This is a genomic window from Thermohalobacter berrensis (assembly GCF_003609645.1).
GTDB classification, from domain to species: domain Bacteria; phylum Bacillota; class Clostridia; order Tissierellales; family Thermohalobacteraceae; genus Thermohalobacter; species Thermohalobacter berrensis.
In genome coordinates this window covers 1-57,294 of the sequence record NZ_MCIB01000013.1, presented here as the reverse complement: position 1 = coordinate 57,294, position 57,294 = coordinate 1, and the positions used below count along the sequence as shown (strand labels likewise).

The 57,294-nt window shown below is 29.7% G+C and carries 55 protein-coding genes, 5 tRNA genes and 1 pseudogene; 9 read left to right on the top strand and 52 right to left on the bottom strand.

What is annotated here, in order from left to right; all coding sequences use genetic code 11:
• Positions 1-39: 39 nt before the first annotated feature.
• Entirely contained in the window at positions 40-795 is a 756-nt protein-coding gene (locus tag BET03_RS07635; RefSeq protein ID WP_120168977.1) for a transposase, read from the bottom strand.
• Between the two features lie 571 nt (positions 796-1,366).
• On the opposite strand from BET03_RS07635, the gene BET03_RS07630 reads away from it, so the two are divergent.
• Together BET03_RS07630 and BET03_RS07625 are read left to right on the top strand one after the other, a co-directional pair.
• Entirely contained in the window at positions 1,367-1,735 is a 369-nt protein-coding gene (locus BET03_RS07630) for a VOC family protein (protein ID WP_279230366.1), read from the top strand.
• 413 nt (positions 1,736-2,148) lie between these two features.
• Complete coding sequence (locus BET03_RS07625; RefSeq protein WP_120168975.1) at positions 2,149-3,534, top strand: MATE family efflux transporter; 1,386 nt, start codon at positions 2,149-2,151, stop codon at positions 3,532-3,534.
• A 103-nt stretch (positions 3,535-3,637) separates the two neighbouring features.
• Here BET03_RS07625 and BET03_RS07620 read toward each other — a convergent pair whose 3' ends face one another.
• The 13 genes from BET03_RS07620 to BET03_RS07560 all read right to left on the bottom strand — a co-directional run bounded on the left by BET03_RS07620 (position 3,638) and on the right by BET03_RS07560 (position 15,549).
• The gene (locus BET03_RS07620; RefSeq protein ID WP_243096889.1) at positions 3,638-4,108 is read right to left on the bottom strand and encodes a GNAT family N-acetyltransferase; all 471 of its coding nucleotides are present in this window, start codon (positions 4,106-4,108) and stop codon (positions 3,638-3,640) included.
• 72 nt (positions 4,109-4,180) lie between these two features.
• Positions 4,181-4,660, bottom strand: a complete 480-nt coding sequence (rlmH, locus tag BET03_RS07615) for a 23S rRNA (pseudouridine(1915)-N(3))-methyltransferase RlmH (protein ID WP_120168971.1) — start codon at positions 4,658-4,660, stop codon at positions 4,181-4,183.
• Positions 4,657-5,082 (bottom strand): HNH endonuclease, encoded by a 426-nt coding sequence (locus BET03_RS07610; RefSeq protein WP_120168969.1) that lies wholly within the window; start codon positions 5,080-5,082, stop codon positions 4,657-4,659. Before BET03_RS07610 ends, rlmH begins: the two co-directional genes overlap by 4 nt.
• Positions 5,083-5,110: 28 nt before the next feature.
• Complete coding sequence (locus BET03_RS07605) at positions 5,111-5,278, bottom strand: CxxH/CxxC protein (protein WP_120168967.1); 168 nt, start codon at positions 5,276-5,278, stop codon at positions 5,111-5,113.
• A 228-nt stretch (positions 5,279-5,506) separates the two neighbouring features.
• The gene (gene htrA, locus BET03_RS07600) at positions 5,507-6,736 is read right to left on the bottom strand and encodes a serine protease HtrA (protein ID WP_120168965.1); all 1,230 of its coding nucleotides are present in this window, start codon (positions 6,734-6,736) and stop codon (positions 5,507-5,509) included.
• A 21-nt stretch (positions 6,737-6,757) separates the two neighbouring features.
• Positions 6,758-7,555, bottom strand: a complete 798-nt coding sequence (locus BET03_RS07595) for an MBL fold metallo-hydrolase (RefSeq protein WP_120168963.1) — start codon at positions 7,553-7,555, stop codon at positions 6,758-6,760.
• Between the two features lie 101 nt (positions 7,556-7,656).
• Positions 7,657-8,913, bottom strand: a complete 1,257-nt coding sequence (locus tag BET03_RS07590; protein WP_120168961.1) for a UDP-N-acetylglucosamine 1-carboxyvinyltransferase — start codon at positions 8,911-8,913, stop codon at positions 7,657-7,659.
• A gap of 209 nt (positions 8,914-9,122) precedes the next feature.
• Positions 9,123-9,974, bottom strand: a complete 852-nt coding sequence (gene yycI, locus BET03_RS07585) for a two-component system regulatory protein YycI (RefSeq protein ID WP_120168959.1) — start codon at positions 9,972-9,974, stop codon at positions 9,123-9,125.
• An 18-nt stretch (positions 9,975-9,992) separates the two neighbouring features.
• Entirely contained in the window at positions 9,993-11,423 is a 1,431-nt protein-coding gene (yycH, locus tag BET03_RS07580; protein ID WP_120168957.1) for a two-component system activity regulator YycH, read from the bottom strand.
• Between the two features lie 20 nt (positions 11,424-11,443).
• The gene (locus tag BET03_RS07575) at positions 11,444-12,016 is read right to left on the bottom strand and encodes a hypothetical protein (RefSeq protein WP_120168955.1); all 573 of its coding nucleotides are present in this window, start codon (positions 12,014-12,016) and stop codon (positions 11,444-11,446) included.
• An 89-nt stretch (positions 12,017-12,105) separates the two neighbouring features.
• On the bottom strand, positions 12,106-13,908 hold the full coding sequence (locus BET03_RS07570; RefSeq protein WP_120168953.1) for an ATP-binding protein: 1,803 nt from the start codon (positions 13,906-13,908) through the stop codon (positions 12,106-12,108).
• A 2-nt stretch (positions 13,909-13,910) separates the two neighbouring features.
• Positions 13,911-14,597 (bottom strand): response regulator YycF, encoded by a 687-nt coding sequence (gene yycF, locus BET03_RS07565; RefSeq protein WP_120168951.1) that lies wholly within the window; start codon positions 14,595-14,597, stop codon positions 13,911-13,913.
• 127 nt (positions 14,598-14,724) lie between these two features.
• A complete protein-coding gene (locus BET03_RS07560; RefSeq protein WP_120168949.1) occupies positions 14,725-15,549 on the bottom strand; it encodes a peptidase MA family metallohydrolase in 825 nt (274 codons plus the stop codon).
• Between the two features lie 344 nt (positions 15,550-15,893).
• Between BET03_RS07560 and BET03_RS07555 the strand changes: the two genes are divergently transcribed.
• Positions 15,894-17,165, top strand: coding sequence for a S8 family peptidase (locus tag BET03_RS07555; RefSeq protein ID WP_243096888.1), 1,272 nt, complete (start codon positions 15,894-15,896; stop codon positions 17,163-17,165).
• Between the two features lie 33 nt (positions 17,166-17,198).
• Here the strand turns inward: BET03_RS07555 and BET03_RS07550 are convergent, their stop codons facing one another.
• The gene (locus BET03_RS07550; protein WP_120168947.1) at positions 17,199-18,626 is read right to left on the bottom strand and encodes a peptidoglycan DD-metalloendopeptidase family protein; all 1,428 of its coding nucleotides are present in this window, start codon (positions 18,624-18,626) and stop codon (positions 17,199-17,201) included.
• A gap of 139 nt (positions 18,627-18,765) precedes the next feature.
• Positions 18,766-20,259 (bottom strand): M1 family metallopeptidase, encoded by a 1,494-nt coding sequence (locus BET03_RS07545; RefSeq protein WP_120168945.1) that lies wholly within the window; start codon positions 20,257-20,259, stop codon positions 18,766-18,768.
• Positions 20,260-20,420: 161 nt separating this feature from the next.
• On the opposite strand from BET03_RS07545, the gene BET03_RS07540 reads away from it, so the two are divergent.
• A complete protein-coding gene (locus BET03_RS07540; protein WP_120168942.1) occupies positions 20,421-21,521 on the top strand; it encodes a DnaD domain protein in 1,101 nt (366 codons plus the stop codon).
• Positions 21,522-21,548: 27 nt separating this feature from the next.
• On the top strand, positions 21,549-22,535 hold the full coding sequence (locus BET03_RS07535) for an ATP-binding protein (RefSeq protein ID WP_120168940.1): 987 nt from the start codon (positions 21,549-21,551) through the stop codon (positions 22,533-22,535).
• A gap of 53 nt (positions 22,536-22,588) precedes the next feature.
• Here BET03_RS07535 and BET03_RS07530 read toward each other — a convergent pair.
• From BET03_RS07530 to BET03_RS07405, 26 genes and pseudogenes are all read right to left on the bottom strand, one after another.
• Positions 22,589-22,664, bottom strand: a tRNA-Thr gene (locus BET03_RS07530).
• A 5-nt stretch (positions 22,665-22,669) separates the two neighbouring features.
• Positions 22,670-22,746, bottom strand: a tRNA-Asp gene (locus BET03_RS07525).
• Between the two features lie 128 nt (positions 22,747-22,874).
• Positions 22,875-22,950: transfer RNA gene (locus BET03_RS07520), tRNA-Val, on the bottom strand.
• Between the two features lie 3 nt (positions 22,951-22,953).
• A tRNA-Glu gene (locus BET03_RS07515) sits at positions 22,954-23,028 on the bottom strand.
• A 5-nt stretch (positions 23,029-23,033) separates the two neighbouring features.
• Positions 23,034-23,109: transfer RNA gene (locus tag BET03_RS07510), tRNA-Lys, on the bottom strand.
• A 107-nt stretch (positions 23,110-23,216) separates the two neighbouring features.
• Positions 23,217-24,503: an adenylosuccinate synthase gene (locus tag BET03_RS07505; protein ID WP_120168938.1), complete on the bottom strand. Its 1,287-nt coding sequence runs from the start codon at positions 24,501-24,503 to the stop codon at positions 23,217-23,219.
• Between the two features lie 13 nt (positions 24,504-24,516).
• Positions 24,517-25,911 (bottom strand): NAD(P)/FAD-dependent oxidoreductase, encoded by a 1,395-nt coding sequence (locus BET03_RS07500; RefSeq protein WP_120168936.1) that lies wholly within the window; start codon positions 25,909-25,911, stop codon positions 24,517-24,519.
• A 167-nt stretch (positions 25,912-26,078) separates the two neighbouring features.
• A complete protein-coding gene (locus BET03_RS07495) occupies positions 26,079-27,275 on the bottom strand; it encodes an HD-GYP domain-containing protein (protein ID WP_120168934.1) in 1,197 nt (398 codons plus the stop codon).
• Positions 27,276-27,294: 19 nt separating this feature from the next.
• Positions 27,295-27,906: a GNAT family N-acetyltransferase gene (locus tag BET03_RS07490; protein WP_120168932.1), complete on the bottom strand. Its 612-nt coding sequence runs from the start codon at positions 27,904-27,906 to the stop codon at positions 27,295-27,297.
• 170 nt (positions 27,907-28,076) lie between these two features.
• Positions 28,077-29,279, bottom strand: coding sequence for an FprA family A-type flavoprotein (locus BET03_RS07485; protein WP_120168930.1), 1,203 nt, complete (start codon positions 29,277-29,279; stop codon positions 28,077-28,079).
• 194 nt (positions 29,280-29,473) lie between these two features.
• The gene (gene dnaB, locus BET03_RS07480) at positions 29,474-30,826 is read right to left on the bottom strand and encodes a replicative DNA helicase (RefSeq protein WP_120168928.1); all 1,353 of its coding nucleotides are present in this window, start codon (positions 30,824-30,826) and stop codon (positions 29,474-29,476) included.
• 69 nt (positions 30,827-30,895) lie between these two features.
• The gene (rplI, locus tag BET03_RS07475) at positions 30,896-31,342 is read right to left on the bottom strand and encodes a 50S ribosomal protein L9 (RefSeq protein ID WP_120168927.1); all 447 of its coding nucleotides are present in this window, start codon (positions 31,340-31,342) and stop codon (positions 30,896-30,898) included.
• Positions 31,342-33,342 carry a DHH family phosphoesterase gene (locus BET03_RS07470; RefSeq protein ID WP_120168925.1) on the bottom strand — a complete coding sequence of 667 codons (2,001 nt, stop codon included), beginning with the start codon at positions 33,340-33,342 and terminating at the stop codon, positions 31,342-31,344. The genes rplI and BET03_RS07470 overlap by 1 nt, the downstream gene beginning before the upstream one ends.
• 17 nt (positions 33,343-33,359) lie before the next feature.
• The gene (locus BET03_RS07465) at positions 33,360-34,307 is read right to left on the bottom strand and encodes a YybS family protein (RefSeq protein WP_120168923.1); all 948 of its coding nucleotides are present in this window, start codon (positions 34,305-34,307) and stop codon (positions 33,360-33,362) included.
• An 11-nt stretch (positions 34,308-34,318) separates the two neighbouring features.
• Complete coding sequence (locus BET03_RS07460; RefSeq protein ID WP_120168921.1) at positions 34,319-34,642, bottom strand: MazG-like family protein; 324 nt, start codon at positions 34,640-34,642, stop codon at positions 34,319-34,321.
• A 286-nt stretch (positions 34,643-34,928) separates the two neighbouring features.
• Positions 34,929-35,450 (bottom strand): ECF transporter S component, encoded by a 522-nt coding sequence (locus BET03_RS07455; RefSeq protein WP_120168919.1) that lies wholly within the window; start codon positions 35,448-35,450, stop codon positions 34,929-34,931.
• Positions 35,451-35,603: 153 nt separating this feature from the next.
• Complete coding sequence (locus tag BET03_RS07450) at positions 35,604-37,007, bottom strand: PTS fructose transporter subunit IIC (RefSeq protein ID WP_120168917.1); 1,404 nt, start codon at positions 37,005-37,007, stop codon at positions 35,604-35,606.
• A 12-nt stretch (positions 37,008-37,019) separates the two neighbouring features.
• Entirely contained in the window at positions 37,020-37,466 is a 447-nt protein-coding gene (locus BET03_RS07445; protein ID WP_120168915.1) for a PTS sugar transporter subunit IIA, read from the bottom strand.
• 16 nt (positions 37,467-37,482) lie between these two features.
• Positions 37,483-38,412, bottom strand: coding sequence for a 1-phosphofructokinase (gene pfkB / locus BET03_RS07440; RefSeq protein WP_120168913.1), 930 nt, complete (start codon positions 38,410-38,412; stop codon positions 37,483-37,485).
• Between the two features lie 15 nt (positions 38,413-38,427).
• A complete protein-coding gene (locus BET03_RS07435) occupies positions 38,428-39,189 on the bottom strand; it encodes a DeoR/GlpR family DNA-binding transcription regulator (protein WP_120168911.1) in 762 nt (253 codons plus the stop codon).
• A gap of 163 nt (positions 39,190-39,352) precedes the next feature.
• Positions 39,353-40,263 (bottom strand): annotated as a pseudogene (locus tag BET03_RS07430) (YibE/F family protein).
• 338 nt (positions 40,264-40,601) lie between these two features.
• Positions 40,602-42,062: an alkaline phosphatase gene (locus BET03_RS07425; protein WP_183108778.1), complete on the bottom strand. Its 1,461-nt coding sequence runs from the start codon at positions 42,060-42,062 to the stop codon at positions 40,602-40,604.
• 590 nt (positions 42,063-42,652) lie between these two features.
• Positions 42,653-44,128, bottom strand: coding sequence for a 4Fe-4S dicluster domain-containing protein (locus tag BET03_RS07420; protein WP_120168909.1), 1,476 nt, complete (start codon positions 44,126-44,128; stop codon positions 42,653-42,655).
• Positions 44,129-44,143: 15 nt separating this feature from the next.
• A complete protein-coding gene (locus BET03_RS07415) occupies positions 44,144-45,316 on the bottom strand; it encodes a SpoIIE family protein phosphatase (protein WP_120168907.1) in 1,173 nt (390 codons plus the stop codon).
• Entirely contained in the window at positions 45,313-47,046 is a 1,734-nt protein-coding gene (locus BET03_RS07410; protein WP_120168905.1) for a [Fe-Fe] hydrogenase large subunit C-terminal domain-containing protein, read from the bottom strand. Before BET03_RS07410 ends, BET03_RS07415 begins: the two co-directional genes overlap by 4 nt.
• A 5-nt stretch (positions 47,047-47,051) precedes the next feature.
• A complete protein-coding gene (locus BET03_RS07405) occupies positions 47,052-47,294 on the bottom strand; it encodes a (2Fe-2S) ferredoxin domain-containing protein (protein WP_120168903.1) in 243 nt (80 codons plus the stop codon).
• A gap of 241 nt (positions 47,295-47,535) precedes the next feature.
• Between BET03_RS07405 and BET03_RS07400 the strand changes: the two genes are divergently transcribed.
• Positions 47,536-47,976, top strand: a complete 441-nt coding sequence (locus tag BET03_RS07400; RefSeq protein ID WP_120168901.1) for a protease complex subunit PrcB family protein — start codon at positions 47,536-47,538, stop codon at positions 47,974-47,976.
• Positions 47,977-48,005: 29 nt separating this feature from the next.
• On the opposite strand, the gene rpsR is transcribed toward BET03_RS07400, so the two are convergent.
• The 7 genes from rpsR to yedF form a co-directional block, all read right to left on the bottom strand.
• The gene (rpsR, locus tag BET03_RS07395) at positions 48,006-48,227 is read right to left on the bottom strand and encodes a 30S ribosomal protein S18 (RefSeq protein ID WP_120168899.1); all 222 of its coding nucleotides are present in this window, start codon (positions 48,225-48,227) and stop codon (positions 48,006-48,008) included.
• Positions 48,228-48,243: 16 nt separating this feature from the next.
• A complete protein-coding gene (locus BET03_RS07390) occupies positions 48,244-48,660 on the bottom strand; it encodes a single-stranded DNA-binding protein (RefSeq protein WP_120168897.1) in 417 nt (138 codons plus the stop codon).
• Between the two features lie 21 nt (positions 48,661-48,681).
• Positions 48,682-48,969 (bottom strand): 30S ribosomal protein S6, encoded by a 288-nt coding sequence (gene rpsF / locus BET03_RS07385; RefSeq protein ID WP_120168895.1) that lies wholly within the window; start codon positions 48,967-48,969, stop codon positions 48,682-48,684.
• 148 nt (positions 48,970-49,117) lie between these two features.
• On the bottom strand, positions 49,118-50,299 hold the full coding sequence (locus BET03_RS07380) for an aminotransferase-like domain-containing protein (protein ID WP_120168893.1): 1,182 nt from the start codon (positions 50,297-50,299) through the stop codon (positions 49,118-49,120).
• Positions 50,300-50,467: 168 nt separating this feature from the next.
• A complete protein-coding gene (locus tag BET03_RS07375; protein ID WP_120168891.1) occupies positions 50,468-50,674 on the bottom strand; it encodes a DUF951 domain-containing protein in 207 nt (68 codons plus the stop codon).
• Between the two features lie 278 nt (positions 50,675-50,952).
• Complete coding sequence (locus BET03_RS07370) at positions 50,953-51,222, bottom strand: putative Se/S carrier protein (protein WP_120168889.1); 270 nt, start codon at positions 51,220-51,222, stop codon at positions 50,953-50,955.
• Between the two features lie 11 nt (positions 51,223-51,233).
• A complete protein-coding gene (yedF, locus tag BET03_RS07365; RefSeq protein ID WP_120168887.1) occupies positions 51,234-51,827 on the bottom strand; it encodes a sulfurtransferase-like selenium metabolism protein YedF in 594 nt (197 codons plus the stop codon).
• A gap of 452 nt (positions 51,828-52,279) precedes the next feature.
• Here yedF and BET03_RS07360 point away from each other — a divergent pair, with 452 nt between their 5' ends.
• Genes BET03_RS07360 through BET03_RS07350 form a run of 3 tightly spaced genes read left to right on the top strand, consistent with a single transcriptional unit; the run spans position 52,280 to position 53,490 of the window.
• Positions 52,280-52,684, top strand: a complete 405-nt coding sequence (locus BET03_RS07360) for an uS9 family ribosomal protein (RefSeq protein WP_120168885.1) — start codon at positions 52,280-52,282, stop codon at positions 52,682-52,684.
• 12 nt (positions 52,685-52,696) lie between these two features.
• Complete coding sequence (locus tag BET03_RS07355) at positions 52,697-53,059, top strand: DUF2089 domain-containing protein (protein WP_120168883.1); 363 nt, start codon at positions 52,697-52,699, stop codon at positions 53,057-53,059.
• Between the two features lie 47 nt (positions 53,060-53,106).
• The gene (locus BET03_RS07350; protein WP_120168881.1) at positions 53,107-53,490 is read left to right on the top strand and encodes an SHOCT-like domain-containing protein; all 384 of its coding nucleotides are present in this window, start codon (positions 53,107-53,109) and stop codon (positions 53,488-53,490) included.
• A 27-nt stretch (positions 53,491-53,517) separates the two neighbouring features.
• Here the strand turns inward: BET03_RS07350 and BET03_RS07345 are convergent, their stop codons facing one another.
• The 3 genes from BET03_RS07345 to BET03_RS07335 all read right to left on the bottom strand — a co-directional run bounded on the left by BET03_RS07345 (position 53,518) and on the right by BET03_RS07335 (position 56,390).
• On the bottom strand, positions 53,518-54,096 hold the full coding sequence (locus BET03_RS07345) for a CvpA family protein (protein ID WP_183108777.1): 579 nt from the start codon (positions 54,094-54,096) through the stop codon (positions 53,518-53,520).
• A gap of 23 nt (positions 54,097-54,119) precedes the next feature.
• On the bottom strand, positions 54,120-55,238 hold the full coding sequence (locus BET03_RS07340; RefSeq protein WP_120168876.1) for a DUF5711 family protein: 1,119 nt from the start codon (positions 55,236-55,238) through the stop codon (positions 54,120-54,122).
• Positions 55,239-55,325: 87 nt separating this feature from the next.
• Positions 55,326-56,390 carry a YkvI family membrane protein gene (locus BET03_RS07335; RefSeq protein ID WP_120168874.1) on the bottom strand — a complete coding sequence of 355 codons (1,065 nt, stop codon included), beginning with the start codon at positions 56,388-56,390 and terminating at the stop codon, positions 55,326-55,328.
• Between the last annotated feature and the right edge of the window lie 904 nt (positions 56,391-57,294).

Below are 57,294 nucleotides of genomic sequence, written 5' to 3'. Positions count from 1 at the left end.
ATAAGCTTCGGTCAAGATGACAAAGGGACGTTTCGTTTGTCATTTTTTTATTGCCTTTTCAATAACTCCACGTCCCACCCCTAATACTCTACTTAACTGTCTGATGCTGCACTTAGTATCTTGTTTGATATTATTTATCAACTGATTCCTTTCATTTCTTGTCATTTCTTTTATTTTTTCTATAGGATATTTTACTTCAATCTCAGTTTTTAGTTGTACATCTGAATATTTTTTCCTATTATTATAATCTAGGCATTTATGTTTGTTTACTTCGTTCATGTATCTTTCAAAACTTTCTTTATTTGTGAAATAGCTCTTTATTATATTAGTATCAATTTCTACCTTTTTTCCATTGTATTCTTTTATATATTGATTGTAACTGCTCCATCTAAAATCCTTTATTGTATTTACTATTTTAGCTTTTATAGGATTTTGATGTATATATCGTAAAACCACTAATAAGTAAGATTCACTTTCTACTACTTCACTTTTAAAACGATTTTGAAATAAATGTCCTTCTCTGCCATATTTATTATTAAACCATTGAACATAGCTTACTGCAATTCTCTTAATACTCCTACCTATTTCTTCACTCTCTTTTAATAATAAATGTATATGGTTATCCATTAAACAATATCCATAAAGTAAAAATTGTCCTTTTTCTTTTGCTTTCAAAAGGGCTTTCATAAATTTTTCTCTATCTTCATTATCTAAAAAAATTTCACAACCGTTTATGCCTCTTAACATGATATGATATATACCTGTTTTACTTCTTTTCCTTTTTCCTCTTGGCATTTTTATCACCAATCTTCGTGTATAATTCTTTTATAAATTAAATACTCATACAAAACATCTCTGTCTTTTGTTTATTTCTTCTTAATAAATAAATTCTATTTTTTAGTGGTTTTTTCCTTTAATTTCCTGTAAATAGTCATAAAAAATACTCCTGCTAAAAGTGTCTTATTAACAAAATCAGTTTTTATAATTTTATTTTCTATAACACTTACTTTATATAGGTTCATCATTAAATCAATATAACAAATGAAACGTCCCTTTGTCAGAATGTTACAGTTGAATCTATAGAACAAACTCTTACAGAAAATTAACAACCTTTTTTATTGATAATCTTAGTTATTTAATAACCTGATATGTGAAAATATTTAAGTATAAGAAAATGTACAAAATAAAAGAAATTTTATGTATTTTTATGGAATAAATAACTATGTTATTGTATCTATACAAAACGTTATAGGAAATTGACCTCATAATAATAATGATTTATTTCTGTATGTAAAAGATATTTTTAATAATTAATATTTTGTTATGATTATTATATTATAGGGGTGTGTAAAAATGAAAATAGAGCATGTTGCAATTTGGACAAATAATATTAAAAGATTTTTATGTTGAATATTTTAGTGCAAAAGCAGGAAAAAAATATATTAATAGATCTAAAAATTTTGAATCATATTTTCTATCTTTTAACCACAGATGTAGATTAGAGATTATGCAAATGCCAACAATCCCTGATAACTTAAATAATGCCTATAATCAGTACTTAGGATTAATTCATTTCGCAATTTCAGTTGGTAGTAAAAGCAAAGTAATATCTTTAACAGAAAAATTAAGAGAAGATGGCTATGAAGTTATAGGTAAGCCTAGAAAAACTGGAGATGGATACTTTGAAAGTGTAGTCTTAGACCCTGACAAAAACAGAATTGAAATAACTATTTAATTATAAACTTGTTATTTGTATAAAATACAAAGGGACGGTTTTTGAATCTTTATTAGACACACAAAAAACCGCCCCTATTTATCTTTAATTTAATCATTAAGATAATGTATGTACCTTTGCTTTTCTGAGTTCAGGTTTAAGAAAAAGATGAGCTTTATTATCTCTAACTTCAATTATTTTCCCCAGATATTCTTCGAAAATCTTGCCAAAAACTTCAATCCTAATCATTTGTAAATCGTGAATTTGTGAAGACTGACCCTATTATCCATTTATGGCTTCTTTTCTTATTAAAAACATATTTATTAGTAAAGTTGATGTCAAACGAAACGTCCCTTTGTCATACATATTGCTTATATTATATTTATTTTTATGATAAAATATAACGATGTAATTACTTAGCAAAGGAGAAATTTATGTTTGAATTGTCAAAGGATTTAAACCCTAAACAAATGAGAAAAAATATTCTACAGTTAGCTTGGCCTGCTGCATTACGTATGTTTTTACAAAGTATAGTGGGAATAGTAGATGTTATTATGGTAGGCCAAATCGGTGCCCATGCCTTAGCCACAGTAGATGTAAGCAATAGATTCATGTTTATTACTATAGGGGTCTTGTCAGCTTTAACTATAGGCTCTACGGCACTAGTAGCAAGATATAAAGGTGCAAAAAATGATATAAAAACTAATAATATAATAATTCAATCCTTATTATCGGGACTTATATTATCTAGCATTATAGCTATTTTAGGTTTTATTTTTTCTAAAGATATTCTGAAAATGATGATGATATTAATGGATGAAGTAGATCCTTTCATATTAAAGAAAGGTAGTGTTTACTTAAAAATAGTATTTACTTATATGATCTTTGCCCTACCAACTATGATGCTTAACTCTATACTACAAGGATTAGGAGATATGAAAACACCTCTATATATAATGTTAATTACTAATATTGTAAATATAGTTGGTAATTATTTGTTAATATTTGGTATAGGATTTTTGCCAAGATTAGAAGTCACAGGTGCTGCCTTAGGTACCGGTTTCGGAAGACTAGTTGGTTTTTTAATAGGACTTTATATTTTATTAAATAAAAATACCCTTATCAAAATAGACTTTAAAAATGTTAATTGGAAAATTCATTGGAAAACTGTAAAAGATATTTTAAACATAGGAATTCCTGCATCAGTTGAACAGTTAGTAAGACAAGGTAGTCAAATCATATACACTATTTTAGTCTCTGGATTAGGCACAATTACTATTGCAGCCAATGCTCTAGCAATGAATATTAATTCTCTCCCTATGATGGTTGGCTTTGGCTTTAGTCTAGCTGCAACAACTTTAGTAGGTCAAAGTTTAGGTGCTAATAGAAAAGATTTAGCAACTGAATACGGTAAGCAAACTACTTTAATAACTATCATATTAATGAGTATTATATCTATTCCTATGTTCATATGGGTAAAGCCTATTATCAAACTCTACACTAGCAATCCTAAAGTTATAGAGCTGTCAAAACCTGTGGTAAGAATGATAATAGTAGTACAACCAATATTTGCAGTTTATATAGTATTGGCTGGAGCTCTAAGAGGGGCAGGAGATACTAGGTTTACTATGTTTACAACTATAATCGGTAATTGGGCTGGGAGACTATTATCTAGTTTATTCTTTGGATATTATTTAGGATATGGTTTAATAGGTCTTTGGATTGGTATGTTAATAGATATTTGTACAAGAACCTTATTAATATTTAAAAGATTTAAGTCAAAAAAGTGGCAAAAAATTTATCATGTACAAGAAAGATAAAATAAAAAAAGAACTCAATGCACATGATTATTCATTTGAGCTTCAATTGTTAATTCTAAAATATATTATTGCTAGGAATATAGATGACAAGCGAGTCCCCTTGTCACCTATAATTAATATCTAATTCATAATATCTAGCACCTTCTATTGGATTATATCTATATGGTTCAATCTCCTTAAATCCTAGAGATTCATAAAGGGCAATAGCTTTCTTCATAAAAGAGATTGTATCTAATCTCATCTTTTTATATCCGATATTTTGAGCCTCATTAATAATTGCTTCTGCAAGTTTTTTCCCTATACCTTTTACTCTGTACTTTGGCCTCACATATAACCTCTTCATTTCACATATATCTTTTGATATTCTTCTTAAAGCAACACATCCTACTATTTTCTTATTAAATCTAGCAATAAGTATACAACCATTTGGTGGAGCATATTCACCTGGTAGTTCTTTAAGTTCTTTATCAAAATTTTGAAAACCTAAACTGAAGTCTAAGGAATTGGCATACTCTCTAAAAAGTTCTCTTATATATTGAAAGTGCTCTTTTGATTGAGCTTTAATTACTTCCAATTTCCCACCCCCGAAAATATAATCTAATAGTCTTTACTGTTAAGGAACGGTGAACTCGGTTCACCGTTCCGCCTATTTATGATATGGTTCGTTTCTAATTATTCTAAAAGACCTATATATTTGCTCTAATAGTATTAGTTTCATTAATTGGTGGGGAAAAGTCAGTTTTGAAAAGGATAGTTTAAAGTTGCATTTATCTAAAACCTCTTTAGATAGTCCTAGAGAGCCTCCTATTATAAAGGTTATGTCACTTCTTCCACTTAAGGCAAGTTTATCAAGTTTATCTGCAAAATCTTCAGAGGTTAATTCTTTTCCTTTAATCTCAAGGGCTATTGCATAGGTATTTTCCTTTAATTTATTCAATATCCTTTCTCCCTCTTTATCTTTTACTATTTCCATTTCAGCTTCACTTAAGTTTTCAGGTGCCTTTTCATCATTTACTTCAATAAATTTTAATTTACAATACTTTGATAGTCGCTTTGAATATTCTTTTATTCCATTTCTTAAAAATTTTTCTTTTATCTTACCAACTGATATTATAGTTATATTCATTTTAATCCTCCTAGATAAACTACCTTTACTACTTTATTATTTTTTACGTAAAACCTCATATTATCGCTTTGAAATATAAACTTATCCGTTATATCTTCAATTCTATCTATTTCCAAAAGCTGTTCTTTTAAGGTGTTATTATCAATATTTAATCCTTTCCCAATTATTTTATTATCTTTAACAGCCTGCATAAAAAGCTCCAATATTATTTTATCTATACCTTTTAGTATGGAGTTTCCCTTTATTTTATTACACTTTTTACATGAAGTTACTAGATTAAATATATCGTTAGTACCACCCTTACTTAAAGGTAAAAGATGATCTAATGTGATCTGTTTAAATTTTAATTTTTTACCACAGAAAAAACATTCTTTGTTATCCCTATTATAAATATATAGCTTGTCCCTATTCCGTGGTTTCACCTAATCACACCTTAAAGCTTCTATATTCTTAAACAACCAAATACTTAGGTTTAGTATCACAAAAATCACATCTGTGTGGACTTGTCCAGTCTGTAAAGGATATTTTATCTAATTCATATATATCTGGTGGCTGTTCATAAACATCTATAAATTTTTCAATGGCTATTTCTAAATGTTCATTACATACAACGTACATATTTCCCACTCCTATAAATTTATTTTATATTACTTATTATACAATAATTAATATTCCTTTTTGTTATACTTTTCTTAATTTTCCCTATTATGAACAAAATAATTCTTAATTTTATTATAGTACAAAATAGCTGATAGGTTTATAAGTCATTAGCCGCAATTTAATAATTTAGCGCAGACTAAAGTCTGCGCTAATGTTTGAAATTTGTATTTAATTTTTAATTCCTTATTAATAATTGTCTGGACTTTCTCTAAAGGTAATCTCTACTTCCATTGTCTTTCCATTTCTTACAATTTCTAAAGTAGCCTTATCCCCTGGTCTATATTCATATAGCATTCTTCTTAAATGATTCATTGATATTACCTTTTCTCCATTAAGTTTTGTCACAATATCTCCAGGTCTAATTCCAGCATAATCCGCTGGTGAATTTGGTGATACTTCTATTATTATTACACCCTCATCTGCCTTTAAGTCTATTCCTAACGCACTTTCATATTTCTCAACTTCAACTGCTGCTATACCAATATATACTGTTTTAAACCTTCCTTTTTCTATTACCTGTTCAATTATTGGTTTAGCTGTATTTATAGGTATAGCAAAACCTAAACCTTCAGCTGATTGTATTTTAGCTGTATTTATTCCTATTACTTCACCATTACTATTTAAAAGTGGTCCTCCACTGTTTCCAGGATTTATTGATGCATCTGTTTGGATTAAATCCTCTATTACATTATTAGCATCAACCCTTATTGTTCTATTTAAACCACTTATAACTCCTGAAGTAACTGTCCTTTGAAATTCTAACCCTAATGGATTACCAATTGCAACTGCAAGTTCTCCTACTTGAAGGTTATCTGAATTACCTAAATCTGCAACTGGTAAATTTGTAGCATTAACCTTAACAATTGCTAAATCTAGTGCTGGGTCATTCCATAATACTCTTCCTTCCTTTTTGGTTCCATTTGCAAATAGGACTGTTATTCTATCTGCCTCTCCATCTGCTACAACATGTGAATTAGTTAATATATATCCTTTACTATCTACTATAACTCCTGAACCAACCCCCTGCTCTTTTCTAGGGCCCCAGAAAAAGTAGTCTACTGTCTGAACTGTAGTAATTCCCACAACTGACTCCATAGCTTTTTTGGCAACTGCTGTTACAGCCGTTATATCATCTTTAGTTGTTATGTTAATTTGTTGATTGTTTCCTCCATTTCCTTGATATATTTCAGGTACAGGTATTATGTTTCCGTATAAATAGGTAGGGGCAATATATGCTGAAATCAATCCACCAATTAAAGCAGCTATTAATGCCACTAAGAAATAAGAGAAAAGTCCTCTCCTTTTATTAGGCCCTCTATGTCTATTATATCTCTCTACATAAACGGTCTTATTATAATCAGTAGGTTTAATTTCATTATTTTCATTAAAATAGTTGTTTTTGTCTCCATTATCCATATATATACCCCCTTAACAAATTTATTTAAAAGTATAAACATCTGTCCTTTTATCTCTAAATGTAAGATCTAAGTTTATATCCTTTTTTTCATCTATACCCTTTTCATTCAAAATATTTACAACTGTTTGATATGCCAGTTCTGGAAAATTATTTTCTTTACTTAAATGTGCAAGTAGAACTTTTTCTCCCCTTCCTGACACAATATCTGCAATTATTTCTCCAGCATCTTCATTGGAAAGATGTCCTATTTCACTTAATATCCTCTTTTTAAGAAACCAAGGATACTTTCCCATCTTTAACATTTCTTTATCATGATTGGATTCAAGCATTATTAATGACGAGTTTTTTATACATTTTTTTATATTTTCACTTACATATCCTGTGTCTGTTAAAAGACTAATTTTTTCTTTTTTATAACAAAAGCAAAATCCTACAGGTTCATTTGCATCATGAGAAACTCTAAAGGGAAAAATCCCTAAATCCCTTAATTCAAAATCTTTATCAGTTTTAAAGGTTAAAATATTTTCATCCTTTATATTACCTATACCATTCATCATGCCTTTCCAGGTGCTTTCATTAGCATATATAGGTATATTATATCTCCTTGAGAGAACACCTACTCCCTTTGTATGGTCTTTATGTTCATGGGTTACTAATATATAATCAATTGTATTAGGTTCTACTCCTATTGACTCTAATCCATTTTCTATTTTCTTACCACTAAGTCCACCATCTATTAATATTCTTATTTTTTCTGTCTCTATATATTGACAATTACCACTACTTCCACTAGCTATAGAACAAAATCTTAGTGCCATTATATTTCCTCCAATTTATTATATTTATTCTATACACAAATAATTATAGCATAATTAAAAAAGCAGCAATGCTGCCTTTTTAAATGATTAGTTGATATTAATTACTCTTTTATCCTCTTAATTTTTGCTCCAAGGTTCATAAGCTTATTTTCTATTTTCTCATAGCCTCTATCTATGTGATATATATTATAAATTTCTGTTATACCTTCAGCTATTAAACCTGCAATAATAAAAGCAGCCCCTGCTCTTAAATCTGTAACAGAAATCTTAGCTCCACTTAAATTTTTAACACCTTCAACTACAGCTGTTCTACCTTCTACCTTTATTTTGGCTCCCATTCTTTTTAATTCATCAACATACTTAAATCTTCCCTCAAAAATGTTTTCTGTAATAACACTTGTCCCATTAGCTTTACACAGCATTGCTGTCATTGGCTGTTGTAAATCTGTTGGAAATCCTGGATAAGGAAGTGTCTTTATATTTGCATTTTTTAATTCTTTATTAGCAGTAACCCTTATAGAGTCACCATATTCTATCACTTCTGCACCTATTTCCCTTAGTTTAGCTGTTACAGGTTCTAAATGTGTAGGTATTACATTATCTACTATAACATCTCCTCCTGTAGCAGCTGCAGCTATCATATATGTGCCTGCTTCTATCTGGTCAGGTATAACACTGTATGTACAACCATGTAGTTCCTTTACTCCCTTTATTTTAATTACATCTGTTCCTGCCCCTCTTATATTGGCACCCATTGAATTTAAAAAGTTGGCTACATCAACTATATGTGGCTCTTTAGCTGCATTTTCTATTACTGTAGTACCTTCTGCTAAAACTGATGCAAGCATAATATTTATTGTTGCTCCAACACTTACTACATCAAGGTAAATTTTAGCTCCAGTAAGCTTTTCAGCTTTACACTCAATAAGACCATGCTCTATATTAACCTTTGCTCCTAATGCTTCAAACCCCTTTATATGCTGGTCAATAGGTCTTGTCCCTATGTCACATCCTCCAGGATATGATACTTCCACTTCTTTAAATTTCCCTAATCCTGCTCCTAAAAGGTAATAGGATGCTCTTAATTTTTTAGCTAGGTCATAAGGAGTAGAGCATTTTTTAACAGTGCTTGTATCAACTGTCATAATTCCTTTATCATCAAGCTCAACCTCAGCTCCTAGACTTTCCATAATTTCTTTTAATATATATACATCTTTAATTAAAGGAACATTCTCTATTATACATTTATCTCCTGCCAAAAGTGTAGCAGGAATAATTGCCACTGCTGCATTTTTAAACCCACTTATTTCTACTTTCCCTTTAAGTTTAGCCCCACCTTCTATTACTATTTTTCCCATATAATCAACTGACCACAGGTCAGTTTTACTCACCTCTCTTTCTACTTATAATAAAGTCCTAACAATATTATATAAAACTTTACTCTATTTTTAAATACATCACTATTTCATAATTAAATATATGTATCCTTTATTTTCTAGTGACTAAAAAAATAGAAGAAGTATTATACTTCTTCTATTTTATAATATTAAAATCCTCTTTATTTTTCTTATTCTAGAAATACAACTGTACCATCTTTAAATTTTATTCTCCATGCTGGAACTGTTTGCCCTTTTACTGTACTTTTCCAATCTCCAATACTGTGTTTCTCAGGAAAGTAATAGCAAAGCCTTATGTCAGTTATAGTTTTCCCATACAAATCCTTTTGAGATAGTAGTCGTAAAAGCACTTCAGGGGCAGGTTCAATTATAGGTCTCGTCTCTAAGTTTAAGTTTTCTTTATTTTCCCCTGTTACATTAATCCAAAATCTTTCAAATTTTTTAATCCCTGTTTTATCTATTTGAAAGGTCATATAACTTTTTTCTACTAATATACCTTTATAAACTTTTGTATATTCTAAAATATATTTTCCATTTTTTTCTTTGTAATTACTTAATTTAAAATCATCAGTATTAAATCCCTTATTTTTCAAAAAATCTTTAACTATAGATTGAGTTAATTCCTTATTTAATTTATAAAAAGATAGATTGTTACTTTTATTTTCATATACTATCTTCTTATTACTAACTACTCTTAAAGTTTCCTTTTCATTCTGATAGTAAATATCCTTATCTTTTTCAATTTTCTTGTAGTTTCCTAGAAATCTTTTAGCAATTTTTTCTGGTTCATAAACCTCATATTCTATAGATATTTTAGACATAGTAGAAATATCCTTGGGGATTTCACAATCTACTTGTATATCTTTTTTTGCTAAAAGCTTTTTTACATCTTCGATAAATCCTTCTTGTACAGTTAGATATGATGTATCTTCTCCTTTATGAATAAAAACAACATATGCTAAAAGTAGATTTGTAACTATAAAAGCTATAATTAAGACAGTCTTTGCCTTTGACCAATCCATATAAGTTCACCATCCGCTTTATTCTTTTCCGAAAATCCCCCCCCCATTTACAACATTACCGTTATATATATTAAAAAGGTATTCTACTCCATTTATATTAATCTCCCACACTGGAATTAATTCTTCTCCTGATTTTTTACTAGAAGGGTCGTAATACTTCAATGATATTTCGTTTATAGATGCAAGTATTTCATAATTTTCAACCTTTGTATTTTCTAGATTATTATTAATTATATAATCTTGCTTTATAAGTTCTAAATTCTTTTCAATAACATCTTTAGGTGACATAGCTTTGTTAATACTTATACTTACCGATCTAGGTATATCTATATCCCTTATATATCTTACATAACTCTTAACATATTCATTAAAAACCTCAATTTTTATAGAGCTTTTAATTTTTTCATTGTTAGGAACTACAGGAACACCGTTTATTTTATAAGTAAAGCTAAATTGATACCCTTTATTTTTATCATACTCTATCTCTTTAATTGAAGATAAGTATGCATCCTTTGGCCAACCTATATGTTTTGTAATAAAATTAACTGCAGTATTAAGACTTAAATAAAGGTTTCTATCAACAATAGGCTCATCTATAGAATCAAAGTATTCTAATATTCCATCTTCAGATATTTTTAATCCTTTCTGGTTGTAAAGATAAATAATCGAACCATTGCTTTCTATTATTTTTCTAGCATAATCTAATTCATCACCAAAAAAGAGCCTTGCTATTGATTCTACTCGACTATCATCATTAGTATTAATCTCACTTTTTACGTAGATATCAGGTAAATTATATTTTATTGTTAAGGGAATATATATGTCATTGTCTATTCCCCATATTTCTTTAAGTGAATAATATTTCGTATAGTCTTCTTCCTCTATTGTTTTATGTAGTTTATCTATTGCTGTAATATCTATATTAAGGTTATCTAGCTTAAAATAACTTTGTCCATTACTTAGTACTAAAAATGGTTCTTTATCTAAGTAAAAATGAATACTTTTAATATAGGTTAGATTATCATAAATAGGAACTTTAGGATTAACATCTAATACCTTAGTAAAAATATGTGTTGATATGTTTAAAGAAAAATAAAAACTTGCAGATCTTTTAATCTTATAATCTAAAAACTCTTTACTAGATATCTTTTTTAATCGGACATTTGAACTTCCTAGTACAGTTTTTAGAACTTTTTTCATTTCATTCCATAAATCATCACTTTCACCTGAGTAAAGCATAGTATAATTGTTTCCAAAGCTCACCAGGTATTTTTCTGGAGTTATAATGTCTTCTAATATATAATTATACTTTACATTTTCATTACTATTTTTCTCTATAAAAGAAGGAAATAACCTATAGGGAACCTCTACCCAAAGCTGTTTTGTTAGAACAATACTTGTAACTACTAAAAGTATTAAAAAGAGAGTTTTTATGTTTTCTTTGCCCATTTATAATCATCCCCATAGGACTATTGGCCGTCATTAAACTTCTTAAATTCCCCTATCATTTCCTTAATTTTGTCTGAAAAATTCATATTATTAATATTATTAATATATTCCTTTGCCTTTGATATTTCTGTTACTACAACATGTCTAGTTAATACTTTCTTCACTTCTTCATTCTCTTTAACGTATAAAGTTATTTTATTTTTTCCTAGATTTAATTTTAATTCATGTGCAAAATAACCTAACTTACCTATTTTAAAATTTTCACTTGAAACTAGTACGTATTCATCTTCGTCCTTAGTATCTAATAATGTATTTACATCAAATTCTATTTCTGTAACATTTTTAGCTGAATATACTTCAACTACTATTTCTGTACCTTCTTCACCCTTTCCTGAAAGTACCACGTTTCTATCTACAGTAATTAGATTATTTTTTGGTTTAACAATTTTTACATCTTCCAGTTTTTCTGTAGCATCTTCTTCAATTACTGTATTCTCTTTAGTATCATCTTTATTCTTTACTTCATCGGCATAAGCAGCTGAAGTATTTATAATCAAAAATGCTAAAGTTCCCACTAAAATTTTCTTTAACATTTCTATTCCTCCTTATAATTTAAACAATACTTCAGTTTAATTATACAATACTATTATTACAGATATATTACAGAGGAATTAAAATTGAATTACACACTATCTTCTACAGGTAAAATAATATCAACTTCTGTTCCCTTATTGTATTCACTTCTAATCTTTATATCACCATTATGGGCTTCTGCAATTTGTTTTGCTATAGAAAGTCCTAATCCAGTACCTCCTAAAGCCCTAGACCTAGCTTTATCTACTCTATAAAATCGCTCAAATATCCTTTTTAAATCTTCTTTAGGAATTCCTATCCCATTATCCTTTACTGTTATCACTGCCTTATCTTCTCTTTTCCTAGCTATAATATCTATTTTCCCCTTATCTGGGGTATATTTAATAGCATTACTTATTATGTTTAGTATAACCTGTTCTATACCATCTTTATCAGCATAAATATTAGGTATATTTTCTTCAACTGATAGGTTTAAGCTCTGTTTCTTTTCTTCTGCTGCCATTTTCATCTTCATATATGCATCTTCTAGCACTTTCTTTAAAGATAAAGATTTTATTTTCCATTTTGTCTGCTTAAAATCTAGGTTAGATAATTGAAGAAGATCTTTCACAATTCTACCCATCCTATCACATTCACTATTAATAACTGAAAGGAATTGAATAGCTAAATCTCTATCCTCTATAGCTCCATTAAGAAGTGTTTCTGCATAACTCTTTATAGTTGTTATAGGTGTTTTTAATTCGTGGGAAACATTAGCTACAAACTCTTTTCTCATATTTTCTAACTTTTGCTGTTCCGTTACATCCTGAAAAACTACAATAAATCCCCCTATTTGGTTTTTATCATTTTTAAAAGGTGCATATTTTGCTCTATATATTTCAGAACCTACTTCAACCAGTTCATTTCCTTCCCATTTACCTTCTTTTTTTAAATATTGCAAAGTAATTTTTTCATTTAAAGGAGAAAAAATATCATCAAATTTTTTGCTTTCTATATCTTTATAGGTTAAATTAAATATACTTAAAGCTATAGGATTAGCATGTAATATATTCCCTTGTGTATTTACAGCAATAACTCCGTCTGCCATGTATGTAAATATAGTATCCATTTTACTTTTTTCACGATATACTTCTGATAGTGTTTTGTTTAATTTTTCAGTTAAATAATTGAACATACTTGCTAATTGACCAATTTCATCATCTGATTTGACTTCAACTTTTTGGTTGAAGTCTCCTTTTGCCATTTTTTCAGCTTTTATTGTTACATCATTTATAGGACCTGTAATGCTTTTAGCAATGAAAAAGCCTAAAAATACAGTAATAAATAATGCTAATAGTGTAGCCTTAGTTAATATAGATTTTGATTCATCAATTGTATCATAAACATAAGTCAAGTCTGATGTAATATACAGTAAACCCTTTATTTTACCTACTTCATCATAGACAGGATATGCTAGATGTTTATCTTTCCCATTTAATTTATCTAAACTAGGAAGAATTGCATCAACTTTTTTTCCCTTTAATGCATCAATAATAAGCTTTGAGTTTAATGCTTTAAATTCATATGCATTTTCACCCACAGCCTTACTATTATTGCTTGCAATTATGCTTGGTATATCTGTATTAATTATTATATAGAGTCTTTCGGTATTTCCTAGTGGAACCTGTCTTATTGTATTTTGGATATCTTCTTTAACTTCTTCCCAACTATCACTTTGTATTGCTGATGAAATTTTAATTATACTTTTAACTCTTTCTTCCATAGTATCAGTTATCTGATTTATATGGTATTCTTCAAATTTTTCAATTATAAAAACACCTACTATTACCATTGCTATAAACACTAATAAAAAATATACTACAATAAACTTCCACCTAATACTCTTAAACATTCTCAGGACCTCCTGAAGTAGTATCCTACCCCTCTTTTCGTAAGTACATACTTAGGGTTGCTTGAATCGTCTTCTACTTTTTCTCTCAACCTTCTTATAGTAACATCTACAGTTCTTATGTCTCCATAATATTCATATCCCCAAACTTCCTCTAAAAGTTTCTCCCTGGAAAAAACTTGTCCAGCTCTTGTAGCTAAAAACTTTAGTAACTCAAATTCTCTTAAAGTAAGTTCTATTATAGTATTACCTTTCTTTACTTCATATTTATTTAAATCAATTACAAGACTGTCTGATACTATAAGTTCGTTACCATTTACTAATGATATTTCAGCTCTTCTTAAATTAGCTTTTACCCTCGCTATAAGCTCTCTAATACTAAATGGTTTTGTTATATAATCATCTGCACCAAGCTCTAATCCTAAAACCTTGTCAACTTCCTCTTCTTTTGCAGTAAGCATAAGAATTGGAATCTGAAGCTTCTTTCTTATTTCCCTCAAAACTTGAAACCCATCCTTCTTAGGAAGCATTATATCTAATAAAACTAAATCTGGCTGATCCTCTAAAGTCTTATTTACAGCACTTTCTCCATCATATGCTGTTGTTACCTCAAATCCTTCTTTTTCAAGATTAAACTTTAATATATCAGCAATTGGCTTTTCATCATCTACAACTAAAATCTTTTTATTCACAAAACTTCACCCCATCTAAAGGTTATTAATTTTCTGTAAAGTTATATTATTATTCTACATATATATAGAACTTTCCTTCATTAGTTTAAATGAATATTGAAGTCAACCAAGTGGTTGACTTCAATATTTAATCTATATCATATAAATTTACTTTTAATACGGCTTTTGCAGAATGTCTTATATTATTTCCTTCACCTAAAACATCTAGCAATAATGTGATTTTATCAAATCCCCAATTTTTAGAAATCTTGTTTACAATTACAAAGGATTTTCTATATGCTTTACTCTGATTAATACTATAGAAATTATTATTTAGCTGTTCTATAGTAATATCTCTACTATTTTTTAAGTCCCTTCTCCACTCAAAGCCTGTTAGCTTATATTCTGTATATAATGCTATTCCCTCTGTTAACCACATTGGATAATTTCCGTTAGTTATTTTATCTACTATTAGATGGGCAAATTCATGTACAACTGGTCCTTTCTTTTCATATATTATTGCAAAATTCTCTTTATCTTTTATCCAATGTTCAGGTGAAAGTATATTTATTACTCCACCATAGTAAACACCTAAAGGTGGTATATCTTTATTTATCCTAGTATTTTCCATTAGTTTTTTGCCATCATTATATATTATAATATCACTTTTTTCAGTAGTATGGTAGTCAAACATAGAACAAACTTCATCATAGTATTTTTCTGCAATTTCTCCAGTTAGTTTAGCTGTTTCAAAATTCCCATCATTATATCTTATAGTGAAATGTTTAGTTTCTAATTTTTTATATTCTTTTACACTACTTAGTATCCTATATTTTTCAATGTTTTTCAATATTGGATAAAGGGAAATCTTTATAAATCCAAACAATTTATCTGAAACCACAAGAAACATTAATATAACTATTAAAGTAAATGCAAGTATTTTACTAAAAGTAGAATTTAATAAATAAATCATTTTAGTCCCCCTCTCTTATTTCTATGTATATGAGGGGACAAGTTTATTATAGCATAATATTATGTAAACTTCATTGGAAATTTTTTATTATCTAAGAGGGTATATTTCAAGGCATTACTGAAATAAAGATAAATACTGTATTTAAGTATTATGAAAAACTTTAAGTTACCCTAGGGGAATCCAGCTTTGCTCGATTTTTTTATATATCTTCATTATATGAATATGCACGCTTACTTGATAATTTTCATAATTGTATAATAAGTGGTTTTTATATTTTAATTGGGAATTTTAATAACCTTTTAGTTTCATGGTGCATAGATTAAAAACATAGGTAGGTGAATTCTATGATAAGACGAAAAAAATATAAGGTTGACCCTATAGTAAGCGCTAAACTTAATTCTAAGTCCAAAGAAGAAATTCCAGTTATCATAAGAGCACGGGATGGTGATTCTAACAAGTTAGGTAATGTAATTAATATGTCCAGAAGGGTTAAGCGTAATCTTCCTTTGGTAGGTGGCGTTGCATGTGATATGGATGCAAATGCAATAAATCAGCTTGCAAAAGATCCTGATATTGATTATATAACTTTTGATTCAAAGGTTTTTGCCCTCTTAGATGTGGCAACAGCTTCTATCAATAGAAATTTTCCTATTGAAGAAGGATATAATGGTGAAGGAGTAACAATCGCAGTAATAGATACAGGGGTATCACCCCATAATGATTTAGTTAAGCCTAAAAATAGGATAGTTGGTTTTAAAGATTTTGTTAATGACAAAGCTAAACCCTATGATGACAATGGACATGGAACACATGTTGCAGGTATTATAGCATCAAATGGTTATTCTTCTAATGGTAAATATGCAGGAATTGCACCTAATGCCAACATATTGGCAGTAAAAGCATTAGATGAATCTGGTAGTGGCTCTACTTCAGATATAGTTGCTGCTATTGAATGGGTAATTGAAACCAAAGATGTCTATAATACAAAAATACTTAACCTTTCATTGGGAACCCCAGCAACTAATCCTTCAAAATCAGATCCATTAGTTAATGCTGTTGAAGAGGCAATCAATGCAGGTATTACAGTAATTACTGCTGCTGGTAATAGTGGACCATCTAAAGAAACCATCCTTTCCCCTGGTACCAGTCCATCAGTTTTAACAGTAGGGGCTGTTGATGATAATAAAACTCCTGAATTATCTGATGATTTTATAGCACCATTTTCAAGTAGGGGACCAACTAAAGAAGGATTAAAAAAACCAGATGTAGTTGCCCCAGGTGTTGATATAATGTCACTTTCTAATAAAAAACCTGATGAATATCTATCATTAAGTGGAACATCAATGGCAACACCTTTAGTTTCTGGAGCTTGTGCTTTATTATATGATAAATATAAGGATCTTACACCAAACCAAGCAAAGGCCATGATTATGGGATCTTGTATTGATTTAAAAGAAAACTATGAAAGCCAAGGAGTAGGAATTATTAATCTTGAAAGGTTATTTAAAGAGGAAATTAATAGGGTGCCTATGCAAAAACCTACAAGTAAAAGTTTCTTTGGAGAAAACATTGCTGTATTTTTAATACTTCTATTATTATTTCATCAAGAAATATAAAAGGCTCAGTCTTTAACTGAGCCTTCTACTTTCTTATCTATATTTTTTTCCTAGATATTTATATGGATTCTGAGGAACACCATGTTTTCTAACTTCAAAATGAAGGTGAGGACCTGTGCTTCTACCAGTATTTCCTACAGCAGCTATTGTTTTTCCTTTATAAACCTTTTGTCCTTTCTTTACATATATTTTACTACAATGGGCATATCTTGTCTTAAATCCACCTCCATGGTCAATTTCAACCATGTACCCATAATTTCCTCTCCAGCCTGCATATGTTACTACTCCACCATCTGCTGCTTTTATTGGTGTACCTACTCTTGCTGCTAGGTCTATACCTTCATGCATTCTTCCCCATCTATAACCAAAACCTGAAGTAAGTCTTCCCCTTGTAGGAGTAATAAAGCTTCCTGTTCCTTTTAATGGTGGTAACTCTTTAGTACCCTTTAATATTATTTGAGCTACTGGCTGTGATAATATAGTTTCTTTTAAAATTTCCTTTGCAACTTCTATACCATTATGCTTTATTACTTTAGCCTTAACTTCTTTTTCTCCAGGTATTCCTCTTCTTTTTATTCTAACTTGATCTTTATACATAGCAGAACTCTCTTTTACTTCTACATCAAATGGAATCTTCTCTACATATTTGACATTTTCATATGTTGCAACTGTTATATATGGTTTAGGTACAATAAGACTTAACTTATCTCCTGGGTGTATAAGTTTAGCATCCTTATTGGGATTAGCTTTTTCTAAATCTTTAACAGTCAATCCATACTTATGTGCAATTGACCAGAAACTTTCACCTTTTGTTACTATATGTATTTTTTCTTCAGTTGTTCCCTTTTTAATAAACTTTAAAACCTCTTCATCTTCCTGTATTTTAGATATTGGAACTTCTTTTTTTACTATTTTTACATCCTCTACAAACTTTATATCTTCTACTTTTATATCTTCAGATTCTTTAATATAGGGTTCCTTAACTTTATCCAAAATATTTTGGGCTAAATCCTTTGTTTTTACTATTCCGACTTCTTTTCCGTCTACTTCTATTGCATAAGCACTAACGTATAACTTTAAATCCTTTAAAATATTTTGTCTTAGTTCCTTCTTTGATGTTAGTTCATTATCTTCAGCATGGGACTCCTCATATTTTAGTTTATCTTCTCTAATATTCACATTAACCCCATAATCCTTTGAAGACTCTACTTTTATATCATTTACTATATCTTTAACTAGACTTTTTTCTCTAACAACTCCTATTAATTTTTCATTACAATATACTTTGTATGCTCTTGTGTACAACTTATGTTGAATATCCTTTACTAAAAACACTGTTCCTGCAATAGCTAGAACTAAAACTAATGTAATTGCTATTTTCTTTTTTAATGATAAACTTCTAGCTTTTTCAATCAACTTATTTAAATGTTCCTTACGTTTAGTTGAACTTGAAGTGTTCATTTTAGAGCCCCTTCCTCAGTCTAAACACTTTTTTAATATTTATGTAATATAATTGTAACATTAGCTCTCTTTTAAAATTATATCATAACAAAATTGTCAAGCAACAATTTTTTGAAAAATTCTTATTTGTTTTGTATGTTTATTGTAAACATAATATTTCCTTAATTGATTCCTCATCCTTTTCTGTTAACACAGTTTTACATGTTTTTATGAAATCAACAGTAGTTGCATTCTTAAATTTATAGTCTTCATAATATCGTCTAAGTATCTTAAAAAACTTTTCATCCCCTATATTTTCTCTAAGTTCCTCTAGTGCCATAGCTCCTCTGTGGTAAACTAAAGCTGTATATTCTCTTGAAGTAGTAAACTCATCTATTTTCTTATTAATAATTTCCTCTAAATTTTTTCCTTTTGCATATTGTTTGTATTGATCCTTTATCATTATATTATATATGCAATCTGCTGCAGTTTTGCCATACTTTTCTTCATAATATAATATTGTAGAATACTCAGTAATGCTTTCATCTAACCACGGTTCATCCACTTCATCATTTCCGACAACTCCATACCACCATTGATGGGCTGTTTCATGCACTATTATATATTCTAATATATCAGGAGACTGATAATTATATATCTCATTATCAATCATAACCAAGTTAGGATATTCCATTCCCCCTACAAAAAAATCACTAGCAACTACTTTGTATTCATCATATGGATATTTACCAAATAATTTGTTAAAAATTTTCAAGGAATTTACAGCATATTCTAAGGCTTCATCTCTATATTTTTCATTAAAATAGTAGGATCTTACTTTAATTCCTTCAACAATGGCTTCTTTACATTTAAATTTGTCACTAACTATTACTGCAAAATCCCTCACCATATTTGCTTTAATAAAGTAATGTATTTTAGTTCCTTTATCTTTCTTTTTAACTATTTTCCCTGTAGTAACCGGAAAATACTCCTTTGGTGTAATAAACTCAACTTCATAATTACTTATATTACTATAAAATGGATCTCCCACTTTATGATAGGGATCTAGATTCCATCCTTCATTATCATAAACAGCTACTATGGGATACCAATTTGTTATATTATATGTAAAGTTCCCATATCCAAACCGTCCCCTTGAGTTGGGAATCTTTACATTACATTTTATATCTATAATCCTTTTATTATTCCTTTTAATAGGTTTTTTTAATTTTATCATTAAGATACTTTGATTTTTTCCTATTATCTTAAAGTTAGCTGAGCTATTATTAACTTTTACCTCTTTTACCTTTACATATCCTGGGTTAAATCCTTTAGGATATGCCTCTTCCATTTCATGGTTATAGTAAGGCACTTTATCTTTTGAACTAAATGTATTAGGATATAGGTGTAAAAAGATTTTATCTAATGGTTTATCTGCTATATTAACAAATGTTATTTTAGTATTTATTTCTATTTCTTTGTTTTGTGGATTAAAATCCGCTACTATATTATATTTGTTTATTTGATTAACTCTATCTAAATTAAAAGTATATTTAATATCTTCTGGTATGTATAGATATATAATTATAGGCAAAACTGTAATAATTAAAAGTGATAAAACTTTTTTGAAAAGTCTTTTAAGGATATAATACACAAGTATCCTCTCCAATCATAAAAAATATATTTTTACCAATTATTCTATATAGTTACATATATGTAGATATAACTTGTCATAATTCTATAACTTTGATATAAATTTATATATCCTGATATGATATAATATTTGATAAATACAAGTCTTGGAAGGTGAGGATTTTGTCTTTTTTTAAAGAAACTACAGATATTGATTTAGGCGATACTCCAATTGAAAATATATTTATAAACGATTTTATGCCAATGGCAGATGGTACATATGTAAAAGTGTACTTGTTGGGGTATAAGTATGCCAATGATAAAGATAGTAATATTGAAGTAAACAATGAAACAATTGCAAAACATTTAAATATACCTTTATCTGATGTTTTAAAGGCATGGGACTTTTGGGAACAAAAGGGAATAATAAAAAAACATAAAAAGGAAAATGGCAATGAGTATGATTATATGGTGGAATTTCTAAATCTGAAGCAACTATATATTAAAAATAACTTTAGACCTATTACATCTAAAGATAACAAAGAAGAACAGAAAAAACTTTATACTTGTAGTGTGGAAGATTTATTAGAAGCAAATAGGATACCGAGTATTCAAGAAATGTTTTATTCAATAAGTGAAATCATAAAAAGACCTTTAGTACCTAATGAGAAGAAGAAAATATTAGAATGGATGTATAATTACAATATGAGTCCAAATTTAATAGTTAGAGCATATTATTATTCTGTTGAAAAAAGGAACAAAAAGAATGTTAACTATGTCCATGGTATTATAAGAAATTGGTATGACATGAAAATAACCAATGTTGAAGCTTTAGAAAGTTATCTTAAACAAAATAATGATAAGCACTATAGATACCAAAGAATAATGAAGGCCTTAGGTTATAGTTTTAGACCTCCAAGTGAATCAGAAAAAGCTACTATCGATAAATGGTTTGATGAGTGGAATTTTAGTATGGATATAGTCCTTAAAGCCTTTGAAAAAACAAAAAATACTTCTAATCCAAGTATTAATTATATTAATGGAATTCTTAATTCCTGGTATAAAAAAGGAATAAAATCTGTGGATGAAATAGAAGAAAAAGATAAACCAGTTTCTAAAAACTCAAATAAACAAACTAAAAGAAAAGTTAAAACAAAGTTTCATAATTTTGAGCAGACAACATCTAAATATACCGCAGAGGAATTGGAAGAGAAAATAAGGAAAAATTTCGAAGAAAAAATGAGAAAAAAAGGTCTTGGTAACCTTTTTGAAAAACAAGAATAATACCTCTAATATCGAGGAGGATAATTTATGAATAAAAAAATTATAAAAGAAATATTAAGAGAATATGAAGCAAAAAGAAATAAGGCTTTACATGACCAAAAGTTAAGAAAGGAAGAAGTTTATGCTAAAGTCCCTAGGATTAAAGAGATAGATGAAAGAATTTCAGAAACGGGACTTTTAATTTCAAAAGCTATTTTGAAAAATCCAGATTCCTATGAAGAAAAAGTTGAAGAAATAAAAAAGAAAATGGAAAACTTAAAAAGAGAAAAGGCTATACTACTTACTGAAAATAATATACCCCTTGAATATCTTGATGTTAATTATGAATGTAATAAGTGCAAAGATACTGGGTATCTAGATAATGGAAAAAAATGTAGTTGTTTTAAACAAGCCCTTATAAACAGGGCTTATAAAATGTCTAATTTAGAACATGTGTTATATAAGGAAAATTTTCAAAGCTTTAATATAACAATTTTTTCTGATAAACCCTATGGTAGTGAAAAATTTACTCCTAGACAAAATATGGAAAAGATTTTAACCATTTGCGAGGGATTTGTTATTAATTTTGATGAGGACAACGAAGAAAACCTACTTTTTTATGGAACTACAGGACTTGGTAAGACCTTTATGTGTAACTGTATTGCTAAGGCATTATTAGATAAAGGTAAAATCGTTCTATATCAGACAGCTTTTAAAATACTTGAAATAGTTGAGAACCATAAGTTTAGAAAGAAGACAAATGAAGGTGTAGATATGTCAGAATATGACCTTTTATTTGATGCAGATCTTTTAATAATAGATGATTTAGGTACAGAGCTTACAAACACATTTACAAATACTGAAATATTTAATATTGTAAACTCTAGACTAATCAAAGGAAAAAAGAATATAATATCTACTAACCTTTCTCCAAAGGAAATTGCAGAAACCTATACAGATAGAATTTTCTCAAGGATATTCAGCAAGTTTTCACCTCTAAAATTCTATGGGCCTGATTTAAGATGGGATAAATAAAAATAAATAAAAAAGACCTAGGACTTTCCTTAAAAGTCCTAGGTCTTTTTAGTTGGAGCTGGCGATCGGACTTGAACCGATAACCTGCTGATTACAAGTCAGCTGCTCTACCAATTGAGCTACGCCAGCAAAGATGGCGACCCGGAAGGGACTCGAACCCTCGACCTCCAGCGTGACAGGCTGGCATTCTAACCAACTGAACTACCGGGCCACATATTGCTTCGCAATAATTTAAAATTTACAATTAAAATTAAAAATTAAAAGCCTTTGGCTTTTAATTAGTCTATTTTACATTTTCCATTTTTAATTTTTAATTCCTTGTTGTTTTAACAAGGAAAATGGTGGGCGCGACAGGACTTGAACCTGTGACCTCCTGCTTGTAAGGCAGATGCTCTCCCAGCTGAGCTACGCGCCCATATGGTGACCCTACCGGGATTCGAACCCGGGTTACCGCCGTGAAAGGGCGGTGTCTTAACCACTTGACCATAGGGCCACAAGTGGTGACCCATCTGCGACTCGAACGCAGGACACCCGGATTAAAAGTCCGGTGCTCTACCAACTGAGCTAATGGGTCACAGCCAATTTGTTCAACTCACAGTTATATATATTACAAGATGCTTGTCCCTTTGTCAACACTTTTTTGAAAAAATTTTTTAGTTTTTTCTTGGTAATTTCTGACTTTTAAAAAGCTTCTCCTCTTATTATGGTTTCACTTCTTCTAGGTCCTATTGATATTATATCTACTTTTACCCCTGTAAGTTCTTCTATCCTTCTTATATATTTTTTCGCGTTTTCTGGTAATTCTTCAAAGGAGTTTACACCCTCAATTTCTTCTTCCTTCCAGCCATCAATTTCTTCATATACTGGAGTACATCTAGCTAATGTCTCTAAGCTTGCAGGAAATTCTTCTATAATTTCTCCATCTAGCTTATATCCTGTACAAATTTTTAGCTTATCAAATCCAGCTAATGTATCAAGTTTAGTTACTGCTAAAGAAGTTAGTCCATTTATTCTTGCTGCAAACTTTAGCATTACAATATCTAACCATCCACATCTTCTTGGTCTTCCTGTAGTTGTACCATATTCATGTCCTTTTTCTCTAATCATATCCCCTATCTCATTATTTAACTCCGTAGGAAAAGGACCTTTACCTACTCTAGTAGTATATGCCTTAACTACCCCCAGAGCATTCTTAAGGCTAAAAGGGCTTATTCCTGCTCCAATAGAAACTCCACCTGAAATTGGATGAGATGATGTAAGATATGGATAAGTTCCAAAGTCTAGGTCTAAAAGTGTTCCTTGGGCACCTTCAAATAAGACCTTTTTCCCTTCTCTTATTAAACTATCTAATAATACAGAGGTATCTGTAACATATTTCTTTAACTCTTCAAGATATCCCATATATTCAGCTACAATAGTATCCTCATCAAAACCTTTTTCACCATATAGTTTCTCAATTACTTGATTTTTTTCTCTAATATTTTTTCTAAGTTTTTCCTCAAAGGAATCTTTATAGAAAATATCACACATTCTAAGTCCTACTCTTTCTACCTTATCCCTATAGCAGGGGCCTATTCCTTTTTTAGTTGTTCCAATTTTTTTGTCGCCTCTTTGTTTTTCTGCCAATTCATCTAATTTCTTATGGTATGGAAATATAATATGTGCTCTATCACTAATCCTAAGATTATCAGTATTTATTCCCTTATCATTTAAGTACTTTATCTCATCTAATAATGATTTAGGATTTATTACAACTCCGTTACCTATAACACATAATTTATCTTCATAAATTATACCTGATGGTATAAGATGTAGCTTATATTGTTTATCTCCAACTTCTACAGTATGACCTGCATTATCTCCTCCTTGATATCTTACAACAATATCTGCCTTTTCTGCTAAATAATCTGTTATTTTTCCTTTCCCTTCATCTCCCCATTGGGCTCCTAATATAACTAGAGTTGACATAAGATCCTCCCCTTTATCTATTGTTAAGTCTACTAGTTATTTCTCGCGCTACTACAACACCTGCAACAGATGCTTGAGCTAAGCCTCTAGTAATACCTGCTCCATCTCCTGCTGCAAATAAATTTTCTATTTCTGTTTCTAAATTATTAGTAAGCTTAACTCTCGAAGAATAAAATTTAACTTCAACACCATATAATAATGTGTGCTTTGAGAAAATACCAGGTGCTACCTTATCCATAGCCTGAAGCATTTCCACTATATCAGTTAAATGTCTATAAGGTAAAACCAAGCTTAAATCTCCAGGTGTAGCATCCTTTAAAGTTGGTTGTAATAAGCTTCTTTTAAGCCTTTTTTCTGTTGTTCTTCTTCCATCTAATAGGTCACCTAACCTTTGAACTATAACTCCATCTCCTAACATGTTAGCCAATGTTGCTATATATTTTCCATAGGCTATTGGTGAATCAAATGGCTCTGTAAATTCTTTAGATACTAAAAGTGCAAAATTTGTATTTTCTGTCTTTTTATCAGCATAACTGTGGCCGTTTACTGTTTTTATACCATCATTATTTTCTACAACCACTTCTCCATTTGGATTCATACAAAATGTCCTTACTCTATCATCAAAGGATTTTGTATAATATATAAACTTTGATTCATATACTGTATCTGCTATATCCTGTAAAACTACTGATGGTACCTCTACCCTTACTCCTATATCTACAGCATTATTTTTAGTACTTAGTTTAAGTCTGTTTGCTTCATTTTTAAACCACTCTGACCCTTCTCTACCTGGTAATGCTACTACATAATTACTATAGTAGGTTTCTCCTTTTCTAGTTTTAACTCCTATTACTTTATTATTTTCAACAAGTATATTCTCTACAGGTGTCATATATTTTATCGTTATTCTATCTTCAAGATATTCCTGCATTCTCTTTAATATATCAAAGCATTTTTCTGTACCAAGATGTTTTACAATAGCTGGTATTAATTTAAGGTCAGCTGCAGCGGCACTTTTCTTAAGCTTTACTACCTTTTCAGTATCTGTTCCATAAACCTTTTCAGTTCCACCAAATTTAACATATATATTATCTACATATTTTATTAGTTCCTCTAATCTTTTCCTTGTCATATATTCATGAAGTACTCCACCAAATTCAGAAGTAAGTGTAAGTTTTCCATCACTAAAAGCTCCTGCTCCTCCCCAACCGTTTACTATAGAGCAGGGTTTACATCGAACACACTTAACTCCTTTTTCCTTTACAGGACAAGTTCTGCCCTCTATATTTCTTCCCTTTTCTAGTAAAAGAATTTCTAATTTCTCATTATTGTTTAATAGTTCAAGGGCTGTAAAAATACCTGATGGCCCTCCCCCAATAATTATTACATCATAGCTATTTCTTGCCATTCATTCCCACCCTCATTTTATTATCATTTATATGATAATTTTCGCTATGTAACGAACACCATTTATTATAGTATCAAATATATGTATATAAGTCAATATATTTCCGAATATTATTTGTTCGTTCTAGTAAAATATTCGCAATTGACTTAATTCAACATCTCTATTTACTAAACCACTGCTTTTAAAGCTTTGACTACATCATTTATTATATGTCCATTCTTAACCATAGATTCTAATATTGAAATAGCTTCTTTAGGCTTCATACCTTTTCTATAGGGTCTATCTTCTGTTAATGCTTGATAAACATCTGAAACAGCAATTATTTGATCTTTATAATCCATTTCCTCATAGGTTAATTTCTCCGGATATCCCTCTCCATTTAGTTTTTCATGATGATTTCCAGCCCATTTTGCTATATCTTCTAAACCCTTAACTTGGTTTAATGTTAATTTAGTATAGTAAGGATGAGATTTTATTATTTCAAATTCTTTTTGTGTTAATTTCCCAGGCTTTTCTAAAATATAATTAGGTACAATAAGCTTACCTAAATCATGTAATAAAGCTGCAATTTCTAGTTTTTCAAGGATAATATCATCATATCCCATGTAAGTGGAAATATTTCTAGTTATTTTAGCTACACCTTTAGAATGAATATATGTAAATCTACTTTTACTATCTATAAGCCCCGAAAATGCTTTGGCTATTTTCTTTAATTCCTGTATTCTTATAACTTTATTATGGGTTGGTTTAATTATTTCTAAAACCCTTGGAAGGTTATAAATGTGTAAATCAAATATAAATCTTTCTTTTTCAAGTAAATCTAAGAAGACATCAGCTATTTCTGGATTAAATAATTCTCCTTTACTTACATTAACCCATTTCTTTACTTTATATTTATCAAAGTCTTTATTAAATCCATAACAATAGCTTATGTCAAACATATCTGCTAAATGTATAATTTGAGCTCCTAATGGAATCTCGTTTTCTTTAAGGCCATATGGACCACTTCCATTCCACTCTTCATGGTGATATTTGATAAAGTCTGATATTTCATCGTCTAGTGGAAGATCTTTAGAAATCTCTCCCCCTATTCTACAATGTTCTCTTTTTAAGTTTATATTCTTATGAACTGTATCAATACTATAGGATGACATCTGTCCAGTCATACCTATATCATGTATAAATGATGCATAATATATATTGTCAATCAATTTTTTGTCTAACCCCATATTCCTAGCAATATTAAAAGCAATGAAAGCTGTTCTTCTTGAGTGTTCATAACTTCTATTTTCTGCAATATCCAAGGATAGAGATAAGGATGAAAGGAGTTCTCCTAAATTAATGTTTAAATTTTCATTTATCATAAATACCACTCCCAACAAACTATACCATATTTTTATTAAAAATAAGGTTGTACTTACTTTTATCTAATTGCATTTTATAGTAATAACAATAAATTTCTCCTTCTTCTAAAGTAAAGTCATACCTTATATCTTTATAAAACTCATCAGAAAATATAGGAATATTTTGATTTTCTAACTTTTCGGAAAATTCTTTTGCTATTTCAAAGCCACATTTTTCATAACATCTTATTGCCCTTTTATTAAACCTAGCTACATTAAGATACATTTTTTTCATTTTAAGTTCATTAAAATAATAATCTAAGAAAGCCTTTAAAGTCTCTGTCCCATATCCATTATTCAAATAATTTGGATCAAGAACTATTCCTAAAACAGCATTTCTTTTTATTCTCTTTATATTACTTATAGTTAAGTATCCTATAACCCTTCCATTTTCGTTTAAAACTCCATAACATTTCTTTTTTCTTTCCCCTGTTTTTATATGAAACCATTGTTTTGCTTCTGTCCTACTTAATTTAGGAAAATTATAATCTTCAAAGAGAGGGTCAAGATGTTCTCCCCATTTTCTCATTTCATAAACATGTTCTACTGTTAATGTATAAATTTCTATTCTTTTTCCTTTAGCTATATACATTTGGTCTCTCTCCCATTCATTATAAATAGGATATTTTACTACTAATAATATTATATATTCTTCTTTTGATTATATTTTCCCTTGTATTTTTCAAAATAAAAAAGGTATCCATAATACATAAATGTACACGAATACCTCAATTATTGTGTTCAGTAAAAATATATTACAAATTATCTTTCAATAATTTTTTTACCAAATTCTCGACCAAACTCTTTACACTTATCACAGGTCTCTTCATGGGGAACAAAATTTACTTTTAATCCTTTTTGTTCTACTTTTAATTTTAAGTTCTTTAGATTATCTTCTATAATTTTAACTGCTTCACCACTCCATCCATATGACCCAAAGGCTCCAGCTAATTTGCCCCTATTTGTTATAGGATTTATAACACTAAACAATCTATATATAGGTCGTAAAGTATTTTGATTTATAGTTGGTGATCCTATTAATATAGCAGTACTTTTTTCAACCTTTTCTTCAAGTTCAAATCCATCCATCATTTCTATATCACATACTTCTACCTTTATATCCCCTGCTTCTTTTATACCTTCTGCTATCATTTCTGCAAGCTTAGCTGTATTTCCATAGGCTGAAACATAAGGAATAAATACCCTTTCCTTGTCAGGCTTCTCTTTAGCTTTCTTAGCCCATTCTTCAGATAAATCAACATATTTTTTCCAGTTCTTCCTGAGAATTGGTCCATGTCCTGTACATATCATATCAATATCTAAATCTCTTATTTTGTCTATTGCTTTTAACATATAACCACTAAAAGGTTTTAATATAACATCAAAATAATATTTAAAGGCATCATCAAAGTTTCCTACTAAATCATCAAACATTTTACTATCACAATAGTGGCAGCCAAAGGAATCACATGTAAATAATAGCTTATCTTCTTCAAGATATGTGTACATTGTGTCAGGCCAATGTAAAAATGGAGCTGAAATAAATTTTAAGGTTTTATCTCCTAAATCTAAAGTATCTCCATCATTAACTATTTTGTAATCAAACTCAAAATCAATCATTTGCTTTAAAAAGTTAATTGCAGCCCTTGAAGCAATTACAATAGCATTTGGTGCTAATTTAAGAAGATACTTTAAATTGCCAGAATGATCAGGTTCAGTATGGTTTAAAATAATATAATCTATTTTTTCAGGTGCTACTACACTCTTTACCTTTTCAAGATATTCCTTTTTAAACTTTTCTTTTGAAGTTTCAATTATAGCCTTTTTCTCAGCATCAATAAAATATGAATTATAAGTAGAACCATACTTTGTTTCCATAACAACATCAAAGGTAACTAACCCTGGATCAAGAATTCCAATCCATTTAACCTTTTCTTTAATATCCAAAATTTGATTATTATTCACAATTTTAACCCCCAATACAATAATCTCTATCAATAAATTACCCCACAAAACCAGCTCTAAACATTTATAAAATATAAATCCAGAGGACAGTCCCTTTGATTTTACCTTCTTCTATATAAAAAATAAGCGCAGACTAAAGTCTGCGCTATAGTTTTAAATATATTTAATTATAAACTGTCAATTGTAAATTGTTTCTACCCTTCATCTGTTCTATATTTCTCAAGATTTAAGAATTTAGTATATTGTGCCATCCATACTAGTTCCACAGTACCTGTTGGACCATTACGTTGTTTTGCTATTATTACTTCACCTATATTCTTTTTATCAGTATCAGGATGATAGTATTCATCCCTATAAAGAAGCATTACAACATCTGCATCCTGCTCTATAGCTCCTGATTCCCTTAAGTCAGAAAGGATAGGTCTATGGTCAGACCTTAACTCCGGAGCACGTGAAAGCTGAGAAAGGGATACAACAGGGCAATCCATTTCTCTAGCTAATCCTTTTAGACCTCTAGATATTTGTGATATTTCTTGTTGCCTATTCTCTGTGGTTCCATCTCCCTGCATTAACTGTAAATAATCTATCAGAATTAAATCTAAACCATGTTCTATCTTAAGCTTTCTACATTTAGCTTTCATTTCCGCTACCGAAATACCTGGTGTATCATCTATAAAAATTTTAGCCTGTGATAAAGGCCCCATTGCTCTTACTAATCTAGGCCATTCCTCTTCACTTAACTGTCCATTTCTTATTTTTTGTATTTCTACATGGGATTCGGCACTTAACATACGCTGAACAAGCTGTTCTTTAGACATCTCAAGACTAAATATGGCTACTGAAGCATCACTTTTTAAAGCACTGTTTAATGCTATGTTTAGAGCAAATGCAGTTTTACCCATAGAAGGTCTTGCTGCAACCAATATTAAGTCTGATGGCTGCAGACCTGAAGTCATATTATCTATGTCTATAAATCCTGTGGGAACACCAGTAAGTCCACCTTTATTCTGGAATAGTTCCTCTATTTTATCAAATGTATCCATTAAAACATTTTTTATAGAACTAAAACCTTCATGGGTTCTATTTTGAGTTATATTAAAAATTTTCTTTTCTGCCAGTTCGATTATATTATTTATATCTTGGTCTGCCTCATATCCCTTTGATATGATTTCATTTGATGCTTTTATTAACTTCCTTAATATAGACTTTTCTTTGACTATTTCACAATAATTTTTTATATTAGCAGTTGTTGATATCCCTTCAGGCAAGTCAGCAAGATAGGTTGTCCCGCCTATAGCCTCTAAAGTTCCTCTTTTTTTCAATTCCTCTGAAAGAGTAATTAAATCTACAGGTTCATTTCTATTATGAAGTTCTATAATAGCTGTGAAAATTTCATTATGGGCCTCTTTATAGAAATCCTCAGATCTTAACATTTCAGTTGCAGTAATAATTGAATCCTTATCTAGTAGCATTGACCCTAATACCGATTGCTCTGCTTCTAAGCTATGAGGAGGTACTTTACCCATAACTTGCAACTGTTCTGTCATCAAGCCACCTCCAAATCATTCTTAAAAATCCAGCACCTAAGATAATAAAAGTGCTGGATCTAAAAAGTCTTATTGTTCTATAACTTCTACTTTTAATTTAGCTGTAACTGAAGGATAAACTTTTATATTTACATAAGTTGCACCTAAAGTCTTAATATTATTTTCAAGTTCTATCTTTCTTTTATCAATTTTAATTTTATGTTGTTTTTTTAATGCCTGTGCAATATCCTTAGCAGTTACAGAGCCAAATAATTTTCCATGCTCTCCAGCTTTACCCTTAATCTTTACTGTAATACTTTCAATTTTTTCTGCTAGTTTTTTAGCTTCTTCTAATTCTTCCTGTTTTCTTATCTTCTTAGCCTTTTTCTGCTCTTTTAAAACCTTTAAATTTCCTTTAGTAGCCTCTTTAGCTAAACCTTTTGGAATAAGGAAATTCCTTGCATAACCATCTTTTGCCTTAACAACATCTCCTTTTTTTCCTAATGATTTAACATCTTTAAGTAATATTACCTTCACTACTTATCACCTTCCTTTAAATATTCTTTTATTGCATCCTCTAACATTTTTTTAGCCTCTTTAAGGTCAGTTGTATCTAACTGAGCACCCGCAACAGTTAAGTGGCCTCCACCACCTAGCTTTTCTAAAATCAACTGGACATTTATGTCCCCTAGAGACCTTCCACTTACATGAACTCTATTATTACTAAGGGCTAAAACGAAAGATGCTGTTATACCAGTAATATTTAATAAGTCATCAGCTGCTTGAGCAGCAATTAAAATTGCATCATCTGATTGAATGTCTAAAATAGAAATAGCTATTTTATCTTCTACTGTAGTTGCATTTTTTACAACATTGGCTCTAGATATAAAAGTATGTAAATCATCTTGGAATAACTGCTTAACAGAAGTGGTATCAGCACCTACCCTTCTTAAAAATGAAGCAGCTTCAAATGTCCTAACCCCTGTTTTAAAAGTAAAGTGTTTTGTATCTACAGTAATACCAGCTAATAACGCCTCTGCCTCAAATTTTCCAATATCTGTTTTATCTGTCATATAAGATAGTATCTCAGTAACAAGCTCACAAGTAGATGAAGCATATGGTTCTAAATATTTTAATACAGGGTCTTTAATAAATTCTGCACCCCTTCTATGGTGGTCAATCAGTACAACCTTATCTACTATATCCAATATTTCAGGTGCCTCTGTATAACTTGGTCTATGAATATCTAAAACTACACAAAGAGAAGATTTATCTGCTATTAACCTAGCTTCTTCACTAGTTATAATGTACTCTAAATATTCTGGATGATCATTTTTGATTCTTTCATAAATATTTTTAATTGAAGGGTTTATATCATTTAGAATTATATATCCTTCTTTTCCTCTACTTTTAACAGCCTTAAATATACCTATCGATGCCCCAAAGCTATCCATATCACCATTTCTATGTCCCATAATAAAAACCTTATCTGATTGGTCTATAAGCTGTCTTAAGGCATGGGCAATTACTCTAGCTTTAACCTTTGTTCTCTTTTCTACAGCTTTACTTTTTCCACCATAAAACTCTAGTTTATCTATCTTCTTAACAACTGCCTGGTCTCCACCTCTACCTAGTGCAATATCTATAGCAGCCTTTGCATATTCGTATAATTGAGCAGGATTTTTCCCATTTACTCCAACTCCTAAACTTAAAGTAATAGGTATTTTATTCCCTTCTTTTATTTCTCTTATATCATCAAGTATATCAAATTTTTTTGCTTCTAGATTTTCAAGATACTTATTTTCAAATACTATAATATATTTACTACTTTCATATTTTCTTATTAATCCATTAATTCTTGCTGCAAATAAATTTAATCTTTTATCTATCTCTGCTAGTACAATAGGCCTATTCTCTTCATCTGTGTTCTTAATAACCTCATCATAGTTATCAACTTCTACTAGACAAATATTTATTCTTTCATCATTATATTTTTCTTTAAGTACAGTAAAGTTTGTAATATCTATCCAATATAGCATTATTAAGTAATCTCTATTATTGCCATCTGCCTTTTTTACTATATTATATAACACTTTATAATGTCTATCCTTAATAGTTACCTCAAGAGACGTTTTTTTCCTATTCTTTTCAATGTTATCCATTTTAAAAGTTGGTACTATTTCCTCAATATTCTTTTCAAGTATATCCCTTTTATTAATTATTTCCATAAATTTACCATTATACCAACTTATTGTGCCATCTAATTCCACCATAATAAATGGAATAGGTAAATTTAATATAGCATACTTAGTTGCCGAATCAAATTCCTTGGTAAGCCCTTCAATATACTTTGTCCATTCTACTTTTTTTAAGTGGATATTTTTCCAGTGATAATATATAAGATAAATTAATACAATAATTCCTATTGCCGAAATTATCGGTTCATAAAAAGCTATTATAAAAAGCAGTATACCAATTATCCAAAGATAAATCTTTGTGTCAGGAATTAAAAACTTAAAAAATCTTCTATTTGACATTTTTGCCCTCCTAAGTTCTACTGAAAACTATTAAGCTTTCTAAAATTAAAAATTGAATCTAGAAACCCTACAAAGGCTATTACAAGTCCTATTGGAACATAAAGCAACGACAATATTATTAAAATTATTTTCACACCTCTACCAAATCTTTTTTTATCTAGCAAGTATACTATTACCCCAAGACCTTGCATATAAAATAGGAAAATAAGTAGTATTATAACATTAATAAAAATAGTTTCATGATAAAATAGCTTGAAGTATCTTATTATCCAAATAGCTAAAAATATTACAGCTGAACCTAAAATTATGTTATTTGGAAGTCTAAAATGCTTTAACTTAGGTATATTTATCTTTTTATATCCTAATCTCCTTGATATTGAAGATGTAGTCCAAAAGTTTATATATGTTACAAACATAGATGTAATTATTAACGTTGCTGGTATTAATGCAATCATGTAATCTACAGTTCTTTTTATTATATTTTTCATCTGAGATATTTCATAGTTTGATAAATCCATCTCTTTAAAAAGTTTAACCTGTTCATCAATTGATTTAGAAAATGAAGTATCTATAGCCTCTATAAAGTTTATGCCTGTTACATATCCTAAAATACCTAAAGTTATTGCTGTTGCTAAAAGAAATATAGCAGTACCATATATCATTACTTTATATGATGAATACCCCTTATTAATCATATATGTTAGGCCTATAGCAAATAATCCAAAAATTACAAATATAAACAGTCCTGTGAAGAAATCTATCAGGATTGAAATAAGTAAACTTGACGCTATTATAGATATAATGCTATGTTTAACATCATGTCTAATTCCTAAAATAATAAATGGTACTGGAAATAATATAATAACTAGTGGAACAATATGAAGTCCAACAAATAAAAATACTGTCATCAATAAGGTAATTATTGCTGTTTCTGTTATGCTATTAGTTCTATTCTGTAAATTCAAAATACTCACCTCTATCTTTTTTTTCTAAAGTGGTCTAAAAGTTTACTTAAATCTCCATACCATCTTTCGATATTATGCTCTTCCACAACCCCTAACTTAATTTTGCTTTCTACTTTTGAATCTATAGTATCAAATGATATCCCTAAACGTTTCCCTAAAAGATATGTAACAAGTATTATATTAGCTAATACATCAAGCAAAGCATCTTGACTATTTTTAACGCCCTTAACAAGTAATTCAAAAAGAGAAGCAACTGCAGTTAGAAGTTCACTTTTTAACCATTCTATAACTCTAATATTTTTTGTTATATTTACATTTTTATCATTGAATCCCATGTACATTCCTCCTATTTCATTATAACAGATAAAAACTATTATCAAACCTGTATGACCTAATTACTAATTATAACCAGTAAAAAGCCTTATTAAAATTCTACATAAGTTTTAACTCTAATGTCAAATTGTTTCATAGGCGTTTAATCAACATTTTTAGTACTTTATTTTTAAATTTATAGTTAAGATTGATTAATGTAGCAATAAACGTTAACCAAATATTGTAAAAGTGTTGTGTCTAAAAAAACGGCTGCTTTTGCAGCCGTTAACTGTGTATTCCCTATTAAAATTAATTATTTTTTATATACATATCTTCAGGTAAGAATTTTATTACTATTAATGCTACTATTCCACCTATAAGTGCCGTAAATAGTTGAGGTAAAGAAAAAGCTGCTATAATCTTAGGTGGAACTTTAGGTATAAATAATGATAATAGCTGTCTAACAGAAAATGCTAGAAAAACAAATTTTACAAAAGCTGCCACTACTATTCCAACATAGTCACCATAATTAGATACCCTTGTTCTTATAGCATTAAATACAATTACTAGCAACGAATTCCCTATCATAATAAAAGGAACTAAAGGAAATAATGGCATTATTCCGAAAGCAAAGGCTATAAGAGGTGTAAAACATCCTACTAGAACTCCTGATACTGTTCCAACTAAAGCTGCACTTAATATTAAAACCATATTAACAAGTGGTCCTACTAATGGCTGCGCAAAAGCTCTAAAGCCTATTTGAAATACTAGGGCTAAAGCTAAAAGAATTGCCGTTCGTACTAAATATGTAGCTGTAGAATTTCTTTTCATTTAAGAAACCTCCCTTCCTGTTTAATATATTTATATTATAATATATATAGGTAATATTTTTACAATATAAAAATTCTTTATTAAAATTGAAAATTATAAATAGAAAAAATCAGGGACTGAAGAATTTCAGTCCCCTAGTTATTTTTTATTTAATTAAGCAACTGTTTCTTCAGCCTTTTTCCTTTCTTCCTGTTTTATATCCTTTTTTAAGAAAGAAACTATTAAGGCTGTAACAACAGTACCAATAAGAATTGATACAATATATAATCCTAGATTTCTAACAGCATTAGGTATAAAGAATACGAAAAATCCACCATGTGGAACTGTTATAGCTACTTTAAACATCATTGATAATGCTCCAGTTACAGCTGAACCTATCATTATAGAAGGAATTACTCTTATTGGATCTGCTGCAGCAAAGGGAATTGCACCTTCTGTAATAAAAGATATGCCTAATGCCCAAGCTGCTTTTCCTGCTTCTCTTTCCTCTGTATTAAATTTATTTTTAGCTATTCTTGTTGCTAAACCTAGTCCTAAAGGAGGTGTCATACCTGCTGCCATAACTGCAGCCATTATTTCTGACGCCTGTCCTGCTGCTAAAGTACCAACTGCAAATGTATATGCAGCTTTATTTACTGGGCCACCCATATCAAAAGCCATCATTAACCCCAATATTAATCCTAAAATTACAGCGTTACCTGTACTAAGGTTGCTTAACCAAGTAGTCATACCCTTATTTAATGCTCCTACAGGCTTACCTATTACATATATCATAAGTAATCCAACAATTAGTGAAGATAATAATGGAAGTACTAATACAGGCATTAAACCTTGCATAGACTTTGGAAGCTTTATACTTTTCTTTAGATATCTTACAGTATAACCAGCTAAAAAACCTGCAATAATTCCACCTAAAAATCCCGATCCAGTTGATCCAGCCAACATACCTCCAACCATACCAGGTACAAGTCCAGGTCTATCTGCAATAGAATAGGAAATAAATCCAGCAAGTATTGGAACCATTAATGCAAATGCTGACCCTCCACCAATTTGCATAAGAGCTGCTGCAAGTGTTCCCTCTTCTTTAAAAGCTTCAATTCCAAAGGCAAATGATATAGCTATTAAAATACCACCTGCAACAACGAATGGTATCATATATGATACACCTGTCATAAGATGTTTATAAGGTCCCTTTCTTGTTGAGCTTCTTTGTGCCTTTATTGTTGAAACCTGTTCTGTAATATTTTGAGCATCTACCTTTGCATTTTTTGCCTTTTCAAGAACATCTTTAGCATTTTTAATTGCATCTTGTACACCTACTTCAACAATAGGTTTACCAGTAAATCTTTCCTTTGATACTTTTGTGTCTGCAGCTATTATTACTGCTTTTGCTTCTTTTATATCTTTTTCTGTTAGCTCATTTTCAGCTCCTACTGAACCCTGTGTCTCAACCTTAATTTCTACTCCCAATTCCTTAGCTGCAATCTGAAGGGCCTCTGCAGCCATATAGGTATGGGCTATACCTGTAGGACAAGAAGTAACAGCTACAAATTTCATTGTTTTACCCCCTTAAAAGTCTAATATTTCTATAATTTCATGTGGTGTCTCTGCCTTCATTAAGGATTCTCTTAACTCTTTATGCATAAGTTTTCTAGAAAGCTGACTTAAAACCTTAAGATGTGTATCATTTGCTTTATCTGGCACTACAATTAGAAAGAACATGAAGGCAGGTTCACCATCTAATGAACTAAAATCAATTCCCTTTTTACTTCTTGCAAATACTATCGATGCCTTTTTCACACCACTACTTTTCCCATGTGGAATGGCAATTCCATTTCCTATACCAGTTGAAAAAGTTTTCTCCCTTTCAAAAACAGCTTCCAGCACTTTTTCTTTATCATGTAGTCTATCATTTTTATCTAGTATGTCTACCATTTTCTTTATTACCTCTTCTTTATCATTTGCTTTAATATCTAAACATATTTGGTCTTCTGTTAATAAGTCTATTATTTTCATAATTAGTTCATCCTTTCTAAATATAATTTATTCTTATTTTATTTAAGATTTTTTTAACATCTTCAATACGTCCAGTTTGACTACCTTCAGTCATCACACTAGCTGTGCTTGTTGCGGCAGCAAGCTTCATTCCTTCTTCAAATGGATCATTCCTATCTAGAGCAAGAGCTAATGCCGCTACCATTGAATCACCAGCACCAACTGTGCTTTTCACATTCACTTTTATTCCATCTATATATCCTGCTATATCCTTACTAACAAATATAGATCCTTTACTGCCTAATGATACTACAACATAGTTTACTCCATATCTTATAATTTCTTTTGATATATTAACAATGTCTTTTTTATCCCTTAAGGTAATTTTAAAAGCTTTTTCGAGTTCGTGAATATTAGGCTTTACTAAATAAGGACCAGATTTTATACCTTCAAGAAACAACTCCCCTTCTGTATCAAGTATAGTTTTAGCCCCTCTTTTTTTAGAATCCAGTATAAGATCTTTATATATATTTTTCCCTACACCCTTAGGAACACTTCCAGAAAAAACTATTACATTATCTTCGGTGGCATATTTCATTATTGTATCTTTTATTAACTTTAAACTATCTTCTGAAATTACTGGTCCACTTTCATTAATATCTGTATTTGTCTGGTTTACTGGGTCTATAATTTTTATATTGGTTCTAGTTTCACTATCTAATTCTATAAAATCGTTTTCAATTCCTAAATTATCAAGATATTTCTTTATAAACTGCCCATTTTTTCCCCCAATTAAACCAACAGCTATACTATAGCCTCCCAATTCTTTAATTACTTTTGATACATTAATCCCCTTACCACCTGCATCTAATCTCACTGAATTTACCCTATTTACACTATCAATTGTAAAGTTATTAATCTGTATAGTCTTATCTAATGCAGGATTTAAAGTAACTGTTATAACCATTTTTAAGCCTCCATCCTAATTACTGATCATAATTTCTATATCTTGTTCTTTATATTTATCTAATAATTTTGATGGTAATTTATTATCTGTTATTATGATATCTACTTCATTAATATCAGCTATTTTAGCAAATGATACTTGGTTAAATTTAGTATGATCGCATACAACAATTGCCTGACTTGCTATTTTTAATAAAGCCCTTTTCGTCTGAGCTTCTATAAGATTAGGAGTAGTTATTCCCTTTTTTATACAAATCCCATTTGTACCTAAAAAAACTTTATCAACTCTTAAATTCTTTATAGTGTTATCTGCAATAGGTCCTACCATTGCCCTTGTTTTCCATCTCATCATCCCACCTGTTATCACAACCTCTATATCTGATCTTTTCCCTATCTCATAAGCTATATCTAGTGAATTAGTTACTATTGTTAGGTTTTTTGCCTTAATATTTTTAGCAATTTCTAATGTTGTTGTTCCAGAATCTATTGCTATCGTATCCCCATCCTCAATAAGTGAAGCAGCTAGTTTGCCTATAGCTTCCTTTTCTTCATGAAATTTGTCCTCTTTTTCTAAAAAAGTAGGTTCAAATTTTGTATGTTCAGTTAGTACTGCTCCACCATGTGTCCTTTTTATCATTCCTCGTTCTTCAAGCTCTTGTAAATCTCTCCTTATAGTTGCTTCAGAAACATTGTATAGTTTTGACAACTCCTTTACCCTAACTTTTCCTTGTTTATCAAGTCTATCTAGTATTTTTATTTTTCTCTCCTCAGCAAACATTTCCTCACCTCAGCTCATTTTACACACACTTTTTATTATTCTTCATTTTATGATTATTTATTTTCATTTATGATTGTTTGTGTTTGTTTTTATTATAATCTATTCCTGTTATTATGTCAATAAATATTTCTAAGTAAATAAAAAAGAGATTAGTTATCTTAACCTAATCTCCAGATAAGGTCTCCTTTTTTCCTATTATATATGTATCTTCTAGCTTATCTTTCACAAAAAAACTTTTAATGTCCATTGAGTATATCCACCCTGCAAAAACTGCAGTTATAGGTGCAACTAGAACTAGTCCTATACTTCCTACAACTGTCCTCATGATTTCAGAAGCAACTATCTTTAAATTTACTATCCTTATAAAACTAGAGTTTTTGGTCGTAAACAGCATTAAAAGTGTAAGGTAACCTCCAGAATATGCTAAAAAAGGGTTGTAGTCATTGTTCCTATTACAGTCCTACCTACATTAAAACCTGATTGTATCAATTCTTTTGCCGAAATGTCAGGTTTTTTTAACTTTATCTCTTCCATAGATGCAGCCACATCCATAGCTATATCCATCGCCGCACCTGATGCACCGATTATAATAGCAGAATAAAATATATACTTTAGATTAAGATTTAAATGTCCACTAAATAGTAACGTTTCTGCAAAGGGTGAGGTATAACCCTTTAATGCCAATTTATCTCCAAAAAATAATGTTATTCCTATAGTTACAATTAACCCTATAATTGTTCCAATAAATGCTGAAAGTCCTTTTTTTGTAAAGCCAGCAACTGAAAATACTATAATACCAGTTAGTAAAACTATTATAGATACAGTTAGAATTAAAGGATTTTTACCTTCAAGTAATCCAGGAATTAAAAATTTCCAAATTACATAGAGGCTTGCTATAAAAGAAAACAAAGCTTTCAGCCCCGTAAAACGTGCATATATAATTAAACATAATACAAACAGTCCAAATAATATTAATTCCCAGTCCTGTCTATAGAGTTCTAATACTATTGCATTTTTTACTTGACTATCCCTTACTTGTATACCTACAATTATCTTATCTCCAGGCTTACACATTGTGTCCATATCAAGTTTTCCTAAAAGATTACTAGTTGCTTCTATTTTATTACCTTTATACTTACCTTCTAAAATTTTTATAACAACTCTTTGATGTCCAGTTCTTGATATTCCAGATTTAACTACTTCACTATTATCTACCCTTAATACTTCTGCTTTTACTTCTTCAATATTTTTATCTAATTTTTTCCTGTTCCATCTAAATAAAATAACGAAGAAACTGTAATTATTAATCCAATTACTAAAAAAAACGATAAGTTTTTTTCATGCTTTTCGCCTCCCAAGAAGAGAAATATTCTAAAAAGCCGGGATTTCTCCCGGCTTAATGGTTTAAGTATTTATTTTGTCAATTCAAATCCCATTAGTTTAGCCATCGCTTTAGCTATTTCTGTATTGTCTTTGTATCCAGAAAATTCTTCAGCTCCAACTCCTATTGCTGACATTGGTATAGATACTCCTGAGTGTGCATAAGTAGTCCACTGAATATTAGCCCTTTCAGATAATATATGAGTTACAGCTATCGCTACAGGATTGTATCCTCCATATTCTCCAGCTTTATCTTCTATTCCATTATCTACTATATCCATTGCCTTTTCTATTTCTTTTCTTTCTGCTTCTGTTAAATTGTCTAATCCTAAGTTCTTTTCTATATAAGCAAAATATTCAGCTCTGTTATCTCCCTTTTCATACGGATTTTCATAATTTAAAACATCAGCTGTTGATAGCTTTGCATCAGTAAGTTCGTCTAATTTTAAGAAATAGTTTTTACCAAATCCTAATCCCATACCACCTGTTTCATGGTCTCCTACAACTACTATTAATGTCTCATTTGGATGTTTTTTATAAAATTCATATGCTTCTTTAATCGCTTCATCAAATTCTAATGTATCATGAATTGCTCCTACAGGGTCATTAGCGTGACATGCATGGTCAATTCTACCACCTTCAACCATTAAAAAAAAGCCATTTTTATATTTTGATAAAACTTCTATTCCCTTTTCTGTCATTTCTACTAGACTTGGAACATCGTTTCTGTTTTTTCTGTCAATTTCATAAGGCATATGGGAATATGTAAATGTCGCTATAACTTTTTCTCTTACTTTAGGATTATAATTTCTAAAAGCCTTTGTATCATGCTCACCTACAAATACTCTATATCCTTTTTCATAGAATTCTTGTAATATATTTCTATCATCTTTTCTCTTAGATTTACCCCATTTCCAATCCTTAGGTACAAAATGTCTATATCCACCACCTGCAATGAAATCTACGCCACTATCTAAGTAATCTGCTGCTATTTCATTTTCATTATTTCTATTTTCATTATGTGATGCAAATACTGCTGGAGTTGCATGTGTTAGCCTTGTAGTTGTTATTATACCTGTTGCCATGCCTTTTTCTTCTGCTTCCTCTATAAGAGTTCTTAGATTGTCTCCATCTGGTGTTTGAGAAATAAATCCATTATTTGTCTTATGGCCAGTAGCTAAAGCTGTTCCTGCTGCAGCCGAATCAGTAACAAGTGAATCTGCAGAATAAGTTGTATTAATACCTGCAACTGGAAAAGTATTCATTAATAATTTAGCATCTTTTTCTCCTGTAACCTCTTGTTTAAAATATTCAGCTATCTGTCTTTGAGATGCCCCTAAACCATCCCCTATAAAATAGAAAACATATTTTGGAGCTTTTCCTGCTGCATAACTTACTTCTATCTTTGAAAATCCTGACACAACACTAGTTAGTATTAGTGCCATTAATAAAAAAATAACAGAAAACTTGGCAAATAACTTATTTTTAAACATAGTCTAACCTCCTGTAAGATAGTTTATTATTTTCTAATATAATAACCTATTAATAGACTATTAAAAATATGTCAAAGTAAAATTATAATATGGTAAATTATACGTAAATTTCAAAATTATGTTTTGTTATTAATAGGCTAAATACTACCTAAATCATCAATATTTTAGGCAATTTCTTGTATCCACTTTTTCCCCTGTATAGCCTTATATTTATTGATTTCTCTTAAAATCTCAATCCAATCAAACCCCCTTGTATACTAGGCACTAAAGAATTTCTATTATATTTGTTAGCTAGATCTATCCAAAGAGTATGAATCTATAATAGTTACATCAATATCCACATAAATATTAAGTTTAGCCTTTTAATTCCCCATCTTAAATGCATTTGAAGATATGCTTACAATTATAATCTATTTTATTCGTATTAAAATGGAATAAAATAAAAGTTAATTTTATGTAAATAATAATATAGCTTTAGTATTAACCAAAGAAGTAAAATATAAATGTCCGTTACTTAGTTCAGAAACTTTATACTTGCTTAAGGAATAAAAAAATGGTAGCTATTAATTAGTAGCTACCATCATTTTTTATTAATTATTGTCTTTTCTCGGTTTCTTGTCTAAATTAATTTCATCCAAATCAAATACTCTAAGTGAATCCCTTACTGTAGTTTCAATAGCAAGTTTTCCATACTTGTCTACTTCTTTTTTATCCTTTGGTCCATGATTTAATGAGGCTGCTCCACCAATACAACCACCTTTGCATGCCATTCCTTCTATAAAGTTTCCTTTTAATTTATTTACTCTAGCTATCTTTAAGGCTTTATCGCATTCACTAATTCCATCACAGCTAATCGGTTTAAATTCAACATCTAGCTTTTCTTCTTCTATTACATGTTTTATAGCCTCTGACACTCCTCCGGAACGAGCAAAAATCCTGCCAAAGAAAGAAGCATTATTAAGTACACCTTCTTCACATTCTTCTAATTTAATTCCAGCTGCATCAAGTAGAGCAGTTAATTCTTCAAATGTAATAACAAAATCAGTATCATCTTTAAGCTCTTCTCTTTGAATTTCCATTTTTTTAGCAGTACAAGGACCAATAAATACAATCTTCGCTTTTTCATCTAGATGCTTAATTAATCTTGATATTGCAATCATTGGTGATACTGTATTTGAGATATTATCTTTTAATCCTGGATAATTTTTCTCAATATAAGATACAAAAGCTGGGCAACAGGATGAAGTAACTACTCCCTTTTCAGTTACACTTTCTGTAAATTCTTTAGCCTCATGTAATGATACTATATCAGCTCCAAGGGCAACTTCTACTACATCATGGAATCCTAGCTTTCTTATACCTGTAATAACTTGTCTAATCTTTACATCTGTAAATTGGCTTGAAATTGCAGGAGCTACTATTGCATATACATGTATATCTTTATTTTCCTTTGCCTCTTTTAATAAATTAACAACATCAACTATAAATGACTTGTCCATTATTGCTCCAAAAGGGCATTGGTATACGCATGCACCACATTGTATACACTTTTCATTATCAATAACTGCTTTTTTATTTCTATCAATTGAAAGTGCGTTAGCATTACAAGCTTTCCTGCAAGGTCTCATAACATCTGCAATAGCATTATATGAACAAACCTCTTTACACTTACCACACTCAATACATTTATCTTGGTCTATATGAGCCCTTTGCCCCTCATGAAAAATAGCACCTACTGGACACACTTCAGAACACCTATGGGCAAGGCATCCTCTACATGCCTCAGTAACAGTAAAACGATTAATTGGGCATTCATCACATGCTATATCAATAACTTCTATTATATTGTTGTTATTTTTGTCTCCACCTGTAGCTAGCTTTATTCTTTCCTGGATTATGGCCCTTTCTTTATAGACACAACATCTAGTTACAGGATCAGGGCCGGGAATTATTTTTTTAGGAATATTAAAAATTTCATCCATTAAAGTACCTTCCATTGCATGTTTAGCTACCTCTTTTAATACTTTGTATTTTATTAATTGTACATGAGTTTCAAATTTTCTCATAGAAGCCACCTCACATTAAATATATGTTAATTTAATTTTTTTACCTAATTTAACCATTAACTTTGCTAACTCACTTACTACCTTAAACTTAATACTTAAATCAACAGGCATATCAGGATTTTGATGGGCTGGGTTTATAGCTTTTCCCACCCAAAGGTTTAGATGGGTACAATCTTCAATTAAAGTTTTAGCTAATAATGAAGCTCCATCTTTACCATCCAACTCATAAATTGCATCATCTTTTAGTAAATTATCATTGTATTTTTTAATTTTTTCAACTGCTTTATTTAAAGTAAGTACTCCTTCTGTTACTAAATCAATACCATTTATTGAAGCTATCGGTGGTACCTTATCACTGAGATAGTCCATATTAACTTCAATTTTTTCACCAAGCTCCCTTGCTACTATATTAGCTGCAGTACCACCACATACAATTTTTTTGCCTTCTCCTTCCATAAGTTTTTTTACAACCCAACCATCTTTGCTGCTATCCTCAGGAGGACCAGTAAACAAATCAATAATTTCAGGTTTTCTTAATTTTACTGTAACAACTGTTGTATCATCACCTGGTTTGTTTGCATAAAAATTTTTACATACATTAATTACACTTTTTGTTATGTTTTTAGCACACTTCATTTTAATAGATATTTTTTCTAAGTATTCTGCTACATTTTCCCATTTCCATCCTAAATTTAATATTGCACCTACTCCTGCATGTATTACTCCATCACTTACAATGGTTAATACATCCCCTTCATTTAACCTAAAATTGCTTTCTTTGACAACTTTCCCATTTATAACAGTTTCTCTCTTTTTAATTTGAACTATTTTATTATCCTTAATTAGAAAAAAGGGAGGATTATCATATTCTGCAACATATACTTCCCCATTATTTTCAACTTTTATTATTGTAAATGTTGAATATGCAATGTTTCGTATACTGCATACAGGAAGAGTGTGTACTATAGTATCTACTGTTTCTTGAATGCTAGCCCCCTCTTTTAACATTGTTGCAGCTATTTTTGAAGTTAGAGTTGCCAAAATATTGGCCTTTACTCCACTACCTAGTCCATCAGCTAGAACAATAATAGCATTATTATCATTTTTAATAATCTCTACATTATCACCACATAACTCTTCTCCATATTTATTTATATTATCATAGGCAATATCTATAAAGCAACTCACTTTATATCACCTGTCTCACCCATAGTTAATTTTTTTAGCTTAGTTAAAATCATTTTTGTTTCTGCAGTTGTTTCACCAAGTAAACTGGCTATTTCTTGGGCTACTCTCATTTGCTTTTCTATAACACTTTGTGCGGCATCTAATGTATTTTCTTTAACTTTTATTAATTCTTTTTTATTAGCTTCTTCTGCTGTTATATCTACCATAATAGCTAATATTACACCTTGTTTTTCTAAGTATATTATATTTTGCATTAATACTACCCCATATAAAGAGTAGCTAACTTTCTCCTTTAAAATACTTTTTTTATTTTTCTTTACCTCATTAAATTTAGTGTCATCTATTAATATAGATATCGGTTTACCTATTATATTATCTGCCTTTACATTAAATATCCTTTCAGCAGTAGGATTAAACTCTTTAATTTTTAATTCCCTATCCACTAAAATTATTATATTAGGACTATTTTCAACTATAACATGATTTAAGCTTTCAGCTTTACTTCTCATATGTGGTAAACACATTTCCATTTCTGCCATACCTTCATAAACAGCCTGTGCCTTCTCTCTACAAGTGTTATAACCACATGCACCGCAGTTTAATTCGTCTGATTTTTCGTATTTTCCCATCTCTCTTAATATTTTTTTAATTTCATCCTCATTAGCTTTATTTTTATTTAGGCTTTTATCAAAAAATCTTTTGGTAAAGTTTAATCTATGTATTTGATTTTTATATTCATTTTCAATTTCAGTATAATTATCTTTTCCTTTTACATATTCCTTAACCTTTATAAGCCTCCTAAAAAAGTCTAATTCACCATTTGGCATAACAGGCCCACCTATACAGCTTCCTGTACATACATTAACTTCTAAACATACTTTTTTTAAGTTACCTGAACTTAAAGATTCAAATATCTCCATAGATTCTTTTATACCATCTACTGAAATAAAATGGTACTTTTTATTAATTTCTTTATCTAAAAAGCTATTTAATACTCCCCCACCTATAGGGAATTCTTTACCCCTTTTTTGTGCTTCTGCATCAAAGGATTGTGGTTTAAGCTCATTTATTTTTAAATTTTCCTCTTTAAACCATTCTGACAATTCTTCAAAGGTTAGAACTGCATTTACAATATCTTTATGCTGAAAATTAGCAGCTTCTATCTTTTTTGCTGTACATGGTCCAATAAATACAACATAGCTATCCATTCCATAATTATACTTAATTACTTTCCCATGGGCAACCATTGGTGAAACTACTGGCATCATATATTTTACTAAAGATGGATAGTATTTTTCAATTAAATAATTAGCTGAAGGGCAACTAGTAGTAATTATATTTTCATATTCCTTTTCTTCAATATATTCTTTATATAATTTAGCTACTATTTCAGCCCCAATGGCAGTCTCTTCTACAGCACTAAAGCCCAATTTCTTTAATGCTGTTACTATTTGTCCCCCATCATTTATATCAAAGGCTCCAGCAAATGAAGGGGCAATACTAGCTATGACTTTTTTTCCTTCTTTTATAGCATTTTTTACTTCCTTTAAATCACTTTTTATATTCCTAGCATCTTGAGGACATACAACTAGACATTGTCCACATCCAATACACCTGTCTTCAACAATCTTAGCCTGTCCATTTTTAATTTTTATTGCCTTAACAGGACAATGTCTTAAACATTTATAGCAATTTTTGCAGTTAGCTTCTGAAAAATTAAGGAACTTCAAGTTTTTTACCCCCCAATAATATGGTTGTTAAAAAATTGTTCAACATTATCCTCTTGAACTGAAATTATTTCACCATTATCTACCTTTACCGCAACTGCTTTAGTACATTCCCCTAAACAAAAGGCTGCTTTAACTTCTACTTTATCCTCTAAATTTCTTTCTTTTATTAAATCTTGCAACTTATTTATTACATTATAAGCTCCTTTTAAATGACATGCACTTCCAACACATACGTTTATAACTTTCATTTTTTACACTCCTTTACATAATCTTTTGTTTTCATAGTCTATAAAATGTTTATTAAATACACCTTAATAAAACCATTTTCCAAAATTTTGTATTTCCTTAGAATGTTTAATGATATCCAAGTAAATTATATTGCTCTGTTATTTTTTTGTCAATCTTCTTTTTGTATTTCTCTTCTTAAAATAAGCAACAAAAAAGACTTATATTCGTCTAAATAATTAGAAAATATAAAGGAGGGATAAAATGAAAAGAAAACTATCTATTTATTTAATAATATTAAGCTTAAGTATCCTATCAGTAGGTTGTAATAGCCATGAAAACACATCAAATAGTATTAGTTATGAGATTTTACAAGATAGTATGCCTGAATATTTAGAAGGGACAATTGAAACTATAAAAACACAAAAAGGTTTTACAGTTTTACAAAGTGAAAATGATAAAGATATTCTTTTTATAAGTTTAGGTGAAAAGCCTACAGCTGGATACAATATAAAATTAGAAACAATAAAAGTAGAAAATGATAAGATAAGCGTTATAATAGAAGAGGTAGAACCAAAGAAAGGTGAAATGGTTGCACAAGTTATTACATATCCTTTTGTATTGGTAAAATTTGATGAAAATATAGAAGGTAAAATACAAGTTAGTAATACCACAGGAAATACTTTCTCAAAAATCGATATATAAATAAAAAGAGGGGATAAACCCCTCTTTTATTAGTCTAAAGTGTATGGTAAAAGAGCAATATTTCTAGCTCTCTTTATAGCTTTAGTTAATTGTCTTTGATGTCTTGCACAGTTTCCTGTGATTCTTCTTGGAAGTATCTTAGCTCTTTCAGTCATATATTTTTTTAGTTTATCTACATCTTTATAATCTATAGATTCAACTTTATCTTTACAGAAACTACATACTCTTCTTTTTCTTCTTCTTCTAGCCACTTACTTCTTCCCTCCTTTAGAATGGAATCTCGTCATCATCTACTGGTTGAAAACCATCAGTTGGATTAAAGTCATCTACTGGCATGTCTGTATTGCTAGTATCTTGTCTCTTATCTCCCCATTCAAGGAATTGTACTCTATCTGCCACTATTTCAGTAACATATCTCCTTTCACCTTGAGGAGTTTCATATGATCTATTTTGAATTCTTCCATGTACTCCAACAAGTCTACCTTTAGCTAAGTAATTAGCACAGTTTTCTGCTTGCCTACCCCATACTACAATCTTAAAAAAATCTGTTTCTCTTTGTCCTTGTTTGTTTGTAAAAGGTCTATCTACTGCAATATTGAAGGTGGTAACTGGTCTCCCACTATCGGGTAGGAACCTTAACTCTGGGTCCCTTGTTAATCTACCTATTAATACAACAATATTCATCAAAACACCACCATTTTAAATCTATTCATTTTCTTTAATTACCATATGTCTAAGAACCTCATCAGTTATCTTTGCAATTCTGTTAATTTCATCTACTATTCCTGCTTCCCCTTGAAAGTTGATAAATACGTAATAACCTTCAGTAAAATTCTTCACAGTATAAGCAAGCTTTCTTAAGCCCCACTCATCAACTTTCTCAATATTACCTTTACCTTTTTCCACTAACTCCTTAAATCTTTCAATAACACCATTTCTTTTTTCATCTTCCAAGTTAGGAACAAGAACAAATGATGCTTCATACTTATTCACTGTTTTCACCTCCCTTTTGGACTTTACGGCTCTAATAATATAGAGCAAGGTATACCACAATGATTAATTATATCATTTATTTTTGCAGTTTTCAACGAAAATTATAACTTTTTAAAAAACCCTTTGGATTAATCCAAAGGGTTTTTTATTACATCATTTCTTTTATAGCTTTTCCTAATCTCTTTATACCTTCAACTATTCTATCCTCAGTCATATTTGAATAGTTTAATCTCATAGTATTTTCATTTCCACCATTAGGGAAGAATGAACCACCAGGTACAAAGGCAACATTGTTTTCAATAGCCTTTTCTGCTAATTTTCTTGCATTTATATGCTCTGGTAATATTGCCCAAGTAAATAATCCTCCCTCAGGATAAGTAAACTTAACCTCTTTAGGGAAAGCTTCCTTCATAGTATTAATCATTAAATCCCTTCTCTTTTTATATACTTCTTTTATTTTTTCTATATGCTCATCTAGGTCATATTTATCTAAGAATTTGTTTAGTATCATTTGGGCAGTAGTATTAGTTTGTAAATCTGCTCCTTGTTTTACTAAAATATATTTATTAAGAAGTTTTTCATCTGCACATGCCCAACCTAATCTAAATCCTGGACAGAATGTCTTAGAGAAGGAACCTAAGTATACAACTCTACCTTCAGTATCAAAGTGTTTAATTGCAGGAGGTAACTCTCCTTCAAATCTAAGTTCTCCATAAGGATTATCTTCAACTATAACAATGTCATGCTTATTTGCAACTTCTACTAATTTCTTTCTTCTTTCTACAGACCAAGTTCTACCTGATGGATTTTGGAAATCAGGTATAACATATATTAATTTCACTTTATCTGTAGTTTCAATTATTTTCTCTAATTCTTCTATTATCATTCCATTATCATCAGTTGGTATTTCTACAAAATTAGGTTCATATGCTTTAAAAGCATTTATTGCACCTAAGTAAGTAGGACTTTCGCATAAAACTACGTCTCCCTTATCTAAGAAAATTTTCCCTGAAAAGTCTAATCCTTGCTGTCCACCACTAAGCATAAGAATATTGTTTTTGGTAACATTTACTCCGAATTTCTCCATTCTCTTTGCTATTTTTTCTCTAAGTGGATCATATCCTTCAGTTGGTGCATACTGTAATGCATTTGTTCCCTGCTCTTCAATAACTTCTGCTGCTACTTCTTTAACCTCTTGTACTGGAAATAATTCTGGAGCTGGTAATCCTCCAGCAAAAGATATTACCTCTGGTCTTTGAGTAAGTTTTAACAATTCACGAATTTCAGACGCCTTTATGTTGTTCATTCTCTTTGCAAATTTATAAGCCATGAATACACCTCCAAAAAAATTATTAAAAAAACAGCCAATAAAACGTTTTCCTAGTTTTTAGTTTACTACAAATATTTGGTTTTGTCTATTGAAATTAATTACATTTTTGACACAAAATAAGTTAAAATTCCTCATATAGACAAATTAAACATTATAAGATATGGTTATTTATTGGCCAATTTCTGAGTTTTCACTGCTTATTACTTTTTTTATTCTTCTCTCTAATTTTTTTCTTGGCAACCACACCTGTCTTTCACAGCCTAAACACTTTATTCTAAAGTCAATACCTGTTCTCATAATCTCCCATTTATCTTCACCACAAGGATGCTTCTTTTTCAATTGTACTATATCACCAACTTTTAACTTCATAGGCATTGTATATTCCTCCTATTATTTTTAATAGTGTAAAGCTTCTCTTTTTTAATAAGAAGCACCTCTATATTATAATTATATAATATTATTTTATTTTTACCAACATATATATGTATACTAATAAAGTATAAAAAAGTTAATGATTTCATTATCAAAAATACTTTTAAGTAACAATAAAATAATATTTGCTTATGTTGATAAAGCAGATGGATAATCCATCTGCTTCTATAAAAGAATTACTAAGCCCCCAAAGCCAAATAATTAGTACAGGAAACTATACGTTATAACTTTACTTTTTCTACTATTTTTTTATCTTTAGTTTTTAAAAATCTATACAATCCTTTAATATTAAAAGTATCACTACTTAAAACATCTTTTACATTATCTAGAAAGTTACCACTAAATCTAATAGATAAACCACAACTTGCAGTTATCTCTCTAGGTGTAGGTATAGTTTTTATATCAACTTTCCTTTCTTTTAACTTTTTTTCTGCTTTTATAGCATGATGTGTAGAATCAAAGGCAATTACATAATATATTTCTTTATTCATATAATCATCCCTTATAGAACTATTGTATTTTCTGCATTTTTCATATTCTCTACTATAGTATACATATTTGTTACTTCGCCAACTTTAAGTTTATCTTTTATGTTATAAAAGTCTAAACAAGTTCCACATGAAAGTATTTCAACTCCTGAATTTTCTAATTTCTTCAAATCATCAATAACTTCTGAACCTTCAGTAGTTAATTTAACTCCACTATTCAAAAATAGAAGTTTTGAAGGATATGGTTCTGCTTCAGTAAGTGTGTATATATAACCTTTCATTAGTATTTTCCCTAATTCATCTGACCCTTTTCCTAATTTATCACTTCCAAATACTATAGTCATATCCTTAAGTTTATTATTATCATCATTATCTTCTATTTCTTTAGCATCTCCCTTTGTTATATAGATTCGAAATTCATCTTCAGAAACTTTTTCAGTATCGTATTCACAATTTGAACTCTTAGCAAGCTTTGATACATTTTTCATGGCAACTTCATTATCGACAATAGTTGTAATTACTCCTGTTTCAATCTCATCTAGGGCCTTTTTAGTCATGATAACAGGTTTTGGGCAGGCAAACCCTCTAGCATCCACTTCCTTTTTCAATATTTCAACCCCCTTACAAATTCTACTAAATATATTATAGGTTCACTCAACCTTATTATTCAAGCTATCAAATATTATATAGATATAATCTATAGTGCTACTGTTAAATATAGATTTTATCTATAATGTATTTTAAATAACATTTATCAGATTTAAAAGTGAAAACTATTAGAAAAATATTAGATATGGGTATCATAATTATATAGGTAATATTGTTAAATATGAATTTTAAAATTCAAAAGTTGGTGTTTTTATTTTTTTAATTCTATTTTTATAAAAATATATAATTTCATATTTTATTTTTTATTTTTTTAACTTATTTATTGGCATTTTTAAATATTAGTAATATTATATAAATAAGAATTAAATATTTTAATATTTTATTTCATAAATATTAATATGTTTCATATTATATTTAAAATTTACTATTACATTTTAAGGGGGGCTTAACATTGAATAAAGAGATAAAAAAAATATTAGGTCAACTAGATAAGGGGGAAATAAGTGGGAAAGATGCAATAAAGATTGTTAAAGAGTTAAGAACTAGAAATATATCCTACCAAAAAAAGGCCTCCAAAATAAAAATAGTCATAAAAGATGATGGAAAGAAAATTAATATTCCTGCTATCCCCTTATCTATAGCTAAGCTTTTAGTTAATATAGCGTTAAAGTTTAGCAAAATTGGTATTAAACATAGTAAAAATGTAAATGAAGAATGGGAAAAACATATTAGAAATGTATTAAATGAGATAAACTTAAAAGAATTAGTAGATATATTAAGATCCTGCGAACCTTTTGATTTTGTAGATATTTCTCAAAATGATGGGAAAACAAAAGTTAAGATTACTATACTATAAGGAGGTTTAAAAATGAATAGAGAAGCAATAGGTAAATGTCCTGTATGTAATAATGATTTAGAAATAACAGAATTACACTGTCATTACTGTGATACAACTATAAAAGGACACTTTAACCTTTGTAAGTTCTGTAAGCTTGATAATGAACAAAAGCATTTCATTGAAGTATTTATAAAAAATAGAGGAAATATTAAGGAAATTGAAAAAGAACTTGGAATATCTTATCCGACTGTTAGAAACAAGTTAGAAAATGTGATAAAGGCATTAGGATATGATGCTAAGTATACACCTAAAGTTGACAAAAAAGAAATTTTAGCCAAATTGAGCTCAGGTGAAATTACCGCTGAGGAAGCAGTTAAGTTGTTAAAAGATTAATATTGGGATAATTAATCCTAAATTATATAAAAGAGGGGGAGTTTTTAGTGTCAAATAATTTAAAGGAAGAAAAAATGCAAATTCTTAAAATGGTTGAAGAAGGGAAAATTACTTCAGAAGAAGGTGTTGAACTACTAAATGCATTAGAAGAAAAATCAACAACATCTAATTACAATACAAATGCAAAATGGCTTAAGGTAAGAGTATTCGACCCTGAAGATAAAACAAAGGTTAACGTAAATATTCCAATAGCTCTAGTGGATATAGGGCTAAAATTTGCTACAAAGTTTTCTCCAGAACTTAAAGATTCAAGTTTTCAAGAAATTGACTTAAAGGAAATAGTTGAAGCTGTTAAAAATGGGGCTGAAGGGAAAATTGTTGATATAGTAAGCGAAAAGAATGGTGAGAGGGTTGAAGTATTCGTTGAATAAGCATGGTTAAGTCCATGCTTATTCTTTTTAGCTTAAAAAACCTATCATCTTTAAATAGCTAATAATTATATTATAATTGTACAAATAATAACCAAATGTAGAATTTAGCGTTCCTTTAGCAATAAAACTATCTGGGAAAACTTTAATTACAGGAGTTAGTAATGCAAATAAAACATATAAAATTAAAATACCTTTAGCTAATCCAAATACCAATCCACTTATATGGTTTACCTGTTTTAAAATAGGTAGTTGTGCTATATTATCTAATATTGTAATAGCTAAATATATTAATATTTTAGCTATAAAAAAGACTAAGACAATACTTATAATATCAATAGCTCTTTCCGTTAACATATTAATTAACATTTCCCCTGAATAAATATCATTATATAGGGGAATATTTTGTGAAAACTTTTCAACAAAACCTTTAACCTTATCAAAGAAAGCTGGATTAGCTTTTATATATTCAGATAATATTGGATAATATAGCTTTGCAATATATATAGATAGTATAAACCCTACTAAGTTAAAAGCAGAAATAATAAAACCATTCCTAAAACCACCTAAACTGTTAAATAGTAAAATTAAGATAATTATATAGTCCATCCAATTCATTTCAACACCTGCTTTCACTGGCTTTTTATAGATACTATATCCATTATCTTAACATTATTCTGAGTAAAGATAACAGCTTTATCTTCTATAAAGCCAAAATATTTTATTTCTTCATCACTATTAAAGTTCAAAAAAGCTTTTCCTTTTTTAATACCCTTTATCTTTTTCTCTCCAATTAAAAAAGTTTCTCCATTGTTATAATATAAATATTCATATTCCTTATCTACTCTCTTTTTCTCAAGTGTCCTCCCTTTAAATGATACAGTTTCGAAATATTTTCCATCTTCTTCCCATAAGAACATAATTCTTTTATCCTTTTTATCTATAACTATATCTAATAAGGTGCCTTCTAAGTCTCTAGCCCAAAGTAGCTTTTTTTCTTTTACACAGGCCACTTCCTCATCTGAAACTAAAACTATAGTATCTTCGTCAATAAATTCTACATTTTGTAATATTTGATTTTCAAACTTCTTCTCCCAGATTTCTTTTCCAATAAAAGAATAAAGCATTAAATAACTTTCTAATTGTCCTTCTTCGGTACTTAGAGTAGTTATAGCAATATTTTTTTTATTATCGTTTATATTACCATAAAGTATTTTCCCCTTTTCTATAATGATATTACTTACAAGTTTCCCATCACTATTTAAAACATTTATGCCATCTAGTTCTTCCCCAGCTTTTGTAAACGCCAACAAAAATCCTTTTTTCTCTAATATTTGCTCTACCGTTAATTTAAAACTATAGTTCCATAGTTCTTTTCCGTTACTATTAAGAGCTAAAACATTTCCCATAGTAGAATCTGCAATATACAATCTTTTTTCACCAAAATATATAAGGGGATTATTATATTTAATAGTCTTGTCCCACATTTTAATACCTTTCATATCATAACATATAAGTTTGTTTTTTCTATATATTATAAATCTATCGCCATATATTTTAACTTTACTATTATTTTCTAATGATATGTTTTTTTTACTATTAACCTTTAAAGTTGTTTTCTCAGTCTCAAATATACCATGTATCTTTTCTTTAAAAATATCATTGGAAAATAGAAGAATAAGCATTATAAAGAGTAATATAAATCTTCCTACTTTTATCTTATTTTTATTATCATTGTTCTTACGAGTCATAAAAATTTTTCCCCTCCCTATATATTTATAAGTTCTTCCTTACAAAAAAAAATCCTTCCTTAAAAGTTAGGAAGAACCTTAAATAAATTATTTAATTTTTTTTATATAGTTTTTAAACTCTTTAATGAAAAATCTTCCTACTATAAAAACGAAAATAATAAAGCCCAAATATCCAAATAATGGATATATTGTTATAATTAATTTAGTAAAACCTATTCTAGCTATTGGAATAGCTGAAATACAAAAAATAATAGAAAAAATAGGTTGGTTTACTTTTAATAAGGAAGAAATTCTTTTTATAAAGCCAAAACCATTTGATAATGCAGTAGTAAACATAGCTCCCCATAGTATAATACCATATAGTAAACTACCATTATTCCCTAAGTTTTCAGCAATCTTTAGCATAGGTACTTCTAAACCATTTATATCTGTAGTGTAACCTAATAGTGGAACTCCAATAAATAATGCAAGTACACCTAATCCTAACCCTCCAAAAATTCCACCCTTTAATGCAGTTTTCTTATCTGAAATTATTGGTAATAGAGAGCTCATAATAACAACGGTTGTAATGCTATTATAACTTACATACAATATTGAGGATATAATCCAATGGCTTGTTTTTGCAATTTCTCCTCCACTAAAGTTGCTAATTTGGAATCCATTTTTCAATATGCTTATTCCTCCCGTTAATATTACTCCTAAAAGTAAAATCGGAACTAATATAGTATTTACCGTAGACAATCCTTTAATATTAAATAAAAAAGTAATTAATGTAACAAGTGCCATTAAATAAATACCTATATTGTAAGATATATTAAATTGCTCCTTAAATATGGCTCCACTTCCAGCAAGCATAACACAATATCCTGCTAACAAAAAGATAATTATAATTATTTCTGTAATCTTTCCTAAGGATTTACCGAAGATAGGTGTTAAAAATTTTTCATATCCATCAATTTTATTCCTGTATACATTAAGTAAAACAGACGAACCTAAAATAGAAAATAAAAAAGTTGCTAATATTATTCCAAAAAGACCTTTATATCCAAATACAATAAAAAACTGCATTATTTCTTGACCTGAAGCAAATCCTGCACCAATTACTGTACCTATATATATGCTAGCAAGCTTGAGCCAATTTTTATTCTTCATATACTAGCCTCCTTTTAATTGCTTAATTATCTTTATGATTAAAAGGGCTAGTTTCATAACCTATAAACCTTCAATTTTATTTTTCAAAAATTTTTGTATATTATTTATATAGCTACACATAATATTAGTGTCGGGAACATTGTGGTTGAGCCCAGACTCATATATGCTCCTATTTTGGGGTATATATGGGTCGGCCGAAGATTGCATGTGGGTCGAAAGGCTCACATGCAGTCGGAGGGAAGATCTTATATGGTTGGGAAAGGTTCTATTGTAGTCGATTATTTTGATTGCAATAGGGTCCCAACCTATCGTATAAGGTCGAGCTAAGATCCTGTATGATGTCGATGTAGAATTTTTTAATTCTACTAATGGTTCTATACAGCCGAGAGGTTGTATAGGGCTGTTAAGATATCATGCAGGGTTGAACAGACCACTATCATAGGTAGTGACCTGCTTGGTCATGGTCGAAAGATCATGGCTTGGTAATAAGCTATGTATGGTGGTGTAAGGTAGATCACTATGTTCTCGGCTTTTATTTTTTTGTGTTTTAATCTTTTCTAATTGTCTATGAGGATTGTTACTTATCCTAAGAAGAGAGTCTAGGATGTCCGTTACTTAACCAATGAAGCCAGACTTCGACGTCCGTTACTTAGACCAAAGATGTTTACGCTTCGTGGTCTTTTTAAAATTTTCAATCTTCCATTCTCAATTTTCAATTGTAAATTGTTTTCCCTAGCCACTAATAACTATTTCTTTTACTAACTACATACTACTAACTGCTAACTGGTTGTACTCTTCCATCCGTGAAACTTGGGGACAGGTCTTCTGTTTCACTCTGTTCAACGATAGATCTGTCCCCCGTTTTATGAAGTCTTTTCCAGTTTTTTAAATTGTCAATTCTCAA

Bases quoted from the DNA above. Each gene is read 5' to 3' on its own strand.
- BET03_RS07470 (WP_120168925.1), bottom strand. From the start codon at position 33,342: ATGTCAAATAGAAGATTTTTTAAGTTTTTAATTCCTGACACAAAGATT.
- BET03_RS07335 (WP_120168874.1), bottom strand. From the start codon at position 56,390: ATGAAGAATAAAAATTGGCTCAAGCTTGCTAGCATATATATAGGTACA.
- BET03_RS07575 (WP_120168955.1), bottom strand. From the start codon at position 12,016: ATGTTAAAGAAAATTTTAGTGGGAACTTTAGCATTTTTGATTATAAAT.
- BET03_RS07605 (WP_120168967.1), bottom strand. From the start codon at position 5,278: ATGTACGTTGTATGTAATGAACATTTAGAAATAGCCATTGAAAAATTT.
- pfkB (WP_120168913.1), bottom strand. From the start codon at position 38,412: ATGGTTATAACAGTTACTTTAAATCCTGCATTAGATAAGACTATACAG.
- BET03_RS07570 (WP_120168953.1), bottom strand. From the start codon at position 13,908: ATGTTTAAGAGTATTAGGTGGAAGTTTATTGTAGTATATTTTTTATTA.
- BET03_RS07405 (WP_120168903.1), bottom strand. From the start codon at position 47,294: ATGAAAGTTATAAACGTATGTGTTGGAAGTGCATGTCATTTAAAAGGA.
- BET03_RS07630 (WP_279230366.1), top strand. From the start codon at position 1,367: ATGTTGCAATTTGGACAAATAATATTAAAAGATTTTTATGTTGAATAT.
- BET03_RS07460 (WP_120168921.1), bottom strand. From the start codon at position 34,642: ATGGGATTCAATGATAAAAATGTAAATATAACAAAAAATATTAGAGTT.
- rlmH (WP_120168971.1), bottom strand. From the start codon at position 4,660: ATGAATATAACTATAATATCAGTTGGTAAGATAAAAGAAAAATTTTTA.
- BET03_RS07425 (WP_183108778.1), bottom strand. From the start codon at position 42,062: ATGTTTAAAAATAAGTTATTTGCCAAGTTTTCTGTTATTTTTTTATTA.
- BET03_RS07340 (WP_120168876.1), bottom strand. From the start codon at position 55,238: ATGACTCGTAAGAACAATGATAATAAAAATAAGATAAAAGTAGGAAGA.
- yycH (WP_120168957.1), bottom strand. From the start codon at position 11,423: ATGGGCAAAGAAAACATAAAAACTCTCTTTTTAATACTTTTAGTAGTT.
- BET03_RS07450 (WP_120168917.1), bottom strand. From the start codon at position 37,007: ATGAAATTTGTAGCTGTTACTTCTTGTCCTACAGGTATAGCCCATACC.
- yycI (WP_120168959.1), bottom strand. From the start codon at position 9,974: ATGGATTGGTCAAAGGCAAAGACTGTCTTAATTATAGCTTTTATAGTT.
- BET03_RS07345 (WP_183108777.1), bottom strand. From the start codon at position 54,096: ATGGACTATATAATTATCTTAATTTTACTATTTAACAGTTTAGGTGGT.
- BET03_RS07380 (WP_120168893.1), bottom strand. From the start codon at position 50,299: ATGGCTTATAAATTTGCAAAGAGAATGAACAACATAAAGGCGTCTGAA.
- BET03_RS07375 (WP_120168891.1), bottom strand. From the start codon at position 50,674: ATGCCTATGAAGTTAAAAGTTGGTGATATAGTACAATTGAAAAAGAAG.
- BET03_RS07390 (WP_120168897.1), bottom strand. From the start codon at position 48,660: ATGAATATTGTTGTATTAATAGGTAGATTAACAAGGGACCCAGAGTTA.
- BET03_RS07400 (WP_120168901.1), top strand. From the start codon at position 47,536: ATGAAAAGAAAACTATCTATTTATTTAATAATATTAAGCTTAAGTATC.
- BET03_RS07355 (WP_120168883.1), top strand. From the start codon at position 52,697: ATGAATAGAGAAGCAATAGGTAAATGTCCTGTATGTAATAATGATTTA.
- BET03_RS07535 (WP_120168940.1), top strand. From the start codon at position 21,549: ATGAATAAAAAAATTATAAAAGAAATATTAAGAGAATATGAAGCAAAA.
- htrA (WP_120168965.1), bottom strand. From the start codon at position 6,736: ATGGATAATGGAGACAAAAACAACTATTTTAATGAAAATAATGAAATT.
- BET03_RS07560 (WP_120168949.1), bottom strand. From the start codon at position 15,549: ATGATTTATTTATTAAATTCTACTTTTAGTAAAATACTTGCATTTACT.
- BET03_RS07595 (WP_120168963.1), bottom strand. From the start codon at position 7,555: ATGGCACTAAGATTTTGTTCTATAGCTAGTGGAAGTAGTGGTAATTGT.
- BET03_RS07495 (WP_120168934.1), bottom strand. From the start codon at position 27,275: ATGATAAATGAAAATTTAAACATTAATTTAGGAGAACTCCTTTCATCC.
- BET03_RS07445 (WP_120168915.1), bottom strand. From the start codon at position 37,466: ATGAAAATAATAGACTTATTAACAGAAGACCAAATATGTTTAGATATT.
- BET03_RS07550 (WP_120168947.1), bottom strand. From the start codon at position 18,626: ATGAACACTTCAAGTTCAACTAAACGTAAGGAACATTTAAATAAGTTG.
- BET03_RS07500 (WP_120168936.1), bottom strand. From the start codon at position 25,911: ATGGCAAGAAATAGCTATGATGTAATAATTATTGGGGGAGGGCCATCA.
- BET03_RS07435 (WP_120168911.1), bottom strand. From the start codon at position 39,189: ATGTTTGCTGAGGAGAGAAAAATAAAAATACTAGATAGACTTGATAAA.
- dnaB (WP_120168928.1), bottom strand. From the start codon at position 30,826: ATGACAGAACAGTTGCAAGTTATGGGTAAAGTACCTCCTCATAGCTTA.
- BET03_RS07370 (WP_120168889.1), bottom strand. From the start codon at position 51,222: ATGAATAAAGAAATATATTATGTAATTGCCTTTGATTCTACACATCAT.
- BET03_RS07505 (WP_120168938.1), bottom strand. From the start codon at position 24,503: ATGTCAACTCTAGTTATATTAGGAGCCCAATGGGGAGATGAAGGGAAA.
- BET03_RS07625 (WP_120168975.1), top strand. From the start codon at position 2,149: ATGTTTGAATTGTCAAAGGATTTAAACCCTAAACAAATGAGAAAAAAT.
- BET03_RS07635 (WP_120168977.1), bottom strand. From the start codon at position 795: ATGCCAAGAGGAAAAAGGAAAAGAAGTAAAACAGGTATATATCATATC.
- BET03_RS07555 (WP_243096888.1), top strand. From the start codon at position 15,894: ATGATAAGACGAAAAAAATATAAGGTTGACCCTATAGTAAGCGCTAAA.
- BET03_RS07455 (WP_120168919.1), bottom strand. From the start codon at position 35,450: ATGAAAAGAAATTCTACAGCTACATATTTAGTACGAACGGCAATTCTT.
- BET03_RS07590 (WP_120168961.1), bottom strand. From the start codon at position 8,913: ATGGGAAAAATAGTAATAGAAGGTGGGGCTAAACTTAAAGGGAAAGTA.
- BET03_RS07490 (WP_120168932.1), bottom strand. From the start codon at position 27,906: ATGTATATAGCTAAAGGAAAAAGAATAGAAATTTATACATTAACAGTA.
- BET03_RS07420 (WP_120168909.1), bottom strand. From the start codon at position 44,128: ATGAGAAAATTTGAAACTCATGTACAATTAATAAAATACAAAGTATTA.